The organism is Flavivirga aquimarina, assembly GCF_030540835.1.
Lineage (GTDB): Bacteria > Bacteroidota > Bacteroidia > Flavobacteriales > Flavobacteriaceae > Flavivirga > Flavivirga aquimarina.
The window spans coordinates 1-57,671 of sequence record NZ_JAUOEK010000152.1 but is presented as its reverse complement, the minus strand read 5'-3'; the positions used below and the strand labels follow the sequence as shown (position 1 = coordinate 57,671).

Sequence of the window (57,671 nt, the reverse complement as noted above, 5' to 3'; positions counted from 1 at the left end):
TCTTAATTCTTATATTATCTTCGCAAAAAATATATTTATGAGTATACTTTGGGTGATCCTTGGTTTTATATTGTTGGTAGTAGGAGGGGAGTTTTTGGTACGTTCGTCTGTAGCATTATCATTTAAGTTTAGTATATCTAAAATGGTGATTGGTATGACGGTAGTATCTTTTGCTACTTCGGCACCAGAACTATTGGTAAGTATCCAAGCCGCATTAACAGGATCACCAGCTATAGCAATTAACAATGTGGTAGGTTCCAATATTGCAAATATTGGTTTAGTACTAGGTATAACTGCTATAATAGGTACTATAGCAGTCGATAAATCATTTTACAAGCTTAATTGGCCAGTTATGATGGTTTTCTCAATAGTTCTATACTATTTTCTTAAAAATGATAATAAACTTACAGCTATAGAAGGCGGTATTTTATTTATCGGTCTTATTTTCTTTTTATTTATATTAATAAAAAAAACTGGTAAGAATACAAACATTGAAGAAGTTGATGAAGCCCTAGCGGTAGTTTCAAATTTTAAGATCTTTATTTGGTTGGTTATTGGAGCGGTCGCTCTATATTATGGAAGTGTTTGGTTAGTAGATGGGTCAAGAGATATCGCACGTTCAGTTGGTGTTAGTGAAGCTGTAATTGGAGTATCTTTAATTGCCATAGGAACAAGTGTACCAGAATTAGCTGCATCTGTAATTGCAGCAGCAAAGCAAGAAAAAGCCATTTCTTTAGGTAATTTAATTGGATCAAATATTTTTAATATCGCCTCAGTTTTGGGGTTAACGTCTATTATAAAGCCTATTCCTGTTACAGAACCTCAAATACTGTCTAATGATATTTTTTGGATGCTAGGTTTCAGTTTTATTATATTCCCGATAATATTTTTGCCAAAAAGATTACAGATAAGCAGAGCAAAAGGTTTCTTTTTAGTTTTTGCTTATGGTATTTTTATGTTCTTAATATTTACAAAGAATACATTTTAAAGTATTACTTATATGTATAAAAGTAGGTTGTAAAACCAAGTTTTTTAACTTTACTTAGAACCAAGGTTGGTTTAATTATGATATATGCCTTGCTTTTTAGACACCATTTTTCTACCTAATTTTTAATATATTTACCATCATGAAAAAACTAATCATCATTAACGGTCCTAACCTTAATCTTTTGGGTAAAAGAGAACCTAATATTTATGGAAGTTTATCGTTTACTGAGTTTTTAGAAGAAGTTAAACAAAAGTATACAAACGTAGAGATAGACTATTTTCAATCTAATATAGAAGGAGAACTCATTGATAAACTACACGAAGTAGGTTTTAGTTTAGATGGTATTATTTTAAACGCTGCAGCCTATACACATACATCTGTTGGAATAGGTGATGCTGTTAAAGCTATAGAAACACCTGTTGTAGAAGTACATATTTCGAATACCTTTAATAGAGAAGAGTTTCGTCATCAATCATTTATATCTCCAAATGCTCGAGGGGTTATTCTTGGTTTTGGATTGCAGAGTTATGAGTTGGCTATTCAAAGTTTTCTTTAGATTTTGTTATAAATATTTAACAATTTCCTGGCTTATTTTATGACTTGATTATGATAATAACCTGATATTTAAATATAGATTTGTATTTATTATTTAAAGAACTCATTTAAACTTTTTCAATTTGCTAAAAAATTGCTGTTTTCAACTCTATTTTTGTCTTTTTTTCCTTCCGTAACTCTGCTATGCAACTTAAAAAAGTCTTCAACAGAGCTAAAAACTTCTAATTTTCGCTAAAATTCAAAAAGTCTAAATGAGTTCAAATAAAACTGGTTATGAAAAATAAGTTACTTGTTATTATTATCTTTTTTATAGTTTTAAAACCTGTTTTATCTCAAGAGGAAAGAAAAGCGGATTCTTTTCTTATTACAGACGAAATTAATATAAATGATACTCCAATATTTTATTCTAATTATTTTTCTGAATTTAAAATAAATGAGAATTTGTTTTTTAGACTAGGAAGGGAAGAAAGAAGCACAAATGATCTTGTTAATAGCTACACTGTTACAGAATTTCCGCTACTGACCAAATATTTTATAAGTAATAAATTTAGCGTTTTGTTTGGACCTAAAGTAGGCTTGTTAAGAAAGAATGGATCTATAGAGACAAATGCTACGTCTTTATTTTCAACTTTTGGCTTTCAATATGATATAACAGATGATTTTTCTATTTATGGAGGAGTAAATCTTAGATTAACAAAAAAAGATCCTTCGGTTAACTATTCAGTGGGTAATAATATGATCTATAAATTTGGTACGCGTCTTAAATTTTAAAATAAAAAAAGGTTCCGAGAAATCGAAACTTTTACTTGGTTGAATAGGGCATTATATTATAATGTAAGATATAATAAAATGGCGATTCTTATACATATAAGAATCGCCATTTTTTATAATTTTGAGTAAGAATTCCTCCCCTTTGGGGAGGCTAGGTGGGGCTTTTACAAATGAATCACTTCATCATAAGCATCAGCAACAGCTTCCATAACCGCTTCACTCATCGTTGGATGCGGATGTACTGCTTTTAATACTTCATGTCCGGTAGTTTCCAGTTTTCTACCTAAAACAGCTTCTGCAATCATATCGGTAACACCAGCACCAATCATGTGGCAACCTAGCCATTCGCCATATTTAGCATCAAAAATAACTTTTACAAAACCGTCTTTGTTTCCACCTGCACTTGCTTTACCAGAAGCAGAGAATGGAAATTTACCAACTTTAATATCTAAGCCTTTTTCTTTAGCTTGTTTTTCAGTTAAACCTACACTCGCAATTTCTGGCGAACAATAAGTACAACCAGGAATGTTTCCGTAATCTAAAGCTTCAACATGTTGACCAGCTAATTTTTCTACACACAGTATTCCTTCGGCAGAAGCGACATGTGCCAAAGCTTGACCAGGAGTAACATCTCCAATAGCATAGTAACCAGGAATATTTGTTTGATAAAAATCGTTAACAATAATCTTATCTCTGTCTACAACAATACCAACATCTTCTAATCCAATATTTTCAATATTTGATTTAATACCTACAGCAGACAGAATAATATCAGCTTCAAGAACTTCTTCTCCTTTTTTAGTTTTTACCGTTGCTTTTACTCCTTTTCCAGAAGTATCAACAGATGTCACTTCGGCAGAAGTCATAATTTTTATACCACTTTTCTTAAAAGAACGTTCTAATTGTTTAGAAACATCTTCATCTTCAACAGGAACTATATTAGGTAAATATTCAACAATGGTTACTTCCGTTCCCATAGAATTGTAAAAATATGCAAACTCAACACCAATCGCACCAGAACCAACAACAATCATTTTCTTTGGTTGTTTTGGTAAGTTCATAGCCTCTCTATAACCAATCACCTTTTTTCCGTCTTGTGGTAAACTTGGTAATTCGCGAGATCGTGCACCAGTTGCAATAATGATATTGTCTGCACTATATTCTGTTCCGTCTACATCAATCTTTTTACCAGGTTTAAGTTTTCCAAAACCATCAATAACGTCAATTTTATTCTTCTTCATTAAAAACTGAACACCTTTACTCATACCATCAGCAACCCCACGACTACGCTTAACTACTGCGTTAAAATCTTTATCGAAATTTTCAACCGATAGACCATAGTCTCCCGCATGTTTAAGATATTCAAATACCTGGGCAGATTTTAACAACGCTTTTGTTGGGATACATCCCCAATTTAAACAGATGCCTCCAAGATTTTCTTTTTCAATAACAGCAGTTTTAAAACCCAATTGCGATGCTCTAATGGCAGCAACATAACCACCGGGACCACTTCCAAGAACTATAATATCGTATTTACTCATGTGTTAAAATTTAGGGTACGAATTTACGAAATCGAATTTGAATAAAGAATATACAAGGCTTTAAATTTGCATCTTTATGTTACCTTTGCCTTGCAAGTATTTATATGTTAAATAAGCATAACTAAAATTATGTAAATCATATAAAATCTGTTAAAAAAATAAAAACTTGCTTATGAACATAAAAAAAACAAGTTTCCCTCGTATTGTTATTGTAGGGGGTGGTTTTGCAGGAGTTGCTTTAGCAAAAAAGCTATCCAAACAGGACCTTCAAGTTGTTTTATTAGACAAGAATAACTACCATACATTTCAACCTTTATTATATCAAGTATCTACTGGCGGATTAGAGCCGGATTCTATTGCCTATCCCATTAGAAAAATATTAAAGGACTTTCCTAACTTCCATTTTAGATTGGCTGATGTTGAGGAAATTGACCCTATAAAAAACAAAGTAATTACTAATATAGGTAAACTTAAATTTGACTATTTGGTCGTGGCTTCGGGTTCTGAAACTAATTATTTTGGAAATACCAATATAGAAAAATATAGTATGGCTATGAAAACCATACCCCAATCTCTTAATTTAAGAAGCTTGATTTTGGAGAATTTTGAAGATGCTTTGTTAACTTCAGATTTAAACGAACGTAATGCTCTTATGAATTTTGTGATTGTTGGAGGAGGCCCTACAGGTGTTGAGTTGGCTGGTGCTTTGGCAGAAATTAAAAAAGGTATTTTACCAAAGGACTACCCTGATTTAGATACCAGATTGGCGCAAATTCATGTGGTTCAGTCGGGGGATAATATTTTAAAAGGGATGAGTGCTAAGGCATCTCAAAAGGCCGAGGATTTTTTAGAAAAGCTAGGCGTTAATGTTTGGAAAAATGTTAGAGTGGTTAACTATGACGGAAAAACAGTAACCACTAATACAGATATAACATTTGAAACGGCTACTTTAATTTGGGCAGCGGGTGTAAAAGGAGCCAATATAAAAGGGTTGGATGCAGAAAAATTTATAACTAGGGGGAATAGGCTTTTAGTAAACGAATTTAATCAGGTTAGAGAATTCAATCACATTTTTGCAATAGGTGATGTCGCTTGTATGACAAGTGAGGAATACCCCAATGGTTTACCCATGATGGCCCAACCTGCCATACAACAGGGAGATCAGTTAGGCGATAATATGCTTCGATTAATAGAAGAACGCCCCATGAAACCATTTGTATACACAGACAAAGGAACTATGGCAACTATAGGAAGAAACAAAGCGGTGGTTGATTTAAAACGGTTTAAGTTTCAAGGTGTTTTTGCCTGGTATGTTTGGATGTTTGTCCACCTCTTTTTTCTAATAGGTTTTAGAAACAGGATGGTTGTTTTTGTAAATTGGGTGTATAATTATGTACGGTTTGATAGGGAAGCTCGCTTAATTATTAGGCCTTTTAAAAGAAGGTAACCAAGTCATTTTTATTTGGCGAGTTACTATGAAAAATGGTAAATAGGCTTTCGGTAGTTGCTAATTTGTTAGTCATATCGAATGAGGCACGATTGAGATATCACATCATAAAAAGTGTATAGTTTCTTCAATCAAATTATGTGATTTCTCTCTAGCGTTCGAAATGACTTGTAGATTATAAATCATCAGTAAAATGACGGCGTTCTTTTTCTTTACTAAATTTTTCTGCATTGTACTTTTTAGAATCACCTTTTGGAATAGATAACGATTCCCAGTTCTTACTTTTTACCAATTTTCCAAGAAAAACAATTTGTCCAACATGATAGGAGTAATGCGCTAATTGTCTGTTAATAGCTTCGGTAACCGTATGTCCTTGATTTCGAATATAAATAATGCGCTCTAAATCGGTTTCCGCTAAAGGTGTAATGGCATTAAATAAACAGTTCCAACCTTTATTCCAATCAGTAATAAGTGCATCTTTTGTAGTGTAAGTATCTTCAAATTCTAAATCGCGTTGTCGCCATGTTTTTTCACCATCTTCAGTTAAAAAATGGGTCCATCTGCTTAGCATATTACCAACAAGGTGTTTTACAATAATAGAAATTGAATTAGAATCTTCAGCAAATTCTTTTTGGAGTGCTTCGAAGTCAAGTTGTTTAAAAGTTTTATCGCCTAAGCTTTTATAATATTCAAACTGTTTTATAATACTGGTTAAATAGCTTTCCATGTATTAAAAGTAACGCACTTGTTATGAAATTCCAAATTTTGAATATGAAGCTATTGGAGTTTGAAACTTGTTTTTTGAGATTTCTATTTATTCGGAATAAATTTTAAAGCTGCCCCATTGATACAATGACGTTTCCCGGTAGTGTCTTTTGGGCCATCATTAAAAACATGTCCCAAATGTCCGCCACAAGTAGCACAATGCTCTTCGTCACGCGAGTATCCCAGTTTATTATCAGAACCAAAAGCAACATTACCTTCAATTTCTCTGTCAAAACTCGGCCATCCAGTGCCAGAATCAAATTTATGTTCACTTTTAAATAAAGGGGTATCGCATCCTGCACAAGTATAAATGCCTGCTTTGTAATTTTTATTTAAAGGACTTGAAAAAGGACGTTCTGTGCCCGCTTCTCTTAAAACATGATATGCTATGGGAGACAATTGTGATTTCCATTCAGCATTTGTTTTAGAAACTTTATATGTTTTTTGTTCAGTTTTCTGAGCATTGCTGTTGCAATTAAACATTATAATTGACAAAAATAATAAGATTAGCTTTTTCATGTTGTTTGAGTTCTAGTTTTAAATATGTCGTATGCGTTAAGTATACATGACATTTCTATTTAAATATTTTTTTACTCTATTTTTGTGACCAAATAAAATAGATGGTGTCTAAACTATTAAGATACAAATTTTGTATTTTTATGCAATATTATAAACTTTATATGATGAAATTAAAAAAGGCACTTTTAATATTAGGAGTAGTAGTATTTATATTATCGTGTGCTACGAATCCATTTACAGGAAAAAAGACCATGGCTTTAGTGCCTAATTCTCAATTATTCCCAACATCTTTTGCTCAATACGACCAGTTTTTAACAGAAAACAAAGTCGTTACTGGAACAAAAGATGCGGCTATGATAACCAGAGTAGGGCAACGTATTGCAGTAGCAGCAGAGCGTTGGTTAAACGCTAATGGGCATGAGGGCTATTTAAACGATTATAAATGGGAATACAATTTAGTTGATGATAAAACAGTAAATGCCTGGTGTATGCCAGGAGGTAAAATTGTGTTTTATACTGGTATTTTACCAATTGCCAATGGCGAAACAGGTGTGGCTGCTATTATGGGCCATGAGGTAGCACATGCATTAGCAAATCATGGGCAACAACGTATGAGTGCCGCTTATGTACAACAAGGTTTGGCGGTAGCTGGAAATGTCGCGATTAAAGATGAAAAATCCAGAAATGCATTTAATCAATACTATGGTGTTGGTACACAAGTAGGGGTGATGTTACCTTTTAGTAGAAGTCATGAGACCGAAGCAGATAAAATTGGTTTATATTTAATGGCGATAGCCGGTTATAACCCAGATGAAGCATCAGAATTGTGGAAACGTATGAAAGCTAATAGCGGTGGACAAGCACCACCAGAAATATTAAGTACACACCCATCTAACGATTCACGTATTGCAAATCTTGCAGCTTTAGCACCCACAGCTAAAGCAGAAGCTAAAAAGTTTGGAGTTACTACATTTAGATAAGTTCTCGATACATCCTGAACTTGTTTCAGGGTATCTGAACGGATATTATAAAACCATTATAAATCAAAATGCATAATAGGTAGATAATAATTTTTTAATGTAGATATAAAAATATTTGATTATTTTAGTGAGCTGCTCATACAAGGGCAGCTTTTTTGTTAAAACAAGAAATTATTCATTTCTTGTTTTAACAATCCCAGCGTAGGTTGGGATCTCATTATTTATTGAGATAAAGGTATATTTAAATATTTATATGGAACAACTTAAAAAAGGGAGTAAAAAACTCTTAAACGCCTGGGCATTTTACGATTGGGCAAATTCAGTTTATAGTTTAGTAATAGCATCAGCAATATTCCCCATTTTTTATGGCGCTCTTTTTAGGGTAGCCGAAGTAGAAAAGGTTGAAGTTTTTGGTGGCGAAATAGCCAGAGCCCCTTTGATAAGTTATACAACATCTTTGGCATTTGTATTTATTGCTTTAATAACACCTTTGATTTCAGGCATTGCAGATTATTTAGGTAACAAACGCCTTTTTATGAAGTTTTTCTGTTATTTGGGAGGTGTTTCTTGCATTGGACTATATTGGTTTTCCTTAGAGCATATCTACTTTAGTTTGCTTTGCTACTTTTTTGGTCTAGTAGGGTTTTGGGTAAGTTTTGCCATTAATAATTCATATTTGCCGGATATTGCTTTCCCTGAGCAGCAGGACAAGATTAGTGCTAAAGGGTTTTCATTAGGATACATTGGTAGTGTTATTCTTTTACTCATTAATCTAGCAATGGTAATGAAACCAGATTTTTTTGGAATTACTTCAGATGCAAATGAAGCAGCAGAAATTAAAGCAATGAAATATTCTTTCCTTTCAGTAGGGATTTGGTGGATTCTCTTTAGTCAATATACGTTCTTCAATTTGCCTAAAGGAAATAAAAAAGAAAGCCCAAAACAAAACATAATATTTAATGGCTTTAAAGAATTAAAATTGGTGTGGGGGCAGTTAAAAAATGAAGCAAAATTAAAGCGTTATTTACTGGCCTTTTTTGTGTATAGTATGGCAGTACAAACAGTCATGCTTATCGCAACCTATTTTGGGGAAGAAGAGATTGATTGGGGGACTGATGAGCAAAGAACCATAGGGTTAATAGTTAGCATTCTGGTCATTCAAGTTGTGGCGGTCATTGGAGCACTAGTTACTGCCAGAGCTTCAAAAGTGTTTGGTAATATAAAAACATTGATAGTTATTAATATATTTTGGGCATGTATTTGTGTGTATGCTTACTTTTTAATTACGCCTATGGATTTTTATATCGCGGCTGGTTTGGTTGGAATTGTTATGGGAGGTATTCAAGCGTTATCAAGGTCTACATATTCTAAATTTTTACCGGAAACCACCGATACGACTTCATTTTTTAGTTTTTATGACGTTGCAGAAAAAATAGGTATAGTAATCGGTACTTTTCTTTATGGTTTTATAGCTCAAATTACGGGTAGTATGCGTAATGCCACCTTGTTTTTATTTATATTCTTTTTAGTAGGGATTATTCTACTTTTTAGAGTTTCTAAATTGTCAAAGAAAGATTAAACGAAAAAGAGAGCAAAAAATTAGTTTAGTGATCATTTCATGACTTTGTAAAAGTCGTGACAATCTGTTTAATTTTTTGCCCCTTTTTTGATAATTGATGATTGATGAAAATTTAAGTTATTAATTGGTGGAAATACTTCCAGAACCTGAAACTTTGCTGTCTACTATAGGATCATTCCCTCTATAAGCAATATCACCAGATCCAGCTACTCTTGCTTTTAAAGTTTTGTTGCTAACAACTTTGGCATCTCCGGATCCTGCAACTGAAACTTCTGTATTATTAGCTTGTAAATTAAAACCATGAAAATCACCAGACCCAGCTACTTTAGCCTCCAGATTATTGGTGTCACCTTTTAATTTGAGGTCGCCAGAACCTGCTATAGATGCTTTGGTAGATGATGTTTTGATATCAAGAGCAACATCTCCAGACCCAGCTAAAGAAATATTTAATTTTGTTGCGGTTATAGTATCCTCATTCCATAAATCACCAGATCCGGCAAGCGAAACATGACTAATGTCTTCAAACGGAATAGTGATTTTTATGGTTTTATTTTTACTGGATTTTAAGTTAATACCTTTTCTTGTTTTTACAATTAAATTATTGTTTTTAACCTCGGTAATAATGTATTCTAACAGGTTTTCTTCTCCTTCAATTGTAATATGACCTTCAGAACCGCTTACTATAACAAAATCCATACTTCCGGCACATTTTATACCATCATATTCAGTGGTTGTTCTGGTTATGGTTTTTGTATCACCATTCCCTTTGATGTATTTTCCCGATTGGGCACACGATGTAAAAACTAGGACTAATGTAGCTATAATTGAAACTGTTTGTTTTTTGATTAATTTTTTCATGTGATTAATGATTTATTATTGATGAATTAATTTTTAAAAAAGGAGATGCTTCCGTAATCAGATTCTATGTTAATCGTATTGTTGGAAGTTTTTTTGCCATAATATCCCAGATAGAGTTTGTCTGTAGTTTTTATAATTTTTTTTGTAAACTCTAATTCGTCAGCTTTTAAAGACCCGTATTCTAAATCAATATTAAAATTGAAATTATATGCAGGTGCGTAACCTATTTTAATACCAACATAATCAGATTTTATAGTTACATTTCCAGCATTTTTATTCATTCTTTTAATCTTTATGGAACCATAATCGGCCCTAAGGTCTATGTTTTTATATACATCGCCAATAATGGTAGTTAAATAGTCACCATTCCCAATCACATTGTTAGCTTTATCAATGCTTATGTTACCATAATCACAATTATAATTAACGTTTTCGGCTACTTCAACTTTAGAGTTTGTATAGTCTGCATTGATATTTAATTTATTCGTTTTAGATACAGTGAAATCACTATAATCAGCATTTATTTTTCCACTTTTTATATATTCAAAATAACAGTTTTTGGTATAATCGAAATTGATACTATTGTTATCGGCCATTAATTCTTTAGTAGTAATTTTGCCGTAGTCACAATTTATTTTTGCATGCCCATCTAGCTTATCTACATTAATGCTTCCGTAGTCATTATTTAAATCGATATTATTGGTAACAGGGATTTTAACAATGTAGTTAATTTTCATACTAACTTTGTTGCTTTTTTTCCAACTCCACCAGGAATTTGATTTGCTATCTCCAAATTTCGTTTTTGCTGAAACATAACTTGATGATGCTTCAAAATTAACTGTAATATCATCTAGTTTCTGTTGGACTTTTTCTTCATCATTGCCCGAGGTGGTAATAGTAATTTCAAAAACTACTTTGTTTTCATTCCAGGTAATAATATCTATATTACCGTAGCTGTTATTTATATTTAGCACAGCATCCGGTACTACAGAGAACGTTTTGTTTATTGTTTTCTTTTTTGTGTACTTACCTTTGGGGCCTGTTATTGATGCAGTAGCAAACAAAGGCAACATTAAGAGTAAGATTAATATTTTAGATTGTAGTGCTCGTTTCATGTAACGTGTTGTTTAATTGTTTGATATTTTCTATTTGTTCTAGGGTATTTTGTAATATGTCTATTCTATTTTGAAAATTGGAAATCATAGCGTAGATAACCCGCTTATCGTCTCCACTTTCGGTTAAATCCTTTTTTAAAGATTCGTAATCTTCTTCCAATTTCTTGATACGCTTCATAGCATCTTGGATTATAACTTGGACTTTAGGAGAGTTTTCTTTTTCTATTTTACTTAATTCTTCGGCGATAGTTAATGTGAAAAAATCTTCAGTTTCTGCCATTTTAGGAGAAACACTGGCTAAACTCCCGTAATCTGAGTCTTGTTGATTTCCTATAAAAAAGGCCATTAGTAGCATAATAGAAGCGGCTACACCAATTAAAGGTTTCCATAAACGACGCCTTTGTTTATCAACTTTAACTAGTTGTAGCTCGCCTTGTTTGTTTAGTTTGTTTAAAAAACGTTCTGTATGATTTGATTCTGGGTTTTCAATATCGAAATCATTAACATGCTTTTTAAATAGCGCTTCTATGTTATCTTCCTTATTCATAAACCGTTTGTAATTTTGTTCTTAAGCTTTCTTTTGCTCTGGAAATTGTTGTTCTGCAATTTGCATTGGTGATATTTAAAATATCGCTTATTTCTTCATAATCGTAACCTTCAATTAAATTCAAGGTTAAAGCAATTCTATAATTATCTTTTAATGACTTCATAGTGTCTAAAATTTGCTTCACTTTTATATTTTCAAATTCGCAATTGCTATCTATACCATTATTATCATCTTCTATTTTATATAGCATATCATCTAAAGGAACTTCTTTGTTTTTGTTATTCTTTTTATAATGATAAATACTATTATTTATAACAATTCGCTTTAACCATGCTCCAAATATTTTTGCTTCTTTAAGGCTATTTAGTTTTGTAAAAGCCATTAAAAATGAATCTTGCATTATGTCTTCTGCTTCAAAACTGTCTTTTACAATTCTAAAAGAAACATTGTACATGGCTTTATAGTATCTGTTGTATATTTCCAATTGCGAGGATTGGTTCCCAGATTTACAAAGCTCAACAAGCTGTTCGATATTTAATTCGGTTGGCGTCAAAAAAACAAATTGTTATAATATAGATTTATGTTATTTCATTTTGTTACAGTTATTCAAAAAAAAAATCCTATACTCTCGTAGAATATAGGATTTTAATATGGAACTCGTTTAAACTTTTTCAATTTGCTAAAAAATTGCTGTTTTTAATTTTCGCTTAAATCCAAAAAGATTAAACGAGTTCATGACTAAAAGGAATCATTTTTTAAAATTCCATTAGTAAATAAATAAAATTAAGCGGTTTCCATTTCTTTCTCTCTTAGTTGTTTAGCTGCTTGTACCAAATTTTTTAAAGCTGTTTTCGTTTCCGGCCAGTCTCTGGTTTTTAATCCACAGTCTGGATTTACCCAGATATGTTCTTTAGGTAATACATGCTTTGCTTTTATTAGTAGGTATTCAATTTCTTTTATCGATGGTACTCTGGGTGAATGGATGTCATAAACTCCGGGGCCAATTTCATTTGGATATTTAAAATTCACAAAAGCATCTAATAATTCCATTTCAGATCTCGAGGTTTCAATGGTAATAACGTCGGCATCCATGGCTGCAATATCATTAATGATATCATTGAATTCGGAATAGCACATATGAGTATGAATTTGTGTTTCATCTTTTACACCACTTGCAGAAATTCGGAATGCTTTTACGGCCCAATTTAAATATGTTTTCCATGCTTCTTGTCTTAATGGCAAACCTTCTCGAATAGCAGGTTCGTCAATTTGGATAACCTTTATTCCGTTGTTCTCTAAGTCTACGACTTCGTCTCTAATAGCTAATGCTATTTGATTGCATGTTATTTGCCGAGGTTGGTCGTTTCTAACAAAAGACCATTGTAAAATTGTAACTGGCCCGGTGAGCATCCCTTTTACTGGTAAATCTGTTAAGGATTGTGCATAAGCAGACCATTTAACAGTCATTGCATTTTCGCGAGAGACATCTCCAAATAGGATAGGTGGTTTTACACATCTGCTACCATAACTTTGCACCCAGCCATAACTACTAAATGCAAACCCGTTTAACCTTTCTCCAAAATATTCAACCATATCATTACGCTCAAACTCTCCATGAACTAAAACATCAATACCTGTTTCTTCTTGAAAACGGATAGACGCTTTTGTTTCTTTTGCAATTAAGGCATCGTATTCAGGTTGGGTTAACTGCCCCTTTTTAAATTTAGATCGCCAGCTTCTTACTTCTTTGGTTTGTGGAAATGAACCAATAGTGGTCGTAGGGAATAAGGGTAAGTTTAGTGCTAATCTCTGTTTGGCCTGTCTGTTTTTAAAGGTGCTTTTTCTCTTACTATCATCTTCAGTTAATGAAAGAACTCTCTTTTTTATGTTTTCATTATGTATTAATGTAGACTCTTTTCTGTTTATATGAGCGATTTTATTGTATTTAAATTCTTTTTCAAACTCATTATAGTCTGAGGAGGCTAAACCTTTTAAGGTTCTAATTTCTTGTAATTTTTGCTTGGCAAATGCCAACCATTGTTTTATTTCTGAGGTTAAGGCTTTTTCATTGGTTTCTAAATCTAAATCATAAGGAACATGTAATAAAGAGCATGACGAAGCTATCCAGATGTTTTCTTCTCCAATTTTTGAAATCACTAATTCAATGGTTTGCAGAGAGTCATCGAAATTGTTTTTCCAAATATTTCTTCCGTCTACCAAACCTAAAGATAGTTTTGTATTTTTATAATATTTAGATTTTAAAATATCGTTTAATTGTAATTGGCATCTTACTAAATCTAAATGTAAGGTGTCAATAGGCAGCTGTAAGACCATATTTAAGTTATCACCATAGCAATCGAAATAATTAGCTAAAAAGACTTTTAAATTTGGGAATTTGATATTTATTTTTTCATAAGTAGATTTAATAGCTTCTCTTTCTTGTTCGTTTAAATCTAAGGCTAAGCAAGGTTCGTCAAATTGAATATATTCTACATCTAATAAAGTTAATTGAGAAATAATTTCGAAATAGACTGGTAAAAGTTTTTCTAATAAACTTAATCTATGAAAACCTGCTTCTTTTTCTTTACCTAGTAATAGAAATGTGACCGGCCCAATTAATACAGGTTTGGTTTTAATACCTAATTCTAATGCTTCTTTGTATTCGTCAATTATTTTAGTTGAGAAGAACTCAAAGGTTTGATCTTTTTCAAATTCGGGCACTATGTAATGGTAGTTTGTATCGAACCATTTGGTCATTTCCATGGCGGTACAATCTATATCTTTATTCTGTATACCTCTTGCCATTGCAAAGTATAAATCTAATGGCGTTTTATTTTTTAGTTTGCTGTAGCGTTTTGGAATACATCCAACTGTTAAACAAGTGTCGAGTACTTGATCGTAAAAAGAAAAGTCATTAGAAGGAATACTGTCTATTCCCATATTTTTTTGAAGCAGCCAGTTTTCTTCTCTAATTTGGCGACCAATTCTTAAAAGTTCATTTTTACCTGTTTTACCAGCCCAGTAAGCCTCGCTTACTTTTTTAAGTTCTCTTTGTTTACCAATTCTTGGGTATCCTAAAATTGTAGTTTTCATAAAATCACATTATTTATATATCTGTACAAAATTAGTTTTACAGATTATTTATATCGTTAAATGTGTATTATTTGGTATTAAAGCCTATTTTTGGGTATTTTAAAAGATTTTTAATCTTTTTTTGACGTTAAGAAGTAAGTTAAACAGAAAATAATTCTACCATGCTATTAGATAAAATAGATTTACGCATCTTAAATATCCTTCAAAACAACTCTAATTTAACTACTAAGGAATTAGCCGCTAAGGTAAATTTGTCTACTACACCTGTTTTTGAAAGGGTGAAAAAATTAGAAAAGGAAGGTTATATAAAAAAATACAAAGCCATTTTAGATTCCGAAAAGTTAGATAGGGGACTTATGGTGTTTTGTAATATAACCCTTAAGGAGCATACTCGCAAAATAGGCAATCAGTTTGTAAAAGATATTCTCTCTTTAGACGAAGTTGTTGAATGTTATAATATTTCTGGTGATTATGATTTTTTAATGAAGGTTTTAGTAAGGGATATGAAACATTACCAGAATTTTGTATTAAATCATTTAGGAGAAATTCGAAATATAGGAAGTGCTCACAGTGCTTTTGTAATGGGAGAAATTAAGAATTCTTATTTGGTTCCTATTTGATTGAAAATGAAAAGGAATCTAAAAAGTTAAAAAATACCGTCATTACGAGGAGAGAATCGACGTGGTAATCTTTCTAATTGAATTAAAAATTAAACAGATTGTTACGACTTTTTCAAAGTCTCACAATGACACTGATTTAAACTTTTTAGATTCCTTTTTTATGTTTTTGATTTTTTTAAGACTCTGCAGGCTTTTCAGCTTTTTCAATACTGATGTTTAATTCCTGAGATTTCTTATCTAAATCAATACTTATTTTGTCTCCTTCTTCTACATTAGAGGCTACAATTTCTTCGGCTAAAGCATCTTCAATATATTTTTGAATAGCTCTTTTTAAAGGCCTTGCGCCGTATTGTTTATCGAAACCTTTTTCGGCAATATAATCTTTAGCACTATTACTAAGTTTTAAGATATAACCTAAACCTTTAATTCTTTCTAAAAGTTTTTCTAGCTCGATATCTATAATTTTATTGATATCTTCTTTCTCTAAAGCATTAAATACAACAACATCATCAATTCTATTTAAAAACTCGGGAGCAAACGATTTTTTTAATGCGTTTTCAATAACACTTTTGGCATTAGCATCTTCTTGAGCTTTTTGTGATGCTGTTCCAAAACCTATACCGGTACCAAAATCTTTAAGTTTTCTAGCACCAATATTAGATGTCATAATTATGATTGTGTTTTTAAAGTCAATTTTTCTTCCTAAGCTATCCGTTAAGAATCCATCATCAAGTACTTGAAGTAACATATTAAAGACATCTGGATGAGCTTTCTCGATCTCATCTAATAATATAACAGCGTATGGTTTACGTCTAACTTTTTCGGTTAATTGGCCGCCTTCTTCGTAACCAACATATCCTGGAGGTGCTCCTATTAATCTTGAAATAGCAAATTTCTCCATGTATTCGCTCATGTCAACTCTAACAAGAGAGTCTTCACTATCAAATAATTCTTTGGATAATACTTTTGCCAACTGTGTTTTACCAACACCTGTTTGTCCTAAAAATATAAATGAACCAATTGGTTTATTAGGATCTTTAAGTCCGGAACGGTTACGCTGAATCGCTTTTACTACTTTAGCAACTGCTTCATCTTGGCCAATTACTTTTCCTTTTATAAGGTTTGGTAATTCGGCAAGTTTATTAATTTCTGTTTGCGCAATTCTGTTTACCGGTACGCCAGTCATCATAGAAACCACATCGGCAACATTATCTTCGGTTACAACTTCTCTATGTTGTTTTGTGTCTTCTTCCCATTTTTCTTGGGCAACAACTAACTCTTTTTCAATGCGTTTTTCGTCATCTCTAAGTTTAGCGGCTTCTTCATACTTTTGTTTTCTAACAACAGCATTTTTGGTTTCTTTAATGCCTTCGAGTTCCTTTTCGAGTTCTAAAATTTGTTTAGGAACATCAATATTAGTTATGTGTACACGAGACCCAGCTTCATCTAAAGCATCAATAGCTTTGTCCGGTAAAAAACGTTCGGTCATATATCTGTTTGTCAATTTAACACAAGCTTCAATAGCTTCAGGTGTATAATCAACATTATGATGTTCTTCGTATTTCCCTTTTATATTATTAAGGATTTCAATAGTCTCTTCTACCGAAGTAGGTTCAACGATTACTTTTTGAAAACGACGTTCTAAAGCACCATCTTTTTCAATATATTGTCTATACTCATCTAAAGTTGTGGCACCTATACATTGAATTTCACCACGAGCTAAAGCCGGTTTAAACATATTGGAAGCATCTAAACTACCTGTCGCTCCACCAGCACCAACAATAGTATGTATTTCATCAATAAAAAGAATAACGTCATCATTCTTTTCGAGCTCATTCATAACAGCCTTCATACGTTCTTCAAACTGTCCGCGATATTTTGTCCCCGCTACCAAACTTGCTAAATCTAAAGTTACCACACGCTTATTAAACAAAATACGTGATACCTTTCGCTTTACAATTCTAAGTGCCAAACCTTCAGCAATGGCAGATTTACCAACACCGGGCTCTCCAATTAAAAGCGGGTTGTTTTTTTTACGTCTACTTAAAATTTGTGAGACACGCTGTATTTCCTTTTCGCGACCAACAACTGGGTCTAGTTTGCCTTCTTCTGCTAAAACGGTTAAATCGCGTCCAAAATTATCTAAAACAGGTGTTTTAGACTTCTTGTTTGTTTTCCCTGCCGGGGTATTGAAAATATTGTCTTTTGAAGCGCCTTCTTCCGGATTCATATCGTCATCTTGAAAAGATTCAGATTTGGGCTCTATATAGTCATTATCGTTAGTAATCATAAGTTTAAATTGTTCTTTAACATTGTCGTAATTAACTTTTAGTTTATTTAAAAGCTTTGTAGTAGGGTCATTTTCATTCCTTAGTATACAAAGTAATAAATGTGCTGTATTTATAGAAGTACTTTGAAATAGCTTGGCTTCTAAAAATGTCGTTTTTAAAGCACGTTCTGCTTGCCTTGTAAGATGTAAGTTCTTTTTTTGATTTGAAGTTACAGTAATATTGGGGTTTGCAGGACTTAAAATTTCTACTTTGCGTCTTAGATGATTTAAATCAATATCTAAAGCATTTAATATATTAATAGCTTTGCCACTACCATCGCGTAAGAGCCCGAGCATTAAATGTTCGGTACCAATAAAATCATGACCTAACCTTAGTGCTTCTTCTTTGCTATAAGCAATTACATCTTTTACTCTTGGTGAAAAATTATCATCCATAATCCTGTTCTTTCTGCATTAAAAATACTAAAACATTTTACTAAAGGCAAAAACTATACCTTAAATTGTCAGTAAGTTGCTAATTGACGAAAAAATCTTTATAAAATCAAAATTTTTTAAAACATACTTATTAACTAAAAAAGCATGTGAAATTGTTAATAAAAAATACGAAAAAACAGAGCAGAAACACACAGCATAACTATAGGAATGGTTATATTAGCATGTTGTGAAATACACATAAAACTTAATTAAAATATTTATGGCAGAAGGAGAGAAATTGATTCCTATTAATATTGAAGATGAGATGAAATCGGCGTACATTGATTATTCAATGTCGGTCATTGTGTCACGTGCTTTACCGGATGTAAGAGACGGTTTGAAGCCAGTTCATAGACGTGTACTTTATGGTATGCACGAGTTAGGAGTTAGAGCCAATACGGCGCATAAGAAATCCGCAAGAATAGTTGGAGAGGTTTTAGGTAAGTATCACCCGCATGGCGATACGTCTGTTTATGATGCTATGGTACGTATGGCTCAAGAATGGAGTTTACGTTATATGCTTATTGACGGTCAGGGAAACTTTGGTTCTATAGATGGAGATAGTCCTGCAGCAATGCGTTATACGGAAGCACGTATGCGTAAGATATCTGAAGATATGTTAGCAGATATAGAGAAAGAAACTGTAGACCATAAATTAAATTTTGACGATACTTTAAATGAACCAACTGTTTTACCAACGCGTATTCCAGGGCTTTTAGTTAATGGTGCATCGGGTATTGCCGTAGGTATGGCTACTAACATGCCTCCACATAATTTAACCGAAGTGGTTAATGGTACCATTGCTTACATTGAGAATAATGATATCGAAATCGACGAGTTAATTACACATGTTAAAGCGCCTGATTTTCCAACCGGTGGAACTATTTATGGATATGATGGTGTTAAGGAAGCATTTCATACAGGACGTGGTCGTGTTGTTATGAGAGGAAAAGCAAATATAGAGGAAGTAAACGGACGTGAGTGTATTATAGTTGAAGAGATACCTTATCAGGTTAACAAAGCAGACATGATTAAAAAGACTGCTGATTTGGTAAACGATAAGAAATTGGAAGGTATTTCGACTATTCGTGATGAGTCTGATAGAAATGGTATGCGTATTGTGTATGTTTTAAAACGTGATGCCATTCCAAATATTGTATTAAACAAATTGTTTAAATACACAGCTTTACAATCCTCATTTAGTGTCAATAATATTGCGCTGGTTGATGGACGTCCGCAATTGTTAAACCTAAAAGAGCTTATTCATTATTTTGTTGAGCATAGACATGATGTTGTTGTAAGACGAACAACTTATGAGTTACGCAAAGCGGAAGAACGTGCCCATATTTTAGAAGGTTTAATTATTGCATCAGACAATATTGATGAAGTTATTGCTATTATTAGAGCATCTTCTAATGCAGATGAAGCCAGAGCGAATTTAATAAAACGTTTTGAGCTTTCCGAGATTCAGGCTAAGGCTATAGTTGAAATGCGTTTGCGTCAACTAACAGGATTAGAACAAGATAAACTGCGTTCGGAGTATGAAGAGATTATGAAAACCATTGAAGACTTAAAAGATATCTTAGCTAAAAAAGAGCGTAGAATGGATATTATTAAGGAAGAACTGGAAGTTATTAGAGATAAATATGGTGACGAGCGTCGTTCTACTATAGAGTATGCAGGAGGTGATTTAAGTATTGAAGATATGATTCCTGATGAAAAAGTGGTGATTACCATTTCGCATGCAGGTTATATAAAACGTACATCGCTTACAGAATATAAAACGCAAAATAGAGGAGGGGTTGGTCAAAAAGCATCAACCACTCGAAATGAAGATTTCTTAGAACATTTATTTGTAGGGACTAACCACCAATATATGTTGTTCTTTACTCAAAAAGGAAAATGTTTCTGGATGCGTGTTTATGAAATTCCGGAAGGTAGTAAAACATCAAAAGGAAGAGCTATTCAAAACCTTATAAATATAGAACAGGATGATAAGGTAATGGCTTTCATTTGTACTCAAGATCTAAAAGATGAAGACTATATTAATAGTCATTATGTCATTATGGCTACTAAAAATGGACAGGTTAAGAAAACTTGCTTAGAGCAATATTCGAGACCTAGAACTAATGGTATTAATGCCATTACCATAAAAGAAGATGATGTACTTTTAGAAGCTAAATTAACAACAGGTAGCAGCCAAGTTATGTTAGCACTAAAATCAGGAAAAGCAATTCGTTTCGAAGAAGCTAAAACAAGACCGATGGGACGTGGTGCTTCTGGTGTTAGAGGTATTAGGCTTGCTCATGATAAAGATGAAGTTATAGGCATGGTAACCATAGAAAACTCAAAAGAAGAGTCTGTGCTTGTAGTTTCAGAGAATGGTTATGGTAAGCGTACTTATATTGACGATCCTGAAGATGGAGAACCAGTATATAGAATTACCAATAGAGGCGGAAAGGGAGTGAAAACCATTTCTATTACAGAAAAAACAGGAAACTTAGTAGCTATAAAAAGCGTAACAGATCATGATGATTTAATGATTATTAATAAATCTGGTATTGCTATACGTATGGTCGTGGAAAATTTAAGAGTTATGGGTAGAGCTACTCAAGGCGTTAAATTAATCAATTTGAAAGGAAATGATTCTATAGCAGCAGTTGCTAAAGTAATGCATGAAGACGACGACGTTGAAGATATTGAAACTATTGAAAACACTAATGATATAGAGGATGGCACAACTCTTGATAATAATGCCGATGGTGAGAGTACCGAAAATTAATTAAAATATTTTATAAAAATGAGAAAACAGTTAGTTGTAGCTTTAATCTTTTCAATAAGTGCATTTGTGTTTGCGCAAAAAAAAGAACTGAAAACAGTAGAGAAAGCTATTAAAGGGGAAAAATACACAGAGGCAAAAGCAGCTTTGAAACAAGCGGAAGCTTTAATGTCTAGTATGGATGATAAGACTAAATCTAAATTTTATTACTTAAGTGCCCAAGTGCTGAATGCAGGAGGAACAGGCTCAATAGCTGATACAGATGCTGCTTTAGTTAATTTAGATAAAGTTAAAATTGGGTATTCCGCCGAAGTTAATTTATTAAAGCAAGAAATAGCAAATGCTTTATTATTAAAAGGAAATAAGGCTTATGAGAAAAAAGATTTTTCAAAAGCTTCCGTATTTTTTGAAAAATCTTATAGAGTTACAGAAAGAGATACGGTATTTCTTTATTATGCAGCTGCAACAGCAGTTAATGTTAGTGAGCTTGATAGAGCTTTAAGTCTCTATGAAGAACTTAAAAAAGTAGGGTATACTGGTATTGCGACACAATATGTAGCCTTTAATGTTGAAAAACAAGAAGAAGAGGTTTTTAGTAATAAAAATATGCGTGATCTTTCTGTTAAAACTAAGACGCATATTAAACCGAGTGAACGCGTATTAGAATCGAAGAAACCAGAAATTGTAAAAAACATTGCCCTTATATATGTTAATAAGGGAGATAATGAAAAAGCAATTGCTGCTATGAAAGAAGCTAGAGCAGAAAGTCCTAATGATATTAATTTATTATTGTCAGAAGCTAATGTTCACTATAAAATGGGTAATACAGATGAGTTTAAAAAATTATTAGAACAAGCGACTCAAATGGATCCTAAAAACCCGGAGTTACAATACAATTTAGGGGTAATAGCAACAGAATCTAATCAAAATGAAGAAGCAAAAGGCTATTATGAAAAAGCAGTAGAGTTAGATCCAAACTACATAAATGCGTATATAAATTTAGCTTCTTTAGTTTTAAGCAAAGAAGAAGCTATGATTGAAGAAATGAATAATTTAGGGACTTCTAAAGCTGATAATAAACGCTACGATGAATTAAGAGATCAGCGTCAAGCACTTTATAAAGAAGCTGTTCCTTATTTGACTAAAGCACTTGAAATTGATTCTAAAAATTTGAGTGCAGCAAAAACGTTGATGAATATTTATAGTATTCTTGGAGAAACAGATAAACATAAAAGTCTGAAAGAAACAGTTGCAACTCTGGAAGCAGAAGGCGCTAACTAATTCGGATATACTTACATTGATAAAAAAAGGAGCAAATTTAATTTGCTCCTTTTTTAGTTAGATTACTTTTTTAATGACTCGTAATTTATGTGTATGTGTTTTTTTGTCAACATTATAAATACCAGAGTGGTCTAATCTATCAATTCTAACTTTACCATGGGCATGTATTATATAATTATCTTTCATGATAATGCCAACATGGGTTATAATGCCTTCATTATTATCAAAAAAAGCTAAATCACCAGGTTCGCTTTCTTCAATAAAACTCAAGGCTTCACCTTGAGTTGCTTGTTGTGAAGCATCTCGTAATAACTTATAGCCATTTAGCTTATAAACCATTTGAGTAAGTCCAGAACAATCTATACCAAAAGGTGTTTTCCCACCCCAAAGATATGGCGTGTTTAAATATAAAAATGCCGTTTTAATAATGTTGTTTTTTTCTTTTTTGCCTTCAACACAATGACCTTCATATTTATGGTTTAAGTTTGATAGTCCATTTAAGGCAGACCCTAATAAGATAGGATGTAACTGGTTATTGTTGTCTTCAATAAATTCTACTAAATCTACAGAAAGTTTAGGAGTTTCTTTATTTAAAGATTTATAAATGTCTCCTGATATATTGAGGTATTGTTTATTATCTATCCAACCCTCATAAGAATCAAATGCCAAACGAATTTTAATCCAGTTTTTACGTTGTTCTAATATTTTAAAAATGTCACCATAGATTAGTTGCGATACAAGTTCACTTGTATCAGTAGGCTCATCTCTAAGAGGAACAATGCTTAAATTACAAATTCCGTATTGCATAAAGTTATTATCTATTGGCTATTACTATTAATTATTTTATGCAATTAACTGGTGAAAAATGAGATTGCTGAATAAAAATTTAAAAAATATTTCATAATAAATATTAGCAATAAAAATATTTTATACTTAGCGTTCTATAATAATTGCTGATGCACCGCCACCTCCATTACAAATAGCAGCTGCACCAATTTTAGCATTGTTTTGTTCTAAAACATTTAATAATGTGATTATAATTCTAACACCAGAGCAGCCCAATGGATGACCCAATGATACAGCACCACCATTAACATTTACATTGCTGTCATTCAGCCCGAGAATTTTCATATTGGCTAGGCCAACTACAGAAAAAGCTTCGTTAAATTCGAAATATTCTATATCACTAATTTTAATTCCAGCTTTATTTATAGCTTTAGGTAATGCCTTTGCTGGTGCAGTTGTAAACCATTCAGGTTCATGAGCAGCATCAGCATAACTTTTAATGGTTGCCAATGGTGTTAAACCTAATTCGTTAGCTTTTTCTTTACTCATTAAAATCATAGCACCAGCCCCATCATTTATAGTTGAGGCATTAGCAGCGGTAACAGTCCCGTCTTTTGTGAATGCAGCACGTAATTGTGGAATCTTATCCATTTTTACATTCGTAAATTCTTCATCTTTACTAACTATAATTGGTTCTCCACGACGTTGAGGCACTTCAACAGGAACTACTTCATTATCAAATTTTCCGGCATCCCACGCAGCGGCAGAACGATTATAGGATTGTATAGCAAAAGCATCCTGTTCTTCTCTTGAGAATTTATACTCTGTAGCACAGGCATCTGCACAAACACCCATAGCATTTTGATCGTAAGCATCTACCAGACCATCTTTTTGCATACCGTCAATTAATGAAGCTGGTCCAAATTTAGTACCAGTTCGAGCCTGTAAATAATGAGGAATTAAGCTCATGTTTTCCATACCACCGGCAACAACAATATCAGCATCACCAAGAGCAACAGTTTGGGCAGCTTGCATAACAGCTTTCATGCCAGATGCACATACTTTATTTATTGTAGTACATGGAACAGTATTTGGAATGCCTGCATAAATAGCAGCCTGTCTAGCTGGGGCTTGTCCCGCTCCAGCTTGTACTACATGCCCCATTAATACCTCTTCAACAAGTTCTGGATTTAAATTTATTTTATCTAAGGCTCCTTTAATCGCAATAGCTCCAAGTTTTGGGGCTGCTACAGTGGATAGGGCGCCTAAAAAACTACCTATGGGAGTTCTTGCTGCAGATACAATAACTACTTCTTTATTCATTAATTTGATGCTTTAGTTTATACTTGCGAAAATAATGATTTTTTAATAGAAATATCAATGATTATTTAGTAGAAATATGAATGATTCATTTATTACTAAAATGGAGAAAGCTTATAATTTTATTACATTTGAAACTGTTAAGCTTTTCTATGAAAGATTTTATAAATAAACTGTATAGAAATCATTCCTTGATTTATAAAGGGTTGTTATTTATCTCTACCACTTTTTTTATAGTGTACTTATTCCCTAAAAGTGGAAAATTTAAGTACAATTTTGAAAATGGAAAACCTTGGCAATCGGAAAATTTATATGCTCCTTTTGATTTTGCTATAAAGAAAACAGATGCAGAAATAACTTCTGAAAAAGAAGCATTGGTTAATAACTCGGTATTGTATTTTAATTTAGATAATACTATAGAAGCTAAAATTAAATCTTCGTATAAAAACCAGTTTAAAAATACATTTTCAGATTCTATTAGGAGAACGACATCGAGAAAGTTATACAAAGCTGGAGAAACCATTATTTCTGAGTTGTATTTATTTGGAATTTTAAGTGAGAGCTATAATTTTCCGGATGAAAGGGCTATAGTTGTACTTGATGGAAGAGTTAAAAAACAAGATGGATTCTTTTCTCATTTAATTAAACAAGATGCTGTTTCAAAAGTGATTGATGATGTTTTAAGTAAACAGGGGTTAATCCATTACAAAACAAGTTTTACTTCTTTGTTTTTTGATTTAATTGAGCCTAATTTAACTTACGACAAATCTTTTACAGATAAGGCATTACAAGAAGAGTTAGATAAAATAGCTTATACCAGAGGGAGTGTTGCAAAAGAAACCCTAATAGTTTCTAAAGGAGAAGTTGTTGAAGGTGATAAGTATCAAATTTTAAAGTCATTACAATCTGAGTACGAGTCGCAAGTTTGGAATAAATCTAATTATATTTGGGTGCTGTTCGCTTATACATTATTGGTAGCTTTAGCTCTGTTAATGTTGCTTTTATTCTTACGAAAATATAGAATAAGTGTCTTTGAAAATAACACAAAAGTCACATTTATTTTTTTTAATATTTCCTTGTTGATATTTATAACTACTATGGTTGTAAATTACGATTCGAAGTATATTTATATTGTTCCTATTTGTATTTTACCTCTAGTACTTAAAGCATTTTTTGATGCTAGATTAGGCATGTTTGCTCATGTTATTACGGTTTTATTAATAGGATTTATTGTTCCCAATAGTTATGAGTATATGTTTCTTCAAATTATTGCTGGAATTGTAACGATACTAACTGTTTCAGAATTATATAAAAGAGCCAATTTGTTTATTTCAGTAGGACAAATTACATTCATTTATATTATAGCTTATTTTGCTTTTTTTGTCATTCATGAAGCTAGTGTAGAAACTATAAAATGGCAAACATTTATATGGTTTATTTTGAGTGGATTGGCAACTTTGTTTGTACAGCCTTTAATATATGCCTATGAGAAAATTTTTGGTTTGGTTTCAGATGTATCACTTTTAGAACTATCGGATACAAACTCTAAATTACTTAAAGAACTGTCTAACAAAGCACCAGGAACATTTCATCATTCTTTGAATGTCGCAAATCTTGCTGAGGCTTCTGCAAATGAAATTAGAGCCAATGCAATGTTAGTAAGAGTGGGGGCTTTGTATCATGACATTGGTAAAATGAAAAACCCAACTTATTTTACCGAAAATCAATCAACGGGAATCAACCCACATGATGAATTGCTACCAAAGGAAAGTGCCCGAATAATTACAGATCATGTTATAAATGGTATTGAGATAGCCAGAAAAAATAATTTACCAGATAGAGTTATCGATTTTATACGTACGCATCATGGTACCAGTATTGTTTATTATTTCTATATGCAAGAAAAAAAAGGGTTTGAAGACGTTGACAAGTTGGATTTTAGCTATGCGGGACCAAAGCCATTTAGTAAAGAAACTGCTATTTTAATGATGTGTGATAGTATTGAAGCCGCTTCAAAAAGTTTAAAAGAACCCACCTCTACAAAGATTGATGCTTTTGTAGAAAATATAATAAATAAACAAATAGAGGAAGGTCAATTTTTAAATGCCAATATTACTTTTAAAGAGATTGAATCAATAAAAAAGGTGTTAAAGCGCAAGCTTGCAAATATTTATCATTTGCGTATTGAATATCCTGAATAAAAATTACAAAAAATTAAATAAAATAGTTGCGTTCTTATAATGTATGAATTACATTTGCAACCGCAATTTTATTGCAGTAGTTCTTAATAAAATTTAGGAGAGGTGCCAGAGTGGTAATGGAGCAGATTGCTAATCTGTCAACGCGTAAGTGTTGCCCGGGTTCGAATCCCGGTCTCTCCGCAAATTTTCTTAAATAAGATAACTGTTTCGGGGCGTAGCGTAGCCCGGTTATCGCGCCGCGTTTGGGACGCGGAGGTCGCAGGTTCGAATCCTGCCGCCCCGACAAAATAGAGTATCAATCTATACCAAAAACCTGTTAATCGTATGATTAACAGGTTTTTTCATTTTTAGAGATATCAGAGAAGCATAAAAAATGCTCAATACCTATTTAGACGATATTTGTGCCAATTTATTGGCCTGCCACAAACAGTTGATAGATGAGTTCAAGTTGATTACTGCCTATAACATCAAGGCTCGTTTTTTGGGAGAAGACGAACAGCATAAGACTCTTATGGAATTAGTGGACTACCATAATACCAGTATGAAGTCTGTTCTTAAATTCGGAACCCTTAAAAATTATTATACTACAGAAAGATATCTGAAAAAATTCTTGACCACAAAAATCAAGGTAAACGATATTTTTTTAAAACAGCTATCCTATAGCTTCATTATTGATTTTGAACAGTTTTTGAAGTTTTTTACAAAGGGACGAGTTAAACTTAAACTGTGAAGAACTATGTGTTTTTTGGATTTTCTGAACACTGTTTACCGATGACTGATTACTGCCCACTGAACACGGCATACTGAATCTTATAAATCCCAAAAAACACATAGTTCTTCCCTGATTAAGTCATAAACAACACTTTTTTTTGGAGTAATGGTTGTTGTTTTGATTATTTGTTCAAATAATAATATTAACTATTTAATAAAAATCAATATTGTGTCCAATTTCGTATAAAATGGATAATAATTTACATATAATGAGTCATAATTTACATCTAAAAATGTTGATTAATCATTAATTTGTAATAACAAACTAAAAACCTATTTTATAGATGTTGTTAAATAGTAATTTCAAATTAACATTTAATTAATCATCTAACTTCACTTAAAAAAAACTAAACAAAAAAACCATGTTAACACAATCAAATTACCCATAGAAAGATTATGAATTAGAAAAAATGCATAAGAGTTATGACATCATGAAAACAATTTATTTGTTATTTCTCGATTCAATTAACTAATCTTCATGAAGCTGCACCAACAATATTCTAAAACTTAAAACCTTAGTTATCTCTACTACATTTTTAGGTTGCTTTTTATAAGCATTGTTTTTAGTTGAAAAAATACAGACTAAATCCATGCTTGGTTTTAAATATTAAAGCTACTTGTAATGAATCATATTAATATCAACATAAGCAATTTGATATTGGTTTGATTAAAAAAACAATTACTTAATAAACTTTTATTACTAGTAACGTAAAATCATGATAAATCACCAATTAACCTTTAAAAACTGAATTAAACTAAATATCCTTATTAAACACAACTAACTTTAAATATGATAAAAAAATGAAGCATATAAATAGTTTAATTATAATAGTATTTATAATTATCTCCGCTTTTGGCTGCAAACCTGACTCGCTTGAATTTGCACGTCCCGAAAATTTGGCTGGTACAGTTTATACACAACTTGAGTCAATGGGAAACTTCAATTATTACTTACAATTAATAGATCAAACGGAGTATAAAGAGCCTTTAGAAAAAGGAGGGTCTTGGACCATATTTGCTCCTACTGATGAAGCCTTTGAAGCATATATGACCGCAGAAGGCTATACATCAATAGACGCTATCCCATCGGATAAAATACTAGACATTATTCAATACTCAATTATTATTGATGCTTGGAATACAACAACATTAACATACTTCAATAGAGGGTTTTATGCTGGAAATAGTTTTAAACGCTTTACACAATATAAAGACTCCATTGAAGTGTTAAATGCTGATGATTACCCCAATATTATGAAATGGGAACCAGGACAGTATAGGGTTGACCCAAGTTACGGAAGAAACAAGCCCACAGTCTACTTTCTTGATGATTATATTGAAGCAAAAGCGGGTTTTGAAACGACCGATTATGCATTTATGTTCCCTGGAGAAACATATAACCCAGGAGACATGAAAGTATTTGAAGCAAATGTATCTCAAGCCAATATAATAGCTGAAAACGGAATGATTTATGCCTTAGACAAGGTAATTGAACCAAGAAAAAACCTATATCAAAACCTTACTTCTGAAGAATATGGAAATAAGTATACACTTTTTAAGAGCTTACTAGATCGCTTTGCCATTTTTAGTGACCGAGGTGAGGTTATTAATGATGTGGGAGAACCAGAACAACTTTATTACTTATTATTCGAAACAGGAATTGTAGATAACTTATTACCATTTAGTCCTTACGATGAAAGTTACCCAAGATTACTTAATAATGTAGATAGAACTTTAGCCAATGCTACTGGTTTATTAGTCCCTACTAATGATGCTTTAGAACAATACTTAAACGGAAACAGTATTCTTGGTCAATTTTATGATTCATACGATGCTATGCCATTAGATGTTCTAGGTAAATTTCTTAGCACTTTTTTCTTTAGAGACTTTTGGAGTATCTGCCCAACAAATATTGGTCAATCTTTAAATGTAGCTTTAGATTTAGTTGATTATAAACTCGAAGATGTCGTTGATCAAAAATTTTGCAGCAATGGTTTCTTTGTGGGAATTGATGAAGTGTATACTAACGATAATTTCTCTACCATTATGGGGCCTTTATTATTAGATTCAGAGTATACCATTATGTTAAAGGCTGTACAAGATTTAGGCATAGATAACGCCTTACTAAGTAAAGGGTCGCAATTCTCTGTATTTGGAATTAAAAATGATCAATTTGTTAATATTGCAGACCCTAACAGTGCAACAAGAACAATAACAGTATTATTAGATGAGACTCCAGAAGATTTATCTGTAATATATATGCAAGTAGACGGCGATCCTGTTACGGCAAACAATCGCACATATCCAGACCCAAATGATTCTACTCCAAATTCAACAGATGTAGATTATGTTACAACCACTTTAAAAGATATTGTACTGAATCAAATTGTAGAAGAAACTGTAGATCTTAGTAGTAATAATTATTATCCAACTAAAAGTGGTGAATTTATTTACGCCTATGAAGGAAATAAAGTGTCTGGAGGCGGCAATATAGCATTAAATGAACCTGCTCAAGTAATTTCTATACAAGATACAGATAATGGTAAATTCTATGAGATGAGTCGCTCAGTTGAAAGACCATTAAAATTCACTTACGGAATGCTCATGGAAGACCCAGTTAGATTCTCTAGATTTATTGAAGTTCTTGAGGCAGCAGATGCATTAGTTAATATACCTAATTATACAGGTGACAAACTGGTTACTTTCCTTAATTTATTAAGAACATTCACCTTACTTGCTCCAAACAATAATGCTGTAAACCAAGCTATTAGTGATGGTATCATCGTAGAACCAAGTACATTAGGTTCTTTATCCCCCCTTGAATTTGCAATCGCCAAACAAGATCTTTTAAATTTTGTTAAAAAGCATTTTATACAGCAAGCTATAACTACTGATGGTAATACAGCAGGAGATTTTGATTCTATGTATTTCAGTAAAGTGATTGATTTTGTACCCGTTTACGATACTTACACATTTGAAAATAACTATGCGACATCAACTTTAACAATAAAAAATCCAACTACTGGAGATGTTATAACAGAAACAGCTAGCGTAACAAACTTATTTTCAAAAAGAGTAGTCATTCACGAAATCGACAATTATTTAAACTAGTAAAAAACAAAAGCTTGATAAGTATGAAGTATAAACACAAGTCATATTCATATATCTTTATAATAGTATTCGCATTGTTCTCTGTGTATACCATGACTGCTCAATCCAATAAATTTATTATTACAGGGACTATTACTGCAGATTCAGACGGTGGGCCACTAGCCGGGGCAACTGTTGCAGAAAAAGATAAAAATAACCGTCTTATTAGTGGGGCCGTGGCCAATTTTAACGGACGCTTTTCTATAGAAGTTACCGACCCTAATAATATTTTAACATTTTCTTATATCGGGTTTATTACACAAGAACTCGTACCCGGCAATCAAAGAGAAATAAATATTGAATTAAAAGAAGATATATCAGAATTAGATGCCATCGTATTACGCGCAAATAAAAGGGTTTTCACCGGAGAATTCGATATCGATAAACGTCGCATTGCAACAGCAATAGAAACGATCTCACTTAAAGAAATTAGCCAAACAGTTTCCACTGGTATTGTGGATCAATTACAAGGCCGATTAAGTGGTGTTGACATTGTTGCTAATTCTGGAGAACCAGGAGCAGGGATGTCCATTAGAATTCGAGGAACCTCATCATTAAACGCATCTTCAGAGCCGCTAATTGTTATTAATGGTGTACCATTTGAAACAGAAATTGATGCACTTTTTGATTTTAGTTCTGCCGACGAACAACAGTATGCAGCCATGATTGGTGTATCGCCGGATGATATTGAAGAGATTTCGGTACTAAAAGATGCCGCAGCAACCGCTCAATTTGGCTCACGTGCTGCAAATGGTGTTTTACTTATTAAAACAAAACGAGGCGCTAAAGGAAAAGCTAGGTTTTCATACAGTTATAGAGGTAGTGTTGGTTGGCAGCCAGAAGGGATTCCTATGCTAAATGGAGATCAATATTCTACCCTAATTAAAGATGAAAATATAGCAGTAAACAATACTATCAGTTATCCACAAATTGAATACAATCCAGATTATGAGTTTTACGAGCTTTATAATAAAAATGTGAATTGGATAGATGAAATAACACAAACAGGATCAATACATGAAAACTTTTTAGGTGTTTCCGGTGGTGGAGAAAAATCAACATACCGTATTTCTGCGAGTTATAAAAATCAAGTAGGTACTACTGTTGGCACAGGATTTAAGCTATTTACTACCAGAGCCATTCTCGATTATAATATTTCTGATAAAATTTCAATTGCATCAGAGTTATCATATAGTCATGGGTCGTTAGATAGATCTTTCAGGTTAGGAAACCAAGGCATTAGAGCATTAGCACTTATTAAAATGCCCAATCAATCTATTTATGAAATAGATGATTCTGGTAACCCTACAGATGTATATTTCACACCAGTCGATGCTTTTCAAGGTAATGGAGCTGCTTATTATAACCCTGTAGCCATGGCTAGGCTATCTAAGTTTAATGTAGAAAACAATAGAATTTCTCCCATATTTAGATTTAATTATAAGCCCATTAAACAATTAAACTATACTTCAATTATCTCGTTTGATATTAATGTGGATAAGACGTCTAGGTTTACTCCCGAAGCTGCATTAGGAGCTGCATGGACGAATTCTTCAGCAAATAGAGCTATTTTTTCTGACGCTGAATTTTTTGTAATGCGTACCGATAATAGACTTATTTGGAAACCTTACTTAGGAGATAAGCACTCTCTTTTTACAAGTGTAGCACTTCAAACCTTTGAAAAAACAAGTGAAGGGTATGCGGTTACAACAAGTAACTCTCCCAGTAGTTTAATACAAACTCCCATTGCCCAGACAAGAATTGAAGGTTCTGATAACACCTTAGTATCAAGTTTCACACAAAATAGATCGGTAGCTTATAACTTTATGTTTAACTATCAATTTTCAGATCGGTACATTCTAAATGGTGGTATCCGGTCCGAAGGCAACTCCAAATTCGGTAGTAGTTATAGGTACGGTACATTCCCTAGTATTGCCGGAAAATGGATCATTTCAGACGAACCTTTTATGGAGTCTTTAAATTTTATAGATGAATTAGGTTTAAGAGCCAGTTATGGTGTTAATGGTAACTCACCAAACTTTAACTATGGACAATATAACACCTATTCTACATATAATTACAATTACCTCGGAGAGCGCCCAGTATTACCAGACAATATGGAATTAACAGATTTAAGATGGGAAACTGTGATACAAAAAAACTTAGGACTTACCTATTCCTTTTTAGATAATCGTATAAGTGGCGATTTAGAATTTTACAAAAAGCAAACCAAAGACTTATTAACCAAAGATACTGCTATCCCTTCTACATCAGGCTTTTCAAATGTTCCGTTTCTTAATTTAGGAAACATAGATAATCAAGGGTTTGAATTAAGTGTAAGAACTAAAATCATTCAAAATAAAGACTTTTCTTTAGACTTAAACTTCAATATCGCACGTAACACCAATATAATAACAAAAATATCTGAAGCTCAAGATGTTGAAGACGGAAACCCTTTAGCAACGGGACCTGATGGTTACTTAAAAAGAATACAAGAAGATAATCCTATTGGATCATTCTATGGTTACAGGTACTTAGGCGTGTATAGCACCAGTGACGAATTAATAGCACGCGATGCCAATGGTGATATTATTTATGATTTAAATGGTGATCCAAAAAATATGGTATTTAATGAAAGTAGACTATTTAATGCCGGTGAAGCTAAATATGAAGACATTAATAAAGATGGTAGTATAGATCGATTAGATGTTGTTTACCTAGGTAATGCTAACCCATTACTGTATGGTGGTTTTGGATCAACGATAAGGTATAAAAACCTTCAGTTAAATACATTCTTCAATTTCAGGTATAACCAAAAGGTTATAAACTTGGCAAGAATGAATACTGAAAGTATGGATAGCTATGACAACCAAAGCACAGCTACATTACGCCGATGGAGGTTTGAAGGCGATGTTACCGACATTCCGAGAGCTGTTTTTAATAGCCCGGTTAATACACTTGGATCTGATCGCTTTCTTGAAGATGCTTCATTTATAAGAATGAGATTCATTACTCTTAAGTATAATCTACCTAAGACATTTATAGAAAAAATAAACTTTACAAATGCATCACTTTTTGTAACAGGAACCAACCTACTAACCTTTACAAAATACTCAGGTGCTGATCCAGAAACAGGAAATAGTGCTAACTGGAAAGAACTTGGTTATGATAATAATCAAACCCCAAGATCTAAGCAAATAACATTAGGAGTAAACCTGTCATTCTAAATGGTAAAATTTAAAAAATATTATGAAACAAAATATATTTAAAATATTCACAATCATTCCAGTAATCTTGATGACATTATCTTCATGCACTGGTTATTTAGAACTAGAACCTAAAGACAATCTTACACAACAAGAGTTTTGGAAAAACAAAGAACAAGTCTCTGCTGCACTTGCAGGATGTTACGGTTCAATGAACCAAGCAGCATTTACAGATAAAGTATTACTATGGGGAGAATTAAGAGCCGAAATGTTGGTTTCTGTAAGAGCAGGTGGTAATCAATTAAACATGATGAAAAACTACATGTTCCCCAGCAATGCATTAGTTAGCTGGAGTAGTTTTTACAAAACAATTAACCATTGTAATCTGGTACTAACGTTTGCAGACCAAGCTCAGGCACAAGATTTATCGTTTACAGAACAAGAACTTAATAGAATTAAAGCAGAAGCTTTAACCATTCGTTCTTTAGCTTACTTTATACTTGTTAAAAACTTTAAAGAAGTACCATTAATACTAACTTCAACGTCTAATAATCAAGTAGATTTTTATCCAGCTAAAAGTACCGAATCTGAAATTATAACTCAAATCATTTCAGACCTTGAGTTTGCTGTAGATGACCTTAATTTAGGCTTCTCACAATCTGCCGCACACGATAAAGGTAAAATGACAAAAGGAGCAGCTCTATCTATACTAACAGATGTTTATTTATGGAACGAGCAGTATGACGAAAGTATTGATGCTTCTAACCGTCTTGTAAACCTGGGTAAATACAATTTAGTTGATGGTTCAGAATGGTTTAATCAAATATTTTTCGAAGGCAACTCAAACGAAGGTATTTTTGAACTTCAATTTGATGATATTTTTGCAACAATAAACAGTTCATTCTACGTAGGAAACCCTGTTTATGCTCCCTTTGATGGAATAATAGATTTATATCAAGAATTCCCAGACGATATAAGGGCAAATTATGCAACTTTTGGGAGTCCTGAAAACTCCGTATTTAAATATGCAGGTGTAGATGAAACAGGAAGATATAGAGCACAAGACGAGTTTTACAATACATTCATATTTTATAGGTATGCCGATGTTTTACTCATGCAGGCAGAAGCATATATACTATCATCTAATAACAAAGATCTAAATAAAGCATACGATCTTATAAATCAAATACACCAACGTGCTACAGGAGTCCCCCTGAACGTTCCTGTTTTAGAGAACGAATTACTTAATGCCTTACTATTAGAGCGTCAAAAGGAGTTTGCTTTTGAAGGTAAAAGATGGTATGATGTGCTCCGTTTTGCAAAACGTAATAACTTCGAAAACCAAGACCTTATATTAATCTTAGCTGAAGTAAAAGCTGGTCCAGATGATTTAGAACAAATTTTAAGTTATTACTCAGATACAGAATCTTATTATTTACCTATTTATCAAAATGAGATTAATTTAAATCCTAATCTACGTCAAAACCCTTATTATGAAAATTAAAAATTATAGATTATGAAAACTAAAAAAAATATTGTTTGGATAACCGGACTTGTAGTAATTATACTTAGCATAATTAGTTGCAACGACGACCTTGACAGAGCGACATTCTTTACTACAGATGAAATGACGATTATTGAAACTTTAGAAGCTAATCCGGAGATATTTTCATCCTATATTGAAATTCTTGAAAAAACAGAATTTTATAATTCTCTGAAGAGTTATGGTAACTATACATGTTTCACGCCAACCAACGAAGCTGTTAAAGCCTATATTAAAGAAAAATGGAACGTAGCATCTGTAAGTGAGATAACCAATCCAGAGGATATTGAATTTTTAAAATTAATTGTAAAATTTCATACCATACCAACAGGTAGATTAACAAGTGGCTTTGTTGAAGGACGCCTTGCAGATACAACATATACAGGAGATTACCTTACAACATCATTCCTAAAAGGAGGCGGTATTGCCAATGTAGAAATTAATCGGGGCGTAGGGTTGGACGAGTATGACATTCGCTCTAGTAATGGTATTATACATGCTCTAGATGGCGTATTATCACCTTTTGTAGACCCGGTTCCCGTAGTTATGGAAAAAGCAGGTAAACATACCATTTTTGTTGAGGCTTTGAAACAAACAGGATACTATGAGGTATTCTCGGTTGTTTTTAACGAATTCGGTTCAAAAAATAATTTTACCATTTTAGCAGAGTCTGATGAAGTTTATAGCCAAGAAGGCATTAATTCTTTTGAAGATTTGGCTAATTTATTGTCTCCAGGAGATACAGATTACGCCAATCCAGATAATGAACTAAATAGATTTGTAGGGTATCATGCGACACAAAATTTCCTGTATTCCAGAAATTTTCCAGACGATGCATTTGTAAATACTGTTTTACCAAGAAATGCATGGAAATCGTTTAAAACAGATACTGAACTAAGAATAAACGAAACAGAAACAGGAGAAAATGATACATGGACATCTTTAATTATAGAAGACAGTAACTATCCAGCTAAAAATGGGGTTTACCATACTGTAAATAAACTATTTACCATATTTACACCAAAGCCTAAGCATATTATTTTTGATGTTGTAAGCGATCAGCCTGAATACCAATCAAGGTTAATTAGACGAAATCAAAACGTGCCAAGCACAGCTTGGGAATTTATTAGATGGTTTCCTGAAGGGAATAAACGCTATTTACAACAATCCAATAGAGTAAATTTAAATAACAACATATTAGATGTTGGTGGTTATGCTTGGATTGAATTTGACACACCTGTGTTACCCAAAGGGAAATATGAAATGTTAATATCTAGTAATGGCGGTAATAGAGCCAGAGCCATTACTCAAATTTATTGGGATGGCGAGCCTATTGGTTCTGTTTACGATTTAACATTAGGTAATTCTGGTAAAGGATATCCAGATGAAGCCCTTATGGAGTCTAGAGGTTGGAGACATGGTTACAGGTGTATTACTAATAACGCTGGTACTAGTCAATATGATGTTGCTGGTGCAAGCAGATTTATTATAACCAAAGAGCTACTTTGTCCAGAGCAAAAAAGACACGTTTTTCGAATGGAAGTTGTTAAAGCGGGAGGTACTCCAATAGATTATATAGAGTGGATACCTGTAGATGATAATTCTGGACCAGATGATTCGGAATGTTATAATGATTAAAAACTGTTAAAGCTGAGTATTAAGATTTGATTTTTTAAAACGAATACCTCCAGTAGACCAAAAAATAGATAACTAAAGATTTTATAATGAAAAACAGAAATAATTGCATACTTAATTTCAGTCGGTTATTGGTAATAGCTTGCTTAATTCTTTGCTTTAGCTGTAAAGAAGAGGCTTGGGATGACCATTACGAACAACTTGATTCCAGACTGGAAAACAATATCATTAGCATACTATCTGAAGATCCTGAGTATACCACATTTGTTCAATTACTTGAGCAAACAGGATACAAAAGTCAGTTAGAAACATCACAAGCTTTTACCGTTTGGGCACCCAGTAATGCTGCTTTAGAACAAGTATCTGACAATATACTAAACGATCCAGATTTGTTAAAAAATCTAATAGGAAACCATATTAGTCTATTTTCCTATAATACAACAAGTAATGAACAAACTTTTGTAAAAATGTTCAACAATAAATATGTTGAATTCATTAATACAAATGATGATTCAAGTTTTGGAGACGTTGACCTTGTAGAAAAAGATATATTAGCATCTAATGGGATCATACATACTATTGATGATGTTTTAGAAGTTAACCAGAACATTTGGGAATACCTTAACAATAACAGCGCCCAGTTCCCATCATTAATGACTTTTTTATCCCAATTTAATGAAATTGTTTTCGATGAAGAAAATAGTATAAAAACAGGAACAAACTCCTTAGGACAAACAGTTTACGACTCTATTTTTAAGTTATCAAACACTTACTTTAAAGTTATAGGAGACTTAAACTCTGAAGAAAAACGTTATTCTTTTATTGGTTTAACAGAACCAGCCTACACAGGAATTTACGATGTTTTTAAAGATTATTACCAACACCCTATAGCAGATACTATTCAGGTAAATACAGACAGAACCATATTTAGTAATTTAAATTTCCTTGCTGTAGATCTAAATGATTTAGATGGCACACCTATTAGTACCACAACAGGTAATGAAGTTATACTAGATAACACTATTGCAGAAGATGTTGCTTTAAGTAACGGTAACATATTTGTAGTAAACACATTAGATTACAACCCCAAAGATGTCATCTATAAACCGGTAAAATATGAAATAGAAGACTCGGAAAGAAGGACTATTGGTAATCTATCGGATTTGACAATCCAAAAAAAGTTTAACATTACAGCTTCTGGTCGATTTATTAATGATGTGAATCTAGCTGTAAACCCAGATGCAAGTGAAAGTAACAACTATTTTGAAATAGCCTTTAGCAATGTCCTATCTGCCAGTTACACCCTGCATTTAAAATTTGCCCCAATAGGAGCATCACAACAGACCAAGTTAAAATTTGAGCTAAGTTACGTTGATGAAAATAATGACATAATTGTTAATCAGATTCCGCCAATTATAGTCAATAATTTAGAAGAAAACCTCATACAAATTGGAGATACCTATACTTTTCCTGTATATATAAACCAAGAGAATGACAATAACTATTATGTGAAACTAAAAGTTTTTGTTGATGTTAGTGAATCAGAACTAATACTATATGATCGAAGATTCGGTATTGATTATGCAGAACTAATTCCAATAGAATAAGACAACTAAAAATTAAATATGAATTATTATCTGACCATGATGAAAATAAAAAATACTTATATCCTCTTTTGCATTTTATTTTTAGGAATCACATTTGCATTGCAAGCGCAGGTAAAATCTAGTACTGTGGTAACTGGAACAGTGTTAGATGCCACTAACAAAGAACCTTTAGTAGGAATAAGCGTACAAGTAAAAGAATATGCATCTGTATTAACCGACGAAAATGGTAAGTTTTCTCTAATAGTACCAGATGCAAGAGTAACACTTATAGTTACTAGTTCTAACTATCAAACTAAGGAAGTTGCGTTAAAAGGTCGTAATAGTGTCGACATTATAATTTATAACAACGGTTTTAAATCGTATTATAAAGATGTCGATATGCCACTTGGTAAACAATCAAATGCCTCCATTGCTAGTGCCATAGAAACTAAAGAAGGGACCATATCCACTCCCCGAGAGTCTGTTGCCAATATATTAAATGGTGAAGTAAGTGGTATGAGAGCAATTATGCGTTCTGGTGTTCCCGGAATTGGAGCTAATATATTTATTAGAGGGTACAATACATTAAATGCTTCAACACAACCCTTAGTTATTGTTGATGGAATGATGCTTGAAACCAATACATTTACCAATAACACCCTGATAAATGGCTACAGTTATGATCCTTTATCGGATATAAACCCAAAAGATGTTGCTAATATTACTGTTATAAAAGACGCTGCCTCTATGTATGGTTCAAGAGGAGCCAATGGTGTTATTTTAATTGAAACAAATAAGACCAATGAGGTCACTACTAAAATAGATTTTTATGTTCAAGGAGGTTTAAATATTGCCCCTAACAATATTCCTATGATGAATGAGAATCAATTTAGATCTTATCTGTCCGATCAAATAAACAACTCTGAACTTTATACAGATGATAACCAAATTAGTAATTTGCCTTTCTTTAATGAAAACCGTTCATTTGAGGATTATGAAAAATATCACAATGCAACAGATTGGCAAAAACAAATATTTAGTGACGATTATGTAAATGAGTATTATTTTAGAGTTACAGGGGGAGATGAAGTTGCTAAATATGGACTATCTATAGGCTATTCATCTAACAATGGGGTTGTTTCTAATGGCGGGTTTGATAGATTTGCAACACGATTTAATGCCGAAACTAATATTACTGAAAGATTATCGTTAAAAACTAACTTAAGTGTTAGTTACACAAAACGTGATTTATTCGACGATGGGTTATTTAGCACATCGCCTATTTTCTCTGCATTAAATAAATCACCGTTCCTATCACCTTATGTTCCTAATGCAGACGGTATTGTAACAGATATATATGAAGACGTAGACAATATAGGAGGCTTTAGTAACCCTGTTGCAATAACAGATAATGCTATTTTTGAAGCCAAGGATTACAATTTATACGGTCATCTGGATTTTGGATACAAAATATCTAAGAAAACAACCTTTAATTCTTTAATTGGAGTTAATTATATAAAGAACAGGCAAAATGTTTTCTTACCAGATTTAGGGCTATCTACAGAGTTTAATGACTACGGTGATGCGCTTTTTAGAACATCAAAAGTAAATGCAGAAAGTTTATTTGCTATATATAATGACAGTAGATTTAACTATTTACATAATGCAAGAGGTATACATGATTTTTCATTTAATCTGGGTTTACGTTTAAATATAAATAATTACGAAAACTCATTTTCTACAAGTGGTAACTCTGCAGACGATCAATTTACATCTTTAGATAGCGGTGATAGGTTAACCTTTGTTACTTCGGGTAGTATAGGAAATTGGAGACAGGTATCTATTTATGGTAATGCAAACTATGCTTTTTTAAACAAATACTTTGTAAGTTGTAATATATCAGCCGATGCCTCTTCTCGTTTTGGAAATGATAAATCTGTTGGTATATTTCCTGCTGTTAGTGCGGGTTGGTTAATCTCTTCCGAAAATTTTATGGCTAATAACACAAGCATCGATCAACTTAAATTGCGTGCTAGCTATGGTTTAACAGGAAATGATGGTATTGGCAATTACAATGCTGAATCCTACTTTGTATCTAAAAGATTTTTAGAAGGAACAAGCCTTGTTAGTGGTAATTTAGCGAATAGCTCTATAAGATGGGAAGAAACAGCTAAAGCAAACTTAGGATTAGATGTGGGTTTATTTGACGAACGCTTATCATTTAGCTTCGACTATTTTAACAACGTTACAGATGGCCTGCTTAATACCAGAGACATAAGCCCTGTTTATGGCTATGACAGCTATATTACAAACGATGGTAAACTTAGTAACCAAGGTATTGAGTTGAGTTTTAATGCACGTTTATTTAACACCCCTAATTTCAGTTGGGATATAGGTGGTAATATATCGCAATATAAAAATGAAATTACTTCACTGCCGGGACAAACTCAGGTTATAAATATAGATGGTGTAAATGCAACAATACTAAATCAGGTAGGGAGTCCATTAGGATTGTTCTACGGCTATAAAACCGATGGTATTTATAACAATGCCGCCGAGGCCTCTTCTGCTGGTTTAAATTGGACAGATTTTAGAGGTTTCGAAGAACCATTTGTTGCAGGAGATGTACGATTTGTAAACACAAATGCTTCAGATAATGTTATTAATGAAGACGATAGAGTTGTTATAGGAGATCCTAATCCCGACTTTACGGGAATGTTTCAAAACACATTTACATATAAAAAAATTACACTATCAGCGATATTTACCTTTAGCCAAGGAAATGATATCTATAACGCGTTAAGAAGAAACACAGAATCTATGTCGGGTTTTGCTAATCAAAGTTTAGCAGTAGCCAATCGTTGGAGAATTGATAACCAAAACACAAATATACCGCGTGCTGTATATGGTGACGACGTTGGGAACTCCAGATTTTCAGATAGGTGGATAGAAGATGGATCTTATATTCGTCTTAAAACATTATCATTATCATACAGTTCAGAGGCCTTTAATACGACATTCTATGTAACAGCAAACAACTTGTTTACAATAACAGATTATTTAGGTTACGACCCAGAAGTAAGTGCTTCTCAAGCAAGTTATTTACAAGGTATAGATGCAGGTTTTACACCGCAATACAGCTCTATACTGGTAGGTATAAGGGTCGGATTATAATTTTTTGAAAAAGATTGAAATAATTAAAAAAAAACAAATGAAACATTATATAAGTATATTTTTCAGCTTACTTTTCGCTTCAACCCTGCTTACATCTTGCGAAAGCTTTTTAGAGGTTTCTCCAGAAGAGGTATTATTAACAGAAGATTACCTTGGAGATGATAAACTTGATGCAAGGTCGGCCCTATTCGGTGTCCTCGCACTAATGCAAGACATTACAGGACAGTATATTGTGTTAGGAGAAATGAGAGCAGATTTAGTAGATGTTACCGATAACACAAGCGATGAAATTAGACAAATTAGCAGGCATGAAATTAATCCTGATAATAGCTATATAAATCCAACAACATTATTCGCCATAATTAACAATTGCAATTTTGCATTACATGGCATTGATACCGAGGCATACGATGGTGTTTTGCTAGAAGACTACGCTTCAATTTTACGAATTAGAACATGGGCGCAATTACAAATATTAATAAACTTTGGTGAGTTACCATACATAACCAAACCTATTGCTAGCGATGAGAATTTAGAAGAAAATTACCCTTTACTTTCTTTTAATGCAGCTTTAGATACATTAATTCAAAATTTAGCATCTATAGAAGGTGTCGAAAATGTTACTAAATATGCAAACTCATTAGGGTACAATATATTTAGTATGATTCCAGATCAAGATATTCTTTTGGGTGATTTAAATTTATGGAAAGGAGATTTTATTACTGCTGCAACACGCTATAAACAATTTCTTGATAATCACGTTTCTGGAGGTGGTAATTTCTATAACTTATCAGCTTACGGTACAACGACAACCCTTAATGGTGGCAACTATACTGTGGTAACTGCTTGGCCAAGTATTTTTGATGAAAACCTCGCACCTCAAGAAATAATTAATTACACCGCTTTTAGCGATCAGTACAGACAGCAAAATAACAGTTTTGAAGTTATTACTAATCAATTAAAACCTTCCGTTCTAATTTTACAAAATTGGGCGTCACAATACAGGTCTTACAATGGTGAAGCTTATAATCAATTAGGAGATATAAGAACTGTAGGATCTGTAACTGGTACCATAGGAGATATTACTCCTTATACTGAAGAGACAGCAAAAATTTATAAATACCAATATGACTATTTTATGTGGAATAGAGCCGCTAAAATTTATCTTAGATATGCAGAAGCGATCAATTATGCAGGACACCCCAGACAGGCACTAGCTATTGTAAATGGTATTTTCAATACAACAGATGCACCAGTAGATGCACCTTTATTTGGCAACCTAGAGAACTTTTTAAACTTCCCAATCGGTCAATATTATACAGTTAACACTAGTGATGAGCCTATTTCTGGAAACCGAGGCATTAGAGGAAGAGTTGATATGGCAGCCGTAAATGTTCCTGAAAATATAACCTTAACAGATTCTATTCAAGCAGTAAATAGGTTAATTCTTGATGAAAATGCTTTAGAGCTTGCATTTGAAGGTAACAGGTGGGAAGACTTACTTCGTTTTGCTAGAAGAAGTAACGATCCTAGCATTATTGCAGATGCTGTAGCAAGCAAATTTGAAAATGCGGGTGATGACGCTGGAGCTAATGCTGTTCAAGTAAAATTAATGAATCCGGAAAACTGGTATTTACCATTAACTATTCCAGACAATTTTGTTACAACAGATTAAATAACGTATTCTAAGATAAAACCAAATAATTAAGCTGCGAATTTATTTTTTCCTTGAAAAACCACCTGCTATGCAGGTGGTCATGTTCTTAAGGCTATGCCTATATTTGTATTATAAACAAATATAAGAAACTTAGTCATGTTGTCTATAAATGTGATTATCATATAATAAAAGATAACCTTGACAGTCATTGGCGAAAACCTTGTGTTTGGACGAACAATGCAAATAAATGTCCAATGTCTTTTTATTAACATCTATCCCTAAGACTTCTCTAAATTTCATGTTTTTACTTTTAGATTAAACAAAAATGTTGCGTTAACATTGATTTTTATCTTAGGCTAAACTAAAGGTATTCTAAGAGAAAGAATTAATGAGACAGAGCCGCAATTTGTGCAAGTACAATTATTTTTTTCTTACCCATCTAGATATTTTAGAGTTGTTGCGGAATATTGGATTATAGAGATATTTAAAAAAAAGAGAACTAAAAAACCTTGTGAACTATATAATTCGAAAGGTTTTATGTGCTTAAATCTTTATAAAAACAGAATTCACAACTAATCTCGGCTAACAAACCTTTCGGTACTTAAAAAGTAAGAAGAGTAATAGCAAATCAACCTAATTATTTTTAGACCCAATAACTTTTTAAAGAGAAGGTGTTTTTATTATAAAAAAACATCCTTATTAAAGTAATATTTCTTTAGATTTGTTTTTAAATAAGTATTACAAAGTTAGTTTTGCTTGTTTAGTATTTAACTATAAATATTGAAATGATTGTTAGCAGTTTAAACAAAAAATATGATGCCATAGTTATTGGAACTGGAATTTCCGGAGGATGGGCAGCTAAAGAATTATGTGAAAAAGGATTAAAAACACTGGTTTTAGAACGGGGTAGAATGGTTAAACATGTAGAGGACTATCCAACCGCTAATAAGGATATTTGGGAGTTTGAGTATAGAGGAAAAGCCAGTAACAATGAAATACAACGGCAAAAAAAACAAAACAGAACAGGTTTTGTTACTTCAAAAATCACAAAGCACTGGTTTGTAGACGACTTGAAGCATCCATATAACGAAACCAAGCGTTTTGATTGGATTAGGGGATATCATTTAGGAGGTAAGTCTATAACATGGGGAAGACAAGCTTTGAGAATGAGTGATTTAGACTTTGAGGCTAATAAAAAAGAAGGCGTTGGTGTTGATTGGCCAATTCGATATGCAGATATTGCAGATTGGTATACAAAAGTTGAAAAATTCATAGGAGTTTGCGGTGAAAACTTAGGGTTGTCACATTTGCCAGATGGTTATTTTTCTCCTCCTATGGAATTAAACCCGGTAGAAAAATATTTTCGTAGTGAAATTTCTAAACATTATAAAAACCGTTATTTAACAATTGGTAGGTTTGCTAATTTAACTGGAGATGCGAATCATTTGGGGAGAGCAAATTGTATAAACAGAAATAGATGTATGAGAGGGTGTCCTTTAGGGGCTTATTTTAGCAGTAATTCTTCTACTTTACCAGCAGCAGAGAGAACAGGGAATATGACCTTAAGGACAAATTCAATAGTCTATGAAATAGTATATGATGATTACAGTAAAAAAGCAACAGGGGTTAAAATAATAGATGCAATAACAAAGGAAAAGGTCGAATATTCAGCAAATGTAATTTTTTGTTGTGCCTCGGCAATTGCTACCACCAGTATTTTATTACAGTCAAAATCAGACAGGTTCCCTAACGGACTAGGGAATGATAGCGGTGAATTAGGACATAACCTAATGGATCATCATTTCAGGGTTGGAGCAACAGGAACAACTAATAAGTTTAAAGATAAAGACTATATAGGGAACAGGCCTGCAAGCTTCCATATTCCAAGATTTAGAAATCTGGAAGAAAACAATAAGTCTAAATTTTTAAGAGGCTATTCGTTTCAGGGAAGTGCTAGTAGGACAGATTGGAGAAGAGCAATTAAAGAGCTGAGTTATGGAGGAGCTATTAAAGACGATCTTTTAAAGCAGGGGTCTTGGCGGGTAGGAATGACAGGTTTTGGTGAGTGCTTGCCATATCACGAAAATAAAATGACCCTTGACTATAAAAACACAGATGAATGGGGCTTGCCTACGATTACTTTTGATGCAGATTTCAAAGAAAATGAAATACAAATGAGAAAGGATATAAAGCAAGAAGCTATAAAGATGTTAACGTTGGCAGGTTTTGAGAATGTAAAAGGTTATGATGATGTAGCGTCATTTTATCCAGGGCATGCCATTCATGAAATGGGTACAGCTCGTATGGGGCACGATCCAAAAACATCTGTGTTGAATAAATACAATCAAATTCATGCTGTGCCAAATGTTTATGTTACAGATGGTGCCTGTATGACATCATCCGGAAATCAAAACCCATCATTAACATATATGGCTTTAACAGCGAGGGCTGTTGATCATGCAGTTAATCAAATGAAGTCTAAAACAATATAGTTATGGACAGAAGAATAGCAATTAAAAATATACTAGCAACACTCGGATTAACCGTGTCTACATCAACAATAATAGGCTTTCTTGAATCTTGTTCTGATAATAAGGTTGCTGAGGTTTCCGTTTTTTTTGATAAAACAGAAATATACTTAATTGATTGTTTGGTGGATGTCTTTTTGCCAAGAACATCAATAGTAGGGGGTAAAGATTTAAACCTTACCCAATTTGTAGATAAAATGTGTGCTAATGTTTTAACAATTCAAAAGCAAAAAGAAATTAAACTGGGTTTGAATGAATTTTTAAAGAAATTTGAGCAAAAATTTAACAAAGAAGCTTCCGAAGTTTCAGTTGATACATGTGAAATTTTGTTAGATATTTGTTTAAATATTTCGAAAGAAAAAGAAGTAGAAGTGTTTAAGCTTTTAGAGTCAGATTATAGTAGTTTGTCTAAGCACTCGAAGAGTAAATGTTTGCTTTATAGGTTCTTAACTACTGTGCGTGAATTTAGTTTTTTAGGATATTTTACATCAGAAATCATAATAAAAACAGAAAAAAGCTTACTTTCATAGCGGAAAAATAGTTGTAAAATAATTTTTCTGTTTATGTATTAAATGAAAATATAATATCTCAATAAATAATAGTTAAATATGTGTTTTTAATATAATTAATAAAACTATCATTAGTCAATTTATAATTTTTAAAATTGTGTTGCTTTATGAAAGTTATTTTAATATATTTAAAAAGTAATAATGGATTATGAGAAAAGAATATGATAAGATGGATATTGGGCTTTTACATCTTGAAAATAAAAAAGTTATTTTAAAGCTTATAAAGCATGAAAATGAAATTAGCCGATCTGCCATAGCCAAGAAATCCGGATTAACACCACCAACCATTACAAGAATAGTAAATGATTTAATTCTTAATGATAAACTGGTCGAAAGACTAGGATTAGGTGATTCAAGCGGTGGGAGGCCTCCGTTAATCGTTAAGTTTAAAAACACAAGCAATCATGTTATAGGTATCGATTTAGGAGCTACTTACATAAGAGGCTGTTTGGTTGATTTAAACGCCAATTTTATTTCAGAGATACAAGTACCAACCGAACTGGAAAAAGGCTTTGAAAGTATTGTTGAAAAAATAGTGGCAATTGTAGCTAAGCTTCGAAAAAGAAAAGGACCTGATGAGAAAATTTGGGGTATAGGTATAGGCGTTGCGGGTCTTGTGAATAGTGAAACAGGAATTATTGAATCTTCACCCGATTTTGGTTGGTCGAACATAGATTTAAGAAAAGAGTTAGATAAACGATTGGATTTACCGTTTTTCTATGACAATTCAACACGTTTAATGGCTTTGGGTGAATTGAAAATGGGAATACGTGAAAATCAGAAAAATTTTGTGGTTATAAATATTGGCTATGGAATTGCATCAGGTATTGTAGCAGAAGGTAATTTGTTAAAAGGATATAATGGGTTTGCTGGAGAATTTGGTCATATTTCTGTCGATCCCGATAGCGATGTTCAATGTAAATGTGGTATGTATGGATGTTTAGAAGCTTTGGCGTCTGGACACAGAATTGCATCATTAGGAATTCAGGAATTAGAAAATAACAGGTCAGAAATGTTAAAAGAACTGTCGGGAGGAAATAAAGACTTGATTACGGCAGAGCTTGTAGCCAATGCAGCATTAAAAGGAGATAAAACATCTCTTGAAATTTTTGATAAAATTGCTGAGTATTTGTGTAAAGGTATTGGTGTTATAGCTAATTTATTAAATCCGGAAACAGTTTATATTGGAGGAGGAATTTCTTTAAATGAAGGTTTATTGTTTAAATTAATAGAAGAAAAGAAGAAGAAATATTTGCTCCAGTCAAACTTAAAAGTGCAAATTTTACCAGCAACACATGGTGATCAAGCGACATCCATAGGTGCAGTTGCATTAATTTTAAATAAAATCATGAATTTAGAATTAAGATAATTTTCTAAGTAAAAGGTTAGCTTAACCTCAAGTATCCTATCAATGTAATATTGGTTTAATTAAATTTATTAATAGCAAATGAAAAAGACAAACCTTAAAGTAATAGTGGCTTTATGTTTTGTCTTTTTTAGTTGTAAGGAAGAACATAAAACAACTGTATCAAATGTAGATACCAAGAAGCCTAATGTCATTATTATTATGACTGACGATCAAGGGTACGGAGACCTTAGTTGTCACGGAAACCCGTATGTAAAAACACCAATAATAGATGAGTTTTACAGAAAGAGTATTCGTTTTACAGACTTTCATGTAGATCCATCATGTTCACCTACCAGATCTGCTTTACTAACAGGAAATTATTCTGCCCGTGCAGGTGTTTGGCATACTATAGGAGGTCGATCTTTATTAAAAGAAGGCATGGTAACCATGCCAGAACTATTTAAGGATAATGGTTACGAAACAGCAGTATTTGGAAAATGGCACTTAGGGGAAAATTATCCCTTTCGGCCCATAGATCGCGGTTTTAAAGAAGCTATTGTACATGGTGGTGGCGGTATTGGGCAGAACCCCGACTATTGGGGGAATAATTATGATGACGATACTTATAAACATAAAGGAGTATTTAAAAAGTACGATGGGTATTGCAATACAGTATGGTTTGGTGAAGCAATAAATTATATCAAAAAAAACAAAGACAAACCATTTTTTTGTTACATATCTACAAATTTACCACATGCACCACTTTTAGTAGATGAAAAGTATATAGAGCCTTATAAAAAACAGGTTTCTGGGCGTCTAGCTAGCTATTATGGAATGATAAGTAAGATTGATGAAGATATAGGAGTTTTGTTTAAAGAAGTTAAGAATATGGGATTAGAGGAAAATACCATTGTCATTTTTATGACGGATAATGGGCCTTGTCCATGGTTTGGGGGTATCGTTATTGATTTTGAAACAGGTTTAGTTAAAGAAGGGTATAGTAGTGGTATGCGAGGAGGTAAAATATGGGGATATGAAAATGCGCAACATGTACCGTTTTTTATTCGTTGGCCTAAGGGTAATATAAAAGGAGGTAAAGATATAGATGTACTAACAGCACACATTGATGTTATGCCAACCTTAATTGATTTATGCAAGTTAAATATTGATGACACACTTAAAATAGATGGCAGAAATTTAACGCCGCTTCTAGATGGATCAAATAAAGAATGGTTGGATGACAGGACGTTGTTTATACATAACCAACGTGTTGAATACCCTGTAAAAGATAAAGAATATCAAGTTTTAACAGAGCAATGGCGACTTGTTAAAAGGGAAACAGACGAATTGTATAATATAAAAACCGATCCAGAACAAAAAACAAATGTCGTTAAACAACATCCAAATATCGTTAAGGATTTATATCATAGGTATGAGAACTGGTGGGAAGATGTTTCTGTAGATTTTGATAAATATGCCAAAATATATATTGGAACACCATACGAAAACCCAGTAAGCCTATATGCTCACGATGCCCATACTCGCAATGGAAAAAAAATATGGGTCGTTAATGTGGCACGAGATGGAAAATATGAAGTGAATTTGAATCGTTGGCCTCAGGAATCGGAAAAAAGGATAGTAGAAAACAGGCGTGGTGACCAAGAAGTAGACATTGAAAATGTTCATTTAAATGTTGGGAATATTTACAAAACAGCTACCGTAACTAATGATATGAAAACAGTAAAGTTTGAGCTTAATCTAAAAGCAGGTACGACATGTTTTGAAACCTATTTTAAATTAAAAGGAAGTAGCAAAACCTTTAGTACAGAATGTATATATGTAAATTATATAGGAAAAGGAGAAGAACCAAAAATAAAAGATTATGTAGCATCTGTACCCGACAGGCTGTTAAAAGACAATTATAAACAAAAAGTGATACTCTTTGATTAATATATTTTCAATAAATACTCAGGTTTAAATAAATAAAATTATGAAAAATATAATAGTTTTTTTTCTATTGGCAGGACTTGTATTAGCGTGTAAAAATAAAAGCTATCAAGAAAAGGAGATTAAAGAAAAAGAAAGACCAAATATAATTTTTATTCTCACAGACGATCAACGATGGGATGCTTTAGGGTATGCAGGTAATACCATAATTAAAACTCCCAATATGGATGAACTTGCCAGTACCGGTCTGTATTTTAAAAACGCTTTCGTAACAACACCCATATGTACAGCAAGTAGAGCTACCATATTTACAGGGTTATACGAAAGAACACATGACTTTAATTTCGGAAAGCCAAGTTTAAATAATGGCTATATGTATAAAAGTTATCCATATTTACTAAAAAAATCAGGTTATAGAACAGGTATGATAGGTAAATTTGGAGTAAAAGTGAATAAAGGCATTGAAGATTCTTTATTTGATACTTGTATAAAAACACGTTGGCCATATTTAATAGAAGAAGATGGAAAAGAAGTACATCTTGCAGATATTCATGGAAATCATGCTATAGACTTTATAAAATCTGATAATGATAAACCCTTTTGTCTATCACTATCATTTTGGTCTCCCCATGCAGACGATAGTGCCGAGGAGCAATACTTTTGGCCTAAATATGTAGACAGTCTTTATGTTGACGATGAAATTCCTACCCCCCTTACTGCAGATCCAGCTTTTTTTGATGCCTTGCCCGAATTTATGAAGCAAACTATGAACAGGAAAAGATGGTATTGGCGTTATGATACACCCGACAAATACCAAAAAATGGTGAAAGGATATTATAGGATGATTAGTACGGTAGACAGTGTTATAGGAAGAATAAGAAAGACATTAAAAGAAGAAGGCTTAGCAGATAACACAGTAATTATTTTTATGGGTGATAATGGTTATTATATTGGAGAAAGAGGGTTTTCTGGCAAATGGTTAATGCACGAACAATCGCTACGTGTGCCGTTAGTAATTTATGACCCAAGAGAGTCTGAACCATCAAAGGCGAAAACTTTTGATGAGATGGTGCTAAATCTTGATATCGCACCAACTATATTGGAATATGCAGGGATAGACATCCCAAAAGTTTATCAAGGAGAAAGTCTTGCAACTTTTTATAATAAAGATATTGAAGATTGGCGTCAGTCAGCTTTTTTCGAACATCAAAGAGAAGGCGTTTCTTTATTGCCAAAGACAGAGTGTTTTAGAGATGAAACATGGAAATACATAAGGTACGAAGCTAATCCAGAATATGTAGAATTATATAATCATAAAGAAGATTTTTATGAAACGAATAACCTGGCATTAGATAAAAAGTATGCAGATAAAATAGTATCCTATGCTCATAAATGTGATTCGGTGATAAATAAACTAATGACGCAAAGAATTATAGAATAATAGTAATTTGTAAATATACTATACTACATAGATAATTTTGTATTCTATAAAAGCCTTTTAAAACGTATTTTTATCAACTGTTTTTGTCCTAAAAATTAGGAATTATCAATATTAAGAAAGTGTTTTAATACAAAATATTAATACAATGAGTAAGCGGTTTGTAGTATGTTTTCTATTTCTGGGAATAGTGTCTTTAATGTTTTCTCAAAATCGAAAATATCCCAAAAAAATATGGAGTGAAAAGGAGATTGATGCATTAATTGAAAAATCTGAGTTAATACCTATTCAAATAACAGGGGATAAGGATAACAGAATCAATGTGGTTATTATGAACCAATGGACATCATCTGAGAGTGAGCCTTATAATTCACCGGCTATGAGAGATGAATTTATTAAAGATATCAATAATTCATTAGTAGCAGCTTTAACTTATGGAGATGAGCGAGCAAAAACAGCCTATGCAAACTATAAAGAGTTTTTTAATGTATACGGACTATGGGTTCCAGATGTTCCAGAATGGAAAAAAGGTATAGATGTTCAAGCAGTAGATGCAATTCGCGATAAGTTGTTTTTACCTTGGAAAGATGAACACAAAGGATGGGTTACTTTTTTAGTGATGCCTAATAGAGATAAAGGAGGCGGTGGAGCTGCCAGAAACCTGGAAAAAAGATATGGAACAGCTGTTATAGCAGGTAATGGAATAGGGAAAATGCTACATGAAATCTCACATACATGTATGAGCCTTGGCGATGAATACACAGCAGTAGCCACTGGGACAAGTGCGTTTCCTACATATGCTTCCGATATTGAGCATGAACGCGATAAAATAAAATGGAAAAAGTGGATAGAACCAACAACACCACTACCAACACCATACGAACAAGAATATTTAGACAAAGTGGGTGCTTTTGAAGGAAATCAATACCATTTAATTAATTATTTCCGGCCAACAGCACAAGGTTGTATTATGGGGGCAGGGGTGTTTGATAATACCGAAGAAATGTGCCCAGTATGCGACCAGCGAGTGTCTATGAGAGTATACGATTTGGTAAACCCTATTAATCATATAAGTCCTAGCAATACTTCGATTAATATAGATGGAAAGACCAAATTACATTTTGCAGTAGATCATATTACACCACAACCAAATACGCAGGTAGTTAGATGGATTTTAAATGGAAAAATAATAGCAACCAATATAGACGAAATAGATGTTGAATTTGGAGCGATATCCCAATATAAATTAACTTGTTCCATTACAGATGAAACAAGTTATATAAGACCCGATCCACCGTATGCCAAGTTTCCTAAATTTGAAGTTACTTGGAATATTTCAAATACATCACCGACATCTAATGCTAAAAAGTTGGTAGTAACATTAGACGCAAAACAAAAAGATAAAAAATCAGAGACGTCTAATACAATTAAACCAACTATTACAGGAGGGAAGCCTCCCTATAATTATATGTGGTCTACCGGGGGTACCGATGACATATTGAAAGATGCCGGGGTAGGTATATACGATTTAACAGTGATTGATAGTGAATATAGAAAAGCAAAAGCCCATTATACGATCTATAAGAGTCGTTTAGAAAAAAATAAGACCACTAAAGCTAAGAAAAAAGATGAAGCAATAGAAATTATAACAACTATTAAAGCTTCAGAAATTAAGAAGAATAATGGAGCAGTAGCGTTGCAATTTACAGGAGGAACTCCACCTTACCATGTACAATGGAAAAATGCTAAATTTAACTATGGAGCTAATCAAATTTACGAAGCCGAAAATGCTACATTCGAAATATCAGATTATGAAATAAAAACCATTCTAAGTGCCAGTAATAATTCATTTGTACATTTTAAAAATCAAGAAGGCAAAGTTTCATGGAATGTTGAGGTAGCAAACAGCGGAATATATCCGGTAGAAGTTATTTATGGAGGTATTTTAATGAAAGGTTCTTATGCACAAATTTCAATCAATGAGGTGCTGGAAAACGAATCTATGCGCTTTAATCAAACACGTCCCTTATATACGGGTTGGGATTCATCAGTCATTAATGTTTATTTAAAAGAAGGTTATAACAAGATAACACTAGTTTCTAACGGTCAGTCATTACCCAATATAGATTACATTAGAGTACCCTCAACAGTTAAGACAGTGCCAGTTAGTAAAAAAGAAAGGATAAACCTATCGCCAGATAATTATAGTTTTGTGGTTACTGATGCTAATAAAAATGTGAGACAGGGTATGGTTGCCATTCCAGAAGTTTATCCATTTGAAATAAACAATATAGAATTAGATACAGTTGATGCACAGACATTGAAAATAGTAAACCCCTTAAAAGATTATATTTACAAATGGTATACAGAAGATGCTAATGCCTATAAAGGAGAAGCCTATGAATTCCCAATACATACCGGTAATACATTTTCTCCTAAAACTAAAGGTAATTACTATGTATCTGCAAAAAATAATTTAACAAAAGCAGAGAGTGTAAATAGAATTGGTTTTGCGGTAGGTGACATTGCAGATAAAAGAAAAGTTGCCATAAACCCATTAGAATTAGAAAGAGAAAGTATGCTCCTTTGGTTTGATGCCAGCGACATAAATGGAGATAGAAAAACAGATGTGATTGCGCCCGAAAGAGGCCCAGTTAAAACATGGAAAGATAAATCGCGTAACACGCCCAATAGCATATTTGTTAAGTACGAACCTAATAAAATAAATGGTAAAGGAGTTGCGGCTTTAGATCATGTATGGGTGTCTGTGATGAAAGAAAAGGTTGTAGATTATCAAACCATCATATTAGTTTATAAAGAAAGCTCTATGTCTTTTCCCGGAGCAAGTCCATATAGAGCGTTGAACGGTATTATAGGAAAAAGCAAGGACTCTAAAAAAGCGATTTTTGATGAAGATACAATTGATGAAAAAACCAAAAATGGCAAGGTGTATCTTAATGGTAAGAAAATAGATCCTTTTACAACAGCTAACCCTATGGATTATTGTATTCTTACTGTAGAATTAGAATCGAAATCCAATATACCTTTCAGTAGAGTAGAGGGTTTATGGGAAGCATCTGTAGCCGAAATGATATTTATAAATAGAGCACTTACAAATTGGGAAAGAAAAGGAATTGAAGAGTATCTTCGACGAAAATGGCTTTCTTCAGTTGACCTAAAATTCGAATAAACTTTTAATAAAAATCTAATGAAAAATTTAATCAAAAACCGTAATTTTTTAATTCTATTAATCATAAGCTGTATTTTTCTAATGGGATGTAATACAAATACCGCTCAAGACAATGTTTTAACTAAACAGGAAAAAGAAGACGGCTGGAAATTATTATTTGATGGAAAAACAACTAATGGTTGGAGAGGTTATAAAACTAATGATATGCCTGTAGCCTGGAAAGTAGAAGAAGGAACTTTAATGACTATTGGAGCTGGAGGCGATATAATGGGAGATATTATAACAACCGATAAATATGATAATTTTGATCTTAAGTTAGAATGGAAATTAGCACCAGAAGGAAACAGTGGGATATTATATCACATAGTTGAAGCTCCGGAGTTGGAGGCTACGTATTTTTCGGGTCCTGAATACCAAATTATTGATGATTTGGGGTTTCCAGGCGGGGTAACACCGTACAATTCAACAGGAGCAGATTATGCCATGACACCAGCAGATTCTACTCAAAAAAATCTAAACCCAATTAATACTTGGAATAGTTCGAGAATAGTCTTTAATAAAGGTAAAGTAACCCATTACCTTAACGGAAAAAAGATTGTAGAGTTTACAGCTTGGAATGATGAATGGGACTCTAAAGTCGCAAAAGGTAAATGGAAGAACTTTCCAGCTTATGGAAAATCAAAAACAGGATTTATTGGATTGCAAGACCATGGGAGTAAAATATGGTTCAAAAATATTAAGATTAAAGAGTTGTAGAAAAAGTCTTTAACCCGCATTTCTGTTTGCGTACTTAGTAACTAACATTCACCTTTTTATAATGAATAAAAAAAGACTATTTTCCATATACATCGCAGTATTGTTTGCAGGTTTCTTTACGTCATGTAAGCAGCCTGAGAAAGAAAAGAAAGCACAGCAACCCAATATAATTTATATCATGACGGATGATCATGGTTACCAAGCCATGAGCTGTTACAATGGTAAGTTGAACCAAACACCTAATATCGATAGAATAGCAAACGAAGGTGTCAAGTTTACAAGAAGCTTTGTAACCAATTCTATCTGTTCACCAAGTAGAGCAGTTATGCTTACAGGTAAGTTTTCACATCTTAATGGACAGCGTAACAATGGAGAGCAATTTGATGGAAGCCAACCAACCTTTCCTAAGATGTTGCGACAAGTAGGCTACCAAACAGCTATGATAGGGAAATGGCATTTGGGGAGCGACCCTACAGGTTTTGATTATTGGAATATTTTACCAGGACAGGGAGATTACTATAATCCAGATTTTATTGAAATGGGGCAGAAATCAAGAAAAGAAGGATATGTTACTAGTTTGATTACTGATTATAGTTTAGACTGGTTGAAAAAGAGAGATACAACAAAACCTTTTGCACTTTTAATGCATCATAAAGCACCTCATAGATGTTGGATGCCCGATATAAAATATTTAGATAAATACAATGATGTAAAGTTTCCAATTCCTGATAGTTTTTATGATGACTATGAGGGGCGTACAGCAGCTGCAAGTCAAAGAATGCACATGAAAGACTTTTGCCCTGTAAATGATTTAAAGATGCTTGATAAAGAAGGCGAGATAGAAGGGCCTTTGCGAAAATACTTTGAGAATCAAATGAATCGTATGAATCCGGAGCAAAGAGCTGCCTGGGACAAAGCATACAAAAAAGAAATAGATGCCTATAAAGAGGCTAAGCTTACAGGAAAAGAATTATTAGAATGGAGTTATCAACGTTATTTAGAAGATTATTTAAGATGTATAGCCTCTGTAGATGATAGTGTAGGGGAGGTTTTAGATTATTTAGAAGAAAATGGGCTGGCAGAAAACACCTTAGTAGTTTATACATCAGATCAAGGCTTCTATTTAGGGGAACATGGTTGGTTCGACAAACGTTTTATATATGAAGAGTCATTTCGTACACCTTTAGTAATGAAGTTGCCGTCTAAAATTAAAAAAGGAACTGTTAATAAATTAGTACAAAATATAGATTATGCACCTACTATTTTAGAATTAGCTGGTGCTAAGATTCCTCAAGATATGCAAGGAAAATCATTACTGCCTTTATTAAAAGAAGAAAAGGGTAGTGCATGGCGAGATGCTTTGTATTATCATTATTATGAATATCCCGGACCTCATGATGTTAAAAGACACTACGGTGTTAGAACAGATAAACATAAATTGGTTCACTTTTATAATAATATAGACCAGTGGGAACTATACGATTTGGAAGAAGACCCAGGTGAAATCAATAATTTATATGGAAAAAAGGGGTATGGAGGGATTACTCAAACCATGTATGCACAATTGTTGGAATTACAAAAAAAATATAATGATACCACAGTTGTAGATGTTAGGTTGAACTAAACAAATATAATTCTGTTACTAGAGTTTTAAGTATGAAAATTAAAAAGCAATGGCTTATATTCCTAGTACTTGTTTGCGTAACAAGTACAGGTATCTCGCAAATCGAAATTTCCAGACCGGTAAAAATATTTCTATTAGGAGGTCAATCTAATATGGATGGTTGTGGTTTGTCTGAAGAGCTTCCGCTGGAATACCAAACACACCCTGAAAATATTATAACTTGGGATAATAAAAAAGAAAAATGGGTGGTTTTAGGAACCGATTCTTTTGCCGAAAGAAGAAAATATAAATTCGGACCAGAAATAGCTTTCACCCATTTACTTTCAAAAAAAAATCCTAACCACACAATTGCAGTAGTAAAAACATCAGGAGGTGGCACTAAGCTATGGAAACATTGGCTGCCAGAGCAACCTATGTATTCCAGATTGCTTAAAAATTTAGATCGTGCAGTTAAAAATTTAAAAGAAAAAGGCATTGCTTATGAGATTTGTGGTATGCTATGGATGCAAGGAGAATCTGATGCAGAAACTATAGAATGGGCTAGTGCTTATGAAAAGAATTTGAAATTACTTTTTGCAGATGTGAGGAAACAAACAAAAAAAGAAGATTTACCAATTGTTATGGGGCGGATTTCCAAGTCTCTTTTAAAAAAAACACCTTGGAATTTTGATTTTACAGAGGTTGTTCAAGAAGCTCAAGATAAAGTAGCAAAAGCAGATAAAAATGTGTTTATAATAAATACAAACAAGCTAAAAACATTAAAAGATAATACTCATTTTAATAGTGAAGCACAAATATGGCTTGGAAAAAAAATGGGAAAATTAATGCTGCGAATTACTAAGTAACATGTAATTGTCTTTTTTGAATTAATACGCATCAAATACATTTAGACCTTAATATAACGTGAATCTTGGATAAGAATTAATGCAAGATTTATTAGCAAAAAAGGCTGATTTTGAGTAAATTAAAGTGTCAAATTTTAGTTTAACCTCAAAAAACAACCTTTATGCTTAGAGATAAAATTACAGAATTCTTCGTAG

The 57,671-nt window shown here is 32.8% G+C and carries 38 protein-coding genes and 2 tRNA genes; 29 read left to right on the top strand and 11 right to left on the bottom strand.

The genetic code is table 11. The features are described 5' to 3' along the window. The first annotated feature begins 37 nt into the window (after positions 1 to 37). The 3 genes from Q4Q35_RS16270 to Q4Q35_RS16260 all read left to right on the top strand — a co-directional run bounded on the left by Q4Q35_RS16270 (position 38) and on the right by Q4Q35_RS16260 (position 2,314). Complete coding sequence (locus Q4Q35_RS16270; protein ID WP_303279076.1) at positions 38 to 988, top strand: calcium/sodium antiporter; 951 nt, start codon at positions 38 to 40, stop codon at positions 986 to 988. A 139-nt stretch (positions 989 to 1,127) separates the two neighbouring features. Next, positions 1,128 to 1,544, top strand: coding sequence for a type II 3-dehydroquinate dehydratase (aroQ, locus tag Q4Q35_RS16265; protein ID WP_303279075.1), 417 nt, complete (start codon positions 1,128 to 1,130; stop codon positions 1,542 to 1,544). A gap of 272 nt (positions 1,545 to 1,816) precedes the next feature. Continuing rightward, the gene (locus tag Q4Q35_RS16260; RefSeq protein ID WP_303279074.1) at positions 1,817 to 2,314 is read left to right on the top strand and encodes a hypothetical protein; all 498 of its coding nucleotides are present in this window, start codon (positions 1,817 to 1,819) and stop codon (positions 2,312 to 2,314) included. 164 nt (positions 2,315 to 2,478) lie between these two features. Here Q4Q35_RS16260 and lpdA read toward each other — a convergent pair whose 3' ends face one another. Continuing rightward, positions 2,479 to 3,855 (bottom strand): dihydrolipoyl dehydrogenase, encoded by a 1,377-nt coding sequence (lpdA, locus tag Q4Q35_RS16255; RefSeq protein WP_303279073.1) that lies wholly within the window; start codon positions 3,853 to 3,855, stop codon positions 2,479 to 2,481. Positions 3,856 to 4,027: 172 nt separating this feature from the next. Here lpdA and Q4Q35_RS16250 point away from each other — a divergent pair, with 172 nt between their 5' ends. Then, positions 4,028 to 5,302, top strand: coding sequence for an NAD(P)/FAD-dependent oxidoreductase (locus Q4Q35_RS16250; RefSeq protein ID WP_303279072.1), 1,275 nt, complete (start codon positions 4,028 to 4,030; stop codon positions 5,300 to 5,302). 175 nt (positions 5,303 to 5,477) lie between these two features. Here Q4Q35_RS16250 and Q4Q35_RS16245 read toward each other — a convergent pair whose 3' ends face one another. Beyond that, a complete protein-coding gene (locus Q4Q35_RS16245; RefSeq protein ID WP_303279071.1) occupies positions 5,478 to 6,029 on the bottom strand; it encodes a DUF1572 family protein in 552 nt (183 codons plus the stop codon). 83 nt (positions 6,030 to 6,112) lie between these two features. After that, on the bottom strand, positions 6,113 to 6,586 hold the full coding sequence (gene msrB / locus Q4Q35_RS16240) for a peptide-methionine (R)-S-oxide reductase MsrB (protein WP_303279070.1): 474 nt from the start codon (positions 6,584 to 6,586) through the stop codon (positions 6,113 to 6,115). A 164-nt stretch (positions 6,587 to 6,750) separates the two neighbouring features. Between msrB and Q4Q35_RS16235 the strand changes: the two genes are divergently transcribed. Both Q4Q35_RS16235 and Q4Q35_RS16230 read left to right on the top strand, forming a co-directional pair. Further along, on the top strand, positions 6,751 to 7,566 hold the full coding sequence (locus tag Q4Q35_RS16235) for a M48 family metallopeptidase (RefSeq protein ID WP_303279082.1): 816 nt from the start codon (positions 6,751 to 6,753) through the stop codon (positions 7,564 to 7,566). A 253-nt stretch (positions 7,567 to 7,819) separates the two neighbouring features. Further along, positions 7,820 to 9,145: an MFS transporter gene (locus Q4Q35_RS16230; protein ID WP_303279069.1), complete on the top strand. Its 1,326-nt coding sequence runs from the start codon at positions 7,820 to 7,822 to the stop codon at positions 9,143 to 9,145. A 120-nt stretch (positions 9,146 to 9,265) separates the two neighbouring features. Here the strand turns inward: Q4Q35_RS16230 and Q4Q35_RS16225 are convergent, their stop codons facing one another. The 5 genes from Q4Q35_RS16225 to metE form a co-directional block, all read right to left on the bottom strand. Beyond that, positions 9,266 to 10,003 (bottom strand): head GIN domain-containing protein, encoded by a 738-nt coding sequence (locus tag Q4Q35_RS16225; protein ID WP_303279068.1) that lies wholly within the window; start codon positions 10,001 to 10,003, stop codon positions 9,266 to 9,268. A gap of 26 nt (positions 10,004 to 10,029) precedes the next feature. Further along, a complete protein-coding gene (locus Q4Q35_RS16220) occupies positions 10,030 to 11,118 on the bottom strand; it encodes a DUF4097 family beta strand repeat-containing protein (protein ID WP_303279067.1) in 1,089 nt (362 codons plus the stop codon). Beyond that, complete coding sequence (locus Q4Q35_RS16215; protein WP_303279066.1) at positions 11,096 to 11,665, bottom strand: hypothetical protein; 570 nt, start codon at positions 11,663 to 11,665, stop codon at positions 11,096 to 11,098. The genes Q4Q35_RS16220 and Q4Q35_RS16215 overlap by 23 nt, the downstream gene beginning before the upstream one ends. Further along, the gene (locus tag Q4Q35_RS16210; RefSeq protein ID WP_303279065.1) at positions 11,658 to 12,218 is read right to left on the bottom strand and encodes an RNA polymerase sigma factor; all 561 of its coding nucleotides are present in this window, start codon (positions 12,216 to 12,218) and stop codon (positions 11,658 to 11,660) included. Before Q4Q35_RS16210 ends, Q4Q35_RS16215 begins: the two co-directional genes overlap by 8 nt. Before the next feature lie 230 nt (positions 12,219 to 12,448). After that, positions 12,449 to 14,758 carry a 5-methyltetrahydropteroyltriglutamate--homocysteine S-methyltransferase gene (gene metE / locus Q4Q35_RS16205; protein ID WP_303279064.1) on the bottom strand — a complete coding sequence of 770 codons (2,310 nt, stop codon included), beginning with the start codon at positions 14,756 to 14,758 and terminating at the stop codon, positions 12,449 to 12,451. 161 nt (positions 14,759 to 14,919) lie between these two features. On the opposite strand from metE, the gene Q4Q35_RS16200 reads away from it, so the two are divergent. After that, the gene (locus tag Q4Q35_RS16200) at positions 14,920 to 15,378 is read left to right on the top strand and encodes an Lrp/AsnC family transcriptional regulator (protein WP_303279063.1); all 459 of its coding nucleotides are present in this window, start codon (positions 14,920 to 14,922) and stop codon (positions 15,376 to 15,378) included. Positions 15,379 to 15,553: 175 nt separating this feature from the next. Here Q4Q35_RS16200 and Q4Q35_RS16195 read toward each other — a convergent pair whose 3' ends face one another. Further along, entirely contained in the window at positions 15,554 to 18,103 is a 2,550-nt protein-coding gene (locus Q4Q35_RS16195) for an ATP-dependent Clp protease ATP-binding subunit (protein WP_303279062.1), read from the bottom strand. Positions 18,104 to 18,362: 259 nt separating this feature from the next. Between Q4Q35_RS16195 and gyrA the strand changes: the two genes are divergently transcribed. Next, complete coding sequence (gene gyrA / locus Q4Q35_RS16190) at positions 18,363 to 20,924, top strand: DNA gyrase subunit A (RefSeq protein ID WP_303279061.1); 2,562 nt, start codon at positions 18,363 to 18,365, stop codon at positions 20,922 to 20,924. Between the two features lie 18 nt (positions 20,925 to 20,942). Next, the gene (locus Q4Q35_RS16185; RefSeq protein ID WP_303279060.1) at positions 20,943 to 22,202 is read left to right on the top strand and encodes a tetratricopeptide repeat protein; all 1,260 of its coding nucleotides are present in this window, start codon (positions 20,943 to 20,945) and stop codon (positions 22,200 to 22,202) included. 57 nt (positions 22,203 to 22,259) lie between these two features. Here Q4Q35_RS16185 and Q4Q35_RS16180 read toward each other — a convergent pair whose 3' ends face one another. Both Q4Q35_RS16180 and Q4Q35_RS16175 read right to left on the bottom strand, forming a co-directional pair. Next, positions 22,260 to 23,009: a C40 family peptidase gene (locus Q4Q35_RS16180; protein WP_303279058.1), complete on the bottom strand. Its 750-nt coding sequence runs from the start codon at positions 23,007 to 23,009 to the stop codon at positions 22,260 to 22,262. A gap of 126 nt (positions 23,010 to 23,135) precedes the next feature. Next, entirely contained in the window at positions 23,136 to 24,311 is a 1,176-nt protein-coding gene (locus Q4Q35_RS16175; protein WP_303279056.1) for an acetyl-CoA C-acyltransferase, read from the bottom strand. Between the two features lie 149 nt (positions 24,312 to 24,460). Between Q4Q35_RS16175 and Q4Q35_RS16170 the strand changes: the two genes are divergently transcribed. The 20 genes from Q4Q35_RS16170 to Q4Q35_RS16075 all read left to right on the top strand — a co-directional run bounded on the left by Q4Q35_RS16170 (position 24,461) and on the right by Q4Q35_RS16075 (position 57,476). Next, positions 24,461 to 26,509, top strand: a complete 2,049-nt coding sequence (locus Q4Q35_RS16170) for an HD family phosphohydrolase (RefSeq protein WP_303279054.1) — start codon at positions 24,461 to 24,463, stop codon at positions 26,507 to 26,509. 96 nt (positions 26,510 to 26,605) lie between these two features. Continuing rightward, a tRNA-Ser gene (locus Q4Q35_RS16165) sits at positions 26,606 to 26,689 on the top strand. A 28-nt stretch (positions 26,690 to 26,717) separates the two neighbouring features. Further along, positions 26,718 to 26,792, top strand: a tRNA-Pro gene (locus tag Q4Q35_RS16160). Positions 26,793 to 26,882: 90 nt separating this feature from the next. Next, positions 26,883 to 27,239, top strand: coding sequence for a phage integrase SAM-like domain-containing protein (locus tag Q4Q35_RS16155; protein ID WP_303279052.1), 357 nt, complete (start codon positions 26,883 to 26,885; stop codon positions 27,237 to 27,239). Positions 27,240 to 28,081: 842 nt separating this feature from the next. Further along, a complete protein-coding gene (locus tag Q4Q35_RS16150) occupies positions 28,082 to 30,391 on the top strand; it encodes a fasciclin domain-containing protein (protein ID WP_303279051.1) in 2,310 nt (769 codons plus the stop codon). Positions 30,392 to 30,414: 23 nt separating this feature from the next. Continuing rightward, positions 30,415 to 33,657, top strand: a complete 3,243-nt coding sequence (locus tag Q4Q35_RS16145; protein WP_303279049.1) for a SusC/RagA family TonB-linked outer membrane protein — start codon at positions 30,415 to 30,417, stop codon at positions 33,655 to 33,657. Positions 33,658 to 33,679: 22 nt separating this feature from the next. Further along, positions 33,680 to 35,140: a RagB/SusD family nutrient uptake outer membrane protein gene (locus tag Q4Q35_RS16140; protein ID WP_303279047.1), complete on the top strand. Its 1,461-nt coding sequence runs from the start codon at positions 33,680 to 33,682 to the stop codon at positions 35,138 to 35,140. A gap of 12 nt (positions 35,141 to 35,152) precedes the next feature. Further along, entirely contained in the window at positions 35,153 to 36,817 is a 1,665-nt protein-coding gene (locus Q4Q35_RS16135; RefSeq protein ID WP_303279045.1) for a fasciclin domain-containing protein, read from the top strand. 86 nt (positions 36,818 to 36,903) lie between these two features. Continuing rightward, complete coding sequence (locus tag Q4Q35_RS16130) at positions 36,904 to 38,421, top strand: fasciclin domain-containing protein (RefSeq protein ID WP_303279043.1); 1,518 nt, start codon at positions 36,904 to 36,906, stop codon at positions 38,419 to 38,421. Between the two features lie 18 nt (positions 38,422 to 38,439). Then, entirely contained in the window at positions 38,440 to 41,574 is a 3,135-nt protein-coding gene (locus tag Q4Q35_RS16125) for a SusC/RagA family TonB-linked outer membrane protein (protein ID WP_303279042.1), read from the top strand. Between the two features lie 37 nt (positions 41,575 to 41,611). Continuing rightward, a complete protein-coding gene (locus tag Q4Q35_RS16120; protein ID WP_303279040.1) occupies positions 41,612 to 43,249 on the top strand; it encodes a RagB/SusD family nutrient uptake outer membrane protein in 1,638 nt (545 codons plus the stop codon). A 767-nt stretch (positions 43,250 to 44,016) separates the two neighbouring features. Further along, entirely contained in the window at positions 44,017 to 45,723 is a 1,707-nt protein-coding gene (locus Q4Q35_RS16115) for a GMC oxidoreductase (protein ID WP_437439755.1), read from the top strand. Between the two features lie 2 nt (positions 45,724 to 45,725). Then, the gene (locus tag Q4Q35_RS16110) at positions 45,726 to 46,289 is read left to right on the top strand and encodes a gluconate 2-dehydrogenase subunit 3 family protein (RefSeq protein ID WP_303279039.1); all 564 of its coding nucleotides are present in this window, start codon (positions 45,726 to 45,728) and stop codon (positions 46,287 to 46,289) included. 187 nt (positions 46,290 to 46,476) lie between these two features. Next, positions 46,477 to 47,697, top strand: a complete 1,221-nt coding sequence (locus tag Q4Q35_RS16105; RefSeq protein WP_303279038.1) for an ROK family transcriptional regulator — start codon at positions 46,477 to 46,479, stop codon at positions 47,695 to 47,697. Between the two features lie 78 nt (positions 47,698 to 47,775). Then, entirely contained in the window at positions 47,776 to 49,626 is a 1,851-nt protein-coding gene (locus tag Q4Q35_RS16100; RefSeq protein WP_303279037.1) for an arylsulfatase, read from the top strand. A gap of 40 nt (positions 49,627 to 49,666) precedes the next feature. Continuing rightward, positions 49,667 to 51,064 carry a sulfatase family protein gene (locus Q4Q35_RS16095; RefSeq protein WP_303279036.1) on the top strand — a complete coding sequence of 466 codons (1,398 nt, stop codon included), beginning with the start codon at positions 49,667 to 49,669 and terminating at the stop codon, positions 51,062 to 51,064. A 145-nt stretch (positions 51,065 to 51,209) separates the two neighbouring features. After that, on the top strand, positions 51,210 to 54,251 hold the full coding sequence (locus tag Q4Q35_RS16090) for a M64 family metallopeptidase (RefSeq protein WP_303279035.1): 3,042 nt from the start codon (positions 51,210 to 51,212) through the stop codon (positions 54,249 to 54,251). Between the two features lie 18 nt (positions 54,252 to 54,269). Further along, on the top strand, positions 54,270 to 55,007 hold the full coding sequence (locus tag Q4Q35_RS16085) for a 3-keto-disaccharide hydrolase (protein ID WP_303279034.1): 738 nt from the start codon (positions 54,270 to 54,272) through the stop codon (positions 55,005 to 55,007). Between the two features lie 61 nt (positions 55,008 to 55,068). Further along, the gene (locus tag Q4Q35_RS16080) at positions 55,069 to 56,631 is read left to right on the top strand and encodes a sulfatase family protein (RefSeq protein ID WP_303279033.1); all 1,563 of its coding nucleotides are present in this window, start codon (positions 55,069 to 55,071) and stop codon (positions 56,629 to 56,631) included. A gap of 32 nt (positions 56,632 to 56,663) precedes the next feature. Then, on the top strand, positions 56,664 to 57,476 hold the full coding sequence (locus tag Q4Q35_RS16075; protein WP_303279032.1) for a sialate O-acetylesterase: 813 nt from the start codon (positions 56,664 to 56,666) through the stop codon (positions 57,474 to 57,476). The last annotated feature ends 195 nt before the right edge of the window (positions 57,477 to 57,671 follow it).

What these genes read in the sequence shown, in the direction of transcription:
- Q4Q35_RS16250 (WP_303279072.1), top strand. Translation starts at nt 4,028, where the DNA reads ATGAACATAAAAAAAACAAGTTTCCCTCGTATTGTTATTGTAGGGGGT.
- msrB (WP_303279070.1), bottom strand. Translation starts at nt 6,586, where the DNA reads ATGAAAAAGCTAATCTTATTATTTTTGTCAATTATAATGTTTAATTGC.
- Q4Q35_RS16145 (WP_303279049.1), top strand. Translation starts at nt 30,415, where the DNA reads ATGAAGTATAAACACAAGTCATATTCATATATCTTTATAATAGTATTC.
- Q4Q35_RS16270 (WP_303279076.1), top strand. Translation starts at nt 38, where the DNA reads ATGAGTATACTTTGGGTGATCCTTGGTTTTATATTGTTGGTAGTAGGA.
- Q4Q35_RS16085 (WP_303279034.1), top strand. Translation starts at nt 54,270, where the DNA reads ATGAAAAATTTAATCAAAAACCGTAATTTTTTAATTCTATTAATCATA.
- Q4Q35_RS16130 (WP_303279043.1), top strand. Translation starts at nt 36,904, where the DNA reads ATGAAAAACAGAAATAATTGCATACTTAATTTCAGTCGGTTATTGGTA.
- Q4Q35_RS16200 (WP_303279063.1), top strand. Translation starts at nt 14,920, where the DNA reads ATGCTATTAGATAAAATAGATTTACGCATCTTAAATATCCTTCAAAAC.
- Q4Q35_RS16120 (WP_303279040.1), top strand. Translation starts at nt 41,612, where the DNA reads ATGAAACATTATATAAGTATATTTTTCAGCTTACTTTTCGCTTCAACC.
- Q4Q35_RS16095 (WP_303279036.1), top strand. Translation starts at nt 49,667, where the DNA reads ATGAAAAATATAATAGTTTTTTTTCTATTGGCAGGACTTGTATTAGCG.
- Q4Q35_RS16220 (WP_303279067.1), bottom strand. Translation starts at nt 11,118, where the DNA reads ATGAAACGAGCACTACAATCTAAAATATTAATCTTACTCTTAATGTTG.
- aroQ (WP_303279075.1), top strand. Translation starts at nt 1,128, where the DNA reads ATGAAAAAACTAATCATCATTAACGGTCCTAACCTTAATCTTTTGGGT.
- metE (WP_303279064.1), bottom strand. Translation starts at nt 14,758, where the DNA reads ATGAAAACTACAATTTTAGGATACCCAAGAATTGGTAAACAAAGAGAA.
- Q4Q35_RS16100 (WP_303279037.1), top strand. Translation starts at nt 47,776, where the DNA reads ATGAAAAAGACAAACCTTAAAGTAATAGTGGCTTTATGTTTTGTCTTT.
- Q4Q35_RS16175 (WP_303279056.1), bottom strand. Translation starts at nt 24,311, where the DNA reads ATGAATAAAGAAGTAGTTATTGTATCTGCAGCAAGAACTCCCATAGGT.
- Q4Q35_RS16090 (WP_303279035.1), top strand. Translation starts at nt 51,210, where the DNA reads ATGAGTAAGCGGTTTGTAGTATGTTTTCTATTTCTGGGAATAGTGTCT.
- Q4Q35_RS16215 (WP_303279066.1), bottom strand. Translation starts at nt 11,665, where the DNA reads ATGAATAAGGAAGATAACATAGAAGCGCTATTTAAAAAGCATGTTAAT.
- Q4Q35_RS16115 (WP_437439755.1), top strand. Translation starts at nt 44,017, where the DNA reads ATGATTGTTAGCAGTTTAAACAAAAAATATGATGCCATAGTTATTGGA.
- Q4Q35_RS16080 (WP_303279033.1), top strand. Translation starts at nt 55,069, where the DNA reads ATGAATAAAAAAAGACTATTTTCCATATACATCGCAGTATTGTTTGCA.
- Q4Q35_RS16135 (WP_303279045.1), top strand. Translation starts at nt 35,153, where the DNA reads ATGAAAACTAAAAAAAATATTGTTTGGATAACCGGACTTGTAGTAATT.
- Q4Q35_RS16155 (WP_303279052.1), top strand. Translation starts at nt 26,883, where the DNA reads ATGCTCAATACCTATTTAGACGATATTTGTGCCAATTTATTGGCCTGC.
- Q4Q35_RS16225 (WP_303279068.1), bottom strand. Translation starts at nt 10,003, where the DNA reads ATGAAAAAATTAATCAAAAAACAAACAGTTTCAATTATAGCTACATTA.
- Q4Q35_RS16195 (WP_303279062.1), bottom strand. Translation starts at nt 18,103, where the DNA reads ATGGATGATAATTTTTCACCAAGAGTAAAAGATGTAATTGCTTATAGC.
- Q4Q35_RS16075 (WP_303279032.1), top strand. Translation starts at nt 56,664, where the DNA reads ATGAAAATTAAAAAGCAATGGCTTATATTCCTAGTACTTGTTTGCGTA.
- Q4Q35_RS16125 (WP_303279042.1), top strand. Translation starts at nt 38,440, where the DNA reads ATGAATTATTATCTGACCATGATGAAAATAAAAAATACTTATATCCTC.
- Q4Q35_RS16185 (WP_303279060.1), top strand. Translation starts at nt 20,943, where the DNA reads ATGAGAAAACAGTTAGTTGTAGCTTTAATCTTTTCAATAAGTGCATTT.
- Q4Q35_RS16150 (WP_303279051.1), top strand. Translation starts at nt 28,082, where the DNA reads ATGAAGCATATAAATAGTTTAATTATAATAGTATTTATAATTATCTCC.
- Q4Q35_RS16260 (WP_303279074.1), top strand. Translation starts at nt 1,817, where the DNA reads ATGAAAAATAAGTTACTTGTTATTATTATCTTTTTTATAGTTTTAAAA.
- Q4Q35_RS16170 (WP_303279054.1), top strand. Translation starts at nt 24,461, where the DNA reads ATGAAAGATTTTATAAATAAACTGTATAGAAATCATTCCTTGATTTAT.
- gyrA (WP_303279061.1), top strand. Translation starts at nt 18,363, where the DNA reads ATGGCAGAAGGAGAGAAATTGATTCCTATTAATATTGAAGATGAGATG.
- Q4Q35_RS16105 (WP_303279038.1), top strand. Translation starts at nt 46,477, where the DNA reads ATGAGAAAAGAATATGATAAGATGGATATTGGGCTTTTACATCTTGAA.
- Q4Q35_RS16230 (WP_303279069.1), top strand. Translation starts at nt 7,820, where the DNA reads ATGGAACAACTTAAAAAAGGGAGTAAAAAACTCTTAAACGCCTGGGCA.
- Q4Q35_RS16235 (WP_303279082.1), top strand. Translation starts at nt 6,751, where the DNA reads ATGAAATTAAAAAAGGCACTTTTAATATTAGGAGTAGTAGTATTTATA.
- Q4Q35_RS16245 (WP_303279071.1), bottom strand. Translation starts at nt 6,029, where the DNA reads ATGGAAAGCTATTTAACCAGTATTATAAAACAGTTTGAATATTATAAA.
- Q4Q35_RS16140 (WP_303279047.1), top strand. Translation starts at nt 33,680, where the DNA reads ATGAAACAAAATATATTTAAAATATTCACAATCATTCCAGTAATCTTG.
- lpdA (WP_303279073.1), bottom strand. Translation starts at nt 3,855, where the DNA reads ATGAGTAAATACGATATTATAGTTCTTGGAAGTGGTCCCGGTGGTTAT.
- Q4Q35_RS16110 (WP_303279039.1), top strand. Translation starts at nt 45,726, where the DNA reads ATGGACAGAAGAATAGCAATTAAAAATATACTAGCAACACTCGGATTA.
- Q4Q35_RS16180 (WP_303279058.1), bottom strand. Translation starts at nt 23,009, where the DNA reads ATGCAATACGGAATTTGTAATTTAAGCATTGTTCCTCTTAGAGATGAG.